General features: G+C 63.8%; 64 protein-coding genes and 1 tRNA gene (1 of these 65 cut by a window edge). 46 read left to right on the top strand and 19 right to left on the bottom strand.

What is annotated here, in order from left to right; genetic code table 11:
- From B4393_RS14730 to istB, 5 genes are all read left to right on the top strand, one after another.
- Positions 1 to 178: the 3' portion of a recombinase family protein gene (locus tag B4393_RS14730; RefSeq protein WP_078334762.1), read on the top strand. It extends 377 nt beyond the left edge of the window; the window shows 178 of its 555 coding nt (coding positions 378–555); its start codon lies off the left edge, out of view; its stop codon occupies positions 176 to 178.
- A gap of 186 nt (positions 179 to 364) precedes the next feature.
- Complete coding sequence (locus B4393_RS14725; RefSeq protein WP_131832278.1) at positions 365 to 724, top strand: hypothetical protein; 360 nt, start codon at positions 365 to 367, stop codon at positions 722 to 724.
- A gap of 10 nt (positions 725 to 734) precedes the next feature.
- Complete coding sequence (locus tag B4393_RS14720) at positions 735 to 1,736, top strand: DNA adenine methylase (RefSeq protein WP_236743174.1); 1,002 nt, start codon at positions 735 to 737, stop codon at positions 1,734 to 1,736.
- Positions 1,733 to 2,389: an MT-A70 family methyltransferase gene (locus B4393_RS28455; RefSeq protein ID WP_078334760.1), complete on the top strand. Its 657-nt coding sequence runs from the start codon at positions 1,733 to 1,735 to the stop codon at positions 2,387 to 2,389. Before B4393_RS14720 ends, B4393_RS28455 begins: the two co-directional genes overlap by 4 nt.
- Positions 2,373 to 3,140 carry an IS21-like element helper ATPase IstB gene (gene istB, locus B4393_RS14710; RefSeq protein ID WP_109557532.1) on the top strand — a complete coding sequence of 256 codons (768 nt, stop codon included), beginning with the start codon at positions 2,373 to 2,375 and terminating at the stop codon, positions 3,138 to 3,140. Before B4393_RS28455 ends, istB begins: the two co-directional genes overlap by 17 nt.
- 15 nt (positions 3,141 to 3,155) lie before the next feature.
- Here the strand turns inward: istB and B4393_RS14705 are convergent, their stop codons facing one another.
- The gene (locus B4393_RS14705; RefSeq protein ID WP_078334758.1) at positions 3,156 to 3,449 is read right to left on the bottom strand and encodes a helix-turn-helix domain-containing protein; all 294 of its coding nucleotides are present in this window, start codon (positions 3,447 to 3,449) and stop codon (positions 3,156 to 3,158) included.
- A gap of 96 nt (positions 3,450 to 3,545) precedes the next feature.
- Between B4393_RS14705 and B4393_RS14700 the strand changes: the two genes are divergently transcribed.
- The 4 genes from B4393_RS14700 to B4393_RS14690 all read left to right on the top strand — a co-directional run bounded on the left by B4393_RS14700 (position 3,546) and on the right by B4393_RS14690 (position 6,280).
- Positions 3,546 to 4,937, top strand: coding sequence for a hypothetical protein (locus tag B4393_RS14700; protein WP_078334757.1), 1,392 nt, complete (start codon positions 3,546 to 3,548; stop codon positions 4,935 to 4,937).
- A gap of 18 nt (positions 4,938 to 4,955) precedes the next feature.
- A complete protein-coding gene (locus B4393_RS27825) occupies positions 4,956 to 5,564 on the top strand; it encodes a hypothetical protein (protein WP_165697969.1) in 609 nt (202 codons plus the stop codon).
- Between the two features lie 8 nt (positions 5,565 to 5,572).
- Positions 5,573 to 5,824: a hypothetical protein gene (locus B4393_RS27490; protein ID WP_131832277.1), complete on the top strand. Its 252-nt coding sequence runs from the start codon at positions 5,573 to 5,575 to the stop codon at positions 5,822 to 5,824.
- Between the two features lie 93 nt (positions 5,825 to 5,917).
- Positions 5,918 to 6,280, top strand: a complete 363-nt coding sequence (locus B4393_RS14690; RefSeq protein ID WP_133052516.1) for a hypothetical protein — start codon at positions 5,918 to 5,920, stop codon at positions 6,278 to 6,280.
- Positions 6,281 to 6,457: 177 nt separating this feature from the next.
- On the opposite strand, the gene B4393_RS14685 is transcribed toward B4393_RS14690, so the two are convergent.
- A complete protein-coding gene (locus B4393_RS14685) occupies positions 6,458 to 7,018 on the bottom strand; it encodes a hypothetical protein (RefSeq protein ID WP_078334754.1) in 561 nt (186 codons plus the stop codon).
- 221 nt (positions 7,019 to 7,239) lie between these two features.
- Positions 7,240 to 8,322, bottom strand: a complete 1,083-nt coding sequence (locus B4393_RS14680; protein WP_078334753.1) for a CPBP family glutamic-type intramembrane protease — start codon at positions 8,320 to 8,322, stop codon at positions 7,240 to 7,242.
- Between the two features lie 42 nt (positions 8,323 to 8,364).
- On the opposite strand from B4393_RS14680, the gene B4393_RS14675 reads away from it, so the two are divergent.
- Entirely contained in the window at positions 8,365 to 8,970 is a 606-nt protein-coding gene (locus B4393_RS14675; RefSeq protein WP_131832275.1) for a hypothetical protein, read from the top strand.
- Positions 8,971 to 9,396: 426 nt separating this feature from the next.
- Here the strand turns inward: B4393_RS14675 and B4393_RS27485 are convergent, their stop codons facing one another.
- Positions 9,397 to 9,591: a hypothetical protein gene (locus tag B4393_RS27485; protein WP_131832274.1), complete on the bottom strand. Its 195-nt coding sequence runs from the start codon at positions 9,589 to 9,591 to the stop codon at positions 9,397 to 9,399.
- Between the two features lie 472 nt (positions 9,592 to 10,063).
- Here B4393_RS27485 and B4393_RS14670 point away from each other — a divergent pair, with 472 nt between their 5' ends.
- The 19 genes from B4393_RS14670 (at position 10,064) to B4393_RS14585 (ending at position 23,901) form a co-directional block, all read left to right on the top strand.
- Positions 10,064 to 10,255: a helix-turn-helix domain-containing protein gene (locus B4393_RS14670; RefSeq protein WP_078334751.1), complete on the top strand. Its 192-nt coding sequence runs from the start codon at positions 10,064 to 10,066 to the stop codon at positions 10,253 to 10,255.
- Positions 10,256 to 10,328: 73 nt separating this feature from the next.
- A complete protein-coding gene (locus tag B4393_RS14665) occupies positions 10,329 to 10,979 on the top strand; it encodes a hypothetical protein (protein WP_078334750.1) in 651 nt (216 codons plus the stop codon).
- The gene (locus tag B4393_RS14660; protein WP_078334749.1) at positions 10,979 to 13,498 is read left to right on the top strand and encodes a DNA primase family protein; all 2,520 of its coding nucleotides are present in this window, start codon (positions 10,979 to 10,981) and stop codon (positions 13,496 to 13,498) included. Before B4393_RS14665 ends, B4393_RS14660 begins: the two co-directional genes overlap by 1 nt.
- Positions 13,499 to 13,500: 2 nt before the next feature.
- The gene (locus B4393_RS14655) at positions 13,501 to 13,773 is read left to right on the top strand and encodes a hypothetical protein (protein ID WP_078334748.1); all 273 of its coding nucleotides are present in this window, start codon (positions 13,501 to 13,503) and stop codon (positions 13,771 to 13,773) included.
- Positions 13,774 to 13,807: 34 nt separating this feature from the next.
- Entirely contained in the window at positions 13,808 to 14,734 is a 927-nt protein-coding gene (locus B4393_RS14650) for a DUF2637 domain-containing protein (protein WP_157901279.1), read from the top strand.
- A gap of 18 nt (positions 14,735 to 14,752) precedes the next feature.
- Positions 14,753 to 15,199 (top strand): hypothetical protein, encoded by a 447-nt coding sequence (locus B4393_RS14645; protein WP_078334746.1) that lies wholly within the window; start codon positions 14,753 to 14,755, stop codon positions 15,197 to 15,199.
- 669 nt (positions 15,200 to 15,868) lie between these two features.
- Positions 15,869 to 16,201, top strand: coding sequence for a hypothetical protein (locus B4393_RS14640; RefSeq protein WP_079482307.1), 333 nt, complete (start codon positions 15,869 to 15,871; stop codon positions 16,199 to 16,201).
- Positions 16,198 to 18,051 (top strand): hypothetical protein, encoded by a 1,854-nt coding sequence (locus B4393_RS14635; protein ID WP_131832272.1) that lies wholly within the window; start codon positions 16,198 to 16,200, stop codon positions 18,049 to 18,051. The genes B4393_RS14640 and B4393_RS14635 overlap by 4 nt, the downstream gene beginning before the upstream one ends.
- Entirely contained in the window at positions 18,048 to 18,677 is a 630-nt protein-coding gene (locus B4393_RS14630) for a hypothetical protein (RefSeq protein WP_078334743.1), read from the top strand. The genes B4393_RS14635 and B4393_RS14630 overlap by 4 nt, the downstream gene beginning before the upstream one ends.
- Entirely contained in the window at positions 18,674 to 19,243 is a 570-nt protein-coding gene (locus tag B4393_RS14625) for a hypothetical protein (RefSeq protein ID WP_078334742.1), read from the top strand. Before B4393_RS14630 ends, B4393_RS14625 begins: the two co-directional genes overlap by 4 nt.
- Entirely contained in the window at positions 19,240 to 19,557 is a 318-nt protein-coding gene (locus B4393_RS14620; RefSeq protein ID WP_078334741.1) for a hypothetical protein, read from the top strand. Before B4393_RS14625 ends, B4393_RS14620 begins: the two co-directional genes overlap by 4 nt.
- Positions 19,558 to 19,612: 55 nt before the next feature.
- Positions 19,613 to 20,164 (top strand): hypothetical protein, encoded by a 552-nt coding sequence (locus tag B4393_RS14615; protein ID WP_078334740.1) that lies wholly within the window; start codon positions 19,613 to 19,615, stop codon positions 20,162 to 20,164.
- Positions 20,161 to 20,364, top strand: a complete 204-nt coding sequence (locus tag B4393_RS14610) for a hypothetical protein (protein WP_078334739.1) — start codon at positions 20,161 to 20,163, stop codon at positions 20,362 to 20,364. Before B4393_RS14615 ends, B4393_RS14610 begins: the two co-directional genes overlap by 4 nt.
- A gap of 10 nt (positions 20,365 to 20,374) precedes the next feature.
- Positions 20,375 to 20,896 carry a hypothetical protein gene (locus B4393_RS28085; RefSeq protein ID WP_236743172.1) on the top strand — a complete coding sequence of 174 codons (522 nt, stop codon included), beginning with the start codon at positions 20,375 to 20,377 and terminating at the stop codon, positions 20,894 to 20,896.
- A 1,295-nt stretch (positions 20,897 to 22,191) separates the two neighbouring features.
- Positions 22,192 to 22,875 carry a hypothetical protein gene (locus B4393_RS28080; protein WP_236743171.1) on the top strand — a complete coding sequence of 228 codons (684 nt, stop codon included), beginning with the start codon at positions 22,192 to 22,194 and terminating at the stop codon, positions 22,873 to 22,875.
- Positions 22,876 to 22,884: 9 nt separating this feature from the next.
- Positions 22,885 to 23,097: a hypothetical protein gene (locus B4393_RS14595; protein WP_052572170.1), complete on the top strand. Its 213-nt coding sequence runs from the start codon at positions 22,885 to 22,887 to the stop codon at positions 23,095 to 23,097.
- Positions 23,094 to 23,252 carry a hypothetical protein gene (locus B4393_RS27480; protein WP_157901278.1) on the top strand — a complete coding sequence of 53 codons (159 nt, stop codon included), beginning with the start codon at positions 23,094 to 23,096 and terminating at the stop codon, positions 23,250 to 23,252. The genes B4393_RS14595 and B4393_RS27480 overlap by 4 nt, the downstream gene beginning before the upstream one ends.
- Positions 23,252 to 23,533 (top strand): hypothetical protein, encoded by a 282-nt coding sequence (locus tag B4393_RS14590; RefSeq protein ID WP_131832271.1) that lies wholly within the window; start codon positions 23,252 to 23,254, stop codon positions 23,531 to 23,533. The genes B4393_RS27480 and B4393_RS14590 overlap by 1 nt, the downstream gene beginning before the upstream one ends.
- Positions 23,530 to 23,901 (top strand): hypothetical protein, encoded by a 372-nt coding sequence (locus tag B4393_RS14585; RefSeq protein ID WP_078334736.1) that lies wholly within the window; start codon positions 23,530 to 23,532, stop codon positions 23,899 to 23,901. The genes B4393_RS14590 and B4393_RS14585 overlap by 4 nt, the downstream gene beginning before the upstream one ends.
- Before the next feature lie 233 nt (positions 23,902 to 24,134).
- Here B4393_RS14585 and B4393_RS14580 read toward each other — a convergent pair.
- The 7 genes from B4393_RS14580 to ponA2 form a co-directional block, all read right to left on the bottom strand.
- Positions 24,135 to 24,208, bottom strand: a tRNA-Pro gene (locus B4393_RS14580).
- Positions 24,209 to 24,294: 86 nt separating this feature from the next.
- Entirely contained in the window at positions 24,295 to 24,558 is a 264-nt protein-coding gene (locus B4393_RS27950; RefSeq protein ID WP_078334735.1) for an SHOCT domain-containing protein, read from the bottom strand.
- Positions 24,559 to 24,636: 78 nt separating this feature from the next.
- Entirely contained in the window at positions 24,637 to 25,302 is a 666-nt protein-coding gene (locus B4393_RS14570) for a response regulator transcription factor (RefSeq protein ID WP_078334734.1), read from the bottom strand.
- Positions 25,299 to 26,450 carry a sensor histidine kinase gene (locus B4393_RS14565; protein WP_078334733.1) on the bottom strand — a complete coding sequence of 384 codons (1,152 nt, stop codon included), beginning with the start codon at positions 26,448 to 26,450 and terminating at the stop codon, positions 25,299 to 25,301. The genes B4393_RS14570 and B4393_RS14565 overlap by 4 nt, the downstream gene beginning before the upstream one ends.
- Positions 26,451 to 26,522: 72 nt before the next feature.
- The gene (cds1, locus tag B4393_RS14560; protein WP_078334732.1) at positions 26,523 to 27,593 is read right to left on the bottom strand and encodes an L-cysteine desulfhydrase Cds1; all 1,071 of its coding nucleotides are present in this window, start codon (positions 27,591 to 27,593) and stop codon (positions 26,523 to 26,525) included.
- Between the two features lies 1 nt (position 27,594).
- Positions 27,595 to 28,557: a metallophosphoesterase gene (locus tag B4393_RS14555; RefSeq protein ID WP_070939073.1), complete on the bottom strand. Its 963-nt coding sequence runs from the start codon at positions 28,555 to 28,557 to the stop codon at positions 27,595 to 27,597.
- A 73-nt stretch (positions 28,558 to 28,630) separates the two neighbouring features.
- Positions 28,631 to 31,066 carry a transglycosylase/D,D-transpeptidase PonA2 gene (ponA2, locus tag B4393_RS14550; protein WP_078334731.1) on the bottom strand — a complete coding sequence of 812 codons (2,436 nt, stop codon included), beginning with the start codon at positions 31,064 to 31,066 and terminating at the stop codon, positions 28,631 to 28,633.
- Between the two features lie 259 nt (positions 31,067 to 31,325).
- Here ponA2 and B4393_RS14545 point away from each other — a divergent pair, with 259 nt between their 5' ends.
- Positions 31,326 to 31,643, top strand: coding sequence for a WhiB family transcriptional regulator (locus tag B4393_RS14545; RefSeq protein WP_070937350.1), 318 nt, complete (start codon positions 31,326 to 31,328; stop codon positions 31,641 to 31,643).
- A 100-nt stretch (positions 31,644 to 31,743) separates the two neighbouring features.
- Here B4393_RS14545 and B4393_RS14540 read toward each other — a convergent pair whose 3' ends face one another.
- On the bottom strand, positions 31,744 to 32,865 hold the full coding sequence (locus B4393_RS14540) for an ArsA family ATPase (protein ID WP_078334730.1): 1,122 nt from the start codon (positions 32,863 to 32,865) through the stop codon (positions 31,744 to 31,746).
- Positions 32,862 to 33,905: an ArsA family ATPase gene (locus tag B4393_RS14535; RefSeq protein WP_109558668.1), complete on the bottom strand. Its 1,044-nt coding sequence runs from the start codon at positions 33,903 to 33,905 to the stop codon at positions 32,862 to 32,864. The genes B4393_RS14540 and B4393_RS14535 overlap by 4 nt, the downstream gene beginning before the upstream one ends.
- A gap of 58 nt (positions 33,906 to 33,963) precedes the next feature.
- Between B4393_RS14535 and B4393_RS27235 the strand changes: the two genes are divergently transcribed.
- The 4 genes from B4393_RS27235 to B4393_RS14520 are packed head-to-tail and all read left to right on the top strand — an operon-like array spanning position 33,964 to position 36,235.
- Complete coding sequence (locus B4393_RS27235; RefSeq protein WP_005063257.1) at positions 33,964 to 34,125, top strand: DUF4177 domain-containing protein; 162 nt, start codon at positions 33,964 to 33,966, stop codon at positions 34,123 to 34,125.
- Positions 34,122 to 34,595, top strand: coding sequence for a RidA family protein (locus B4393_RS14530; protein WP_070937348.1), 474 nt, complete (start codon positions 34,122 to 34,124; stop codon positions 34,593 to 34,595). The genes B4393_RS27235 and B4393_RS14530 overlap by 4 nt, the downstream gene beginning before the upstream one ends.
- Positions 34,595 to 35,383, top strand: a complete 789-nt coding sequence (locus B4393_RS14525) for an MBL fold metallo-hydrolase (RefSeq protein ID WP_078334728.1) — start codon at positions 34,595 to 34,597, stop codon at positions 35,381 to 35,383. The genes B4393_RS14530 and B4393_RS14525 overlap by 1 nt, the downstream gene beginning before the upstream one ends.
- A 6-nt stretch (positions 35,384 to 35,389) precedes the next feature.
- Positions 35,390 to 36,235, top strand: a complete 846-nt coding sequence (locus B4393_RS14520; RefSeq protein WP_078334727.1) for a DMT family transporter — start codon at positions 35,390 to 35,392, stop codon at positions 36,233 to 36,235.
- Between the two features lie 11 nt (positions 36,236 to 36,246).
- On the opposite strand, the gene crp is transcribed toward B4393_RS14520, so the two are convergent.
- Together crp and B4393_RS14510 are read right to left on the bottom strand one after the other, a co-directional pair.
- Entirely contained in the window at positions 36,247 to 36,921 is a 675-nt protein-coding gene (gene crp / locus B4393_RS14515) for a cAMP-activated global transcriptional regulator CRP (RefSeq protein WP_005063269.1), read from the bottom strand.
- Positions 36,922 to 37,017: 96 nt separating this feature from the next.
- Complete coding sequence (locus tag B4393_RS14510) at positions 37,018 to 37,380, bottom strand: hypothetical protein (protein WP_078334726.1); 363 nt, start codon at positions 37,378 to 37,380, stop codon at positions 37,018 to 37,020.
- 155 nt (positions 37,381 to 37,535) lie between these two features.
- Between B4393_RS14510 and nth the strand changes: the two genes are divergently transcribed.
- From nth to marP, 4 genes are read left to right on the top strand one after another with little or no spacing between them, the layout of a single operon-like run.
- Positions 37,536 to 38,333 (top strand): endonuclease III, encoded by a 798-nt coding sequence (nth, locus tag B4393_RS14505; RefSeq protein WP_109558669.1) that lies wholly within the window; start codon positions 37,536 to 37,538, stop codon positions 38,331 to 38,333.
- Between the two features lies 1 nt (position 38,334).
- Positions 38,335 to 38,988 (top strand): TlpA family protein disulfide reductase, encoded by a 654-nt coding sequence (locus B4393_RS14500; protein ID WP_078334724.1) that lies wholly within the window; start codon positions 38,335 to 38,337, stop codon positions 38,986 to 38,988.
- 3 nt (positions 38,989 to 38,991) lie between these two features.
- Positions 38,992 to 39,723 (top strand): NUDIX hydrolase, encoded by a 732-nt coding sequence (locus B4393_RS14495; RefSeq protein ID WP_070937339.1) that lies wholly within the window; start codon positions 38,992 to 38,994, stop codon positions 39,721 to 39,723.
- The gene (gene marP, locus B4393_RS14490) at positions 39,720 to 40,985 is read left to right on the top strand and encodes an acid resistance serine protease MarP (protein ID WP_078334723.1); all 1,266 of its coding nucleotides are present in this window, start codon (positions 39,720 to 39,722) and stop codon (positions 40,983 to 40,985) included. Before B4393_RS14495 ends, marP begins: the two co-directional genes overlap by 4 nt.
- Here marP and B4393_RS14485 read toward each other — a convergent pair.
- Together B4393_RS14485 and B4393_RS14480 are read right to left on the bottom strand one after the other, a co-directional pair.
- Positions 40,959 to 41,921 (bottom strand): alpha/beta fold hydrolase, encoded by a 963-nt coding sequence (locus B4393_RS14485; protein ID WP_078334722.1) that lies wholly within the window; start codon positions 41,919 to 41,921, stop codon positions 40,959 to 40,961. The two genes, marP and B4393_RS14485, sit on opposite strands and share 27 nt — an antisense overlap.
- A 30-nt stretch (positions 41,922 to 41,951) precedes the next feature.
- Entirely contained in the window at positions 41,952 to 42,473 is a 522-nt protein-coding gene (locus B4393_RS14480; protein WP_078334721.1) for a phage holin family protein, read from the bottom strand.
- A 280-nt stretch (positions 42,474 to 42,753) separates the two neighbouring features.
- On the opposite strand from B4393_RS14480, the gene B4393_RS14475 reads away from it, so the two are divergent.
- On the top strand, positions 42,754 to 43,449 hold the full coding sequence (locus tag B4393_RS14475; protein ID WP_078281969.1) for a chymotrypsin family serine protease: 696 nt from the start codon (positions 42,754 to 42,756) through the stop codon (positions 43,447 to 43,449).
- A gap of 90 nt (positions 43,450 to 43,539) precedes the next feature.
- Here B4393_RS14475 and acs read toward each other — a convergent pair whose 3' ends face one another.
- On the bottom strand, positions 43,540 to 45,516 hold the full coding sequence (gene acs / locus B4393_RS14470; RefSeq protein ID WP_078334720.1) for an acetate--CoA ligase: 1,977 nt from the start codon (positions 45,514 to 45,516) through the stop codon (positions 43,540 to 43,542).
- A 183-nt stretch (positions 45,517 to 45,699) separates the two neighbouring features.
- Here acs and B4393_RS14465 point away from each other — a divergent pair, with 183 nt between their 5' ends.
- The 5 genes from B4393_RS14465 to B4393_RS14445 are packed head-to-tail and all read left to right on the top strand — an operon-like array spanning position 45,700 to position 51,612.
- Positions 45,700 to 47,319, top strand: coding sequence for a peptide ABC transporter substrate-binding protein (locus B4393_RS14465; RefSeq protein WP_078334719.1), 1,620 nt, complete (start codon positions 45,700 to 45,702; stop codon positions 47,317 to 47,319).
- Positions 47,316 to 48,287, top strand: coding sequence for an ABC transporter permease (locus tag B4393_RS14460; protein WP_005064981.1), 972 nt, complete (start codon positions 47,316 to 47,318; stop codon positions 48,285 to 48,287). The genes B4393_RS14465 and B4393_RS14460 overlap by 4 nt, the downstream gene beginning before the upstream one ends.
- Positions 48,280 to 49,194 (top strand): ABC transporter permease, encoded by a 915-nt coding sequence (locus B4393_RS14455; RefSeq protein WP_025089071.1) that lies wholly within the window; start codon positions 48,280 to 48,282, stop codon positions 49,192 to 49,194. The genes B4393_RS14460 and B4393_RS14455 overlap by 8 nt, the downstream gene beginning before the upstream one ends.
- A gap of 24 nt (positions 49,195 to 49,218) precedes the next feature.
- Positions 49,219 to 50,844, top strand: coding sequence for an ABC transporter ATP-binding protein (locus B4393_RS14450; protein ID WP_025089070.1), 1,626 nt, complete (start codon positions 49,219 to 49,221; stop codon positions 50,842 to 50,844).
- 24 nt (positions 50,845 to 50,868) lie between these two features.
- A complete protein-coding gene (locus B4393_RS14445) occupies positions 50,869 to 51,612 on the top strand; it encodes a Fic family protein (protein WP_005083520.1) in 744 nt (247 codons plus the stop codon).
- A gap of 415 nt (positions 51,613 to 52,027) precedes the next feature.
- On the opposite strand, the gene B4393_RS14440 is transcribed toward B4393_RS14445, so the two are convergent.
- A complete protein-coding gene (locus B4393_RS14440) occupies positions 52,028 to 52,909 on the bottom strand; it encodes an HAD-IB family hydrolase (protein WP_005092116.1) in 882 nt (293 codons plus the stop codon).
- A 383-nt stretch (positions 52,910 to 53,292) separates the two neighbouring features.
- Here B4393_RS14440 and ssd point away from each other — a divergent pair, with 383 nt between their 5' ends.
- Both ssd and B4393_RS14425 read left to right on the top strand, forming a co-directional pair.
- The gene (ssd, locus tag B4393_RS14430) at positions 53,293 to 54,366 is read left to right on the top strand and encodes a septum site-determining protein Ssd (RefSeq protein WP_005092117.1); all 1,074 of its coding nucleotides are present in this window, start codon (positions 53,293 to 53,295) and stop codon (positions 54,364 to 54,366) included.
- A partial coding sequence (locus B4393_RS14425) for a TadA family conjugal transfer-associated ATPase (protein WP_016888799.1) occupies positions 54,363 to 55,351 on the top strand: 989 nt, incomplete at its 3' end. The genes ssd and B4393_RS14425, both read left to right, overlap by 4 nt.

Below are 55,351 nucleotides of genomic sequence, written 5' to 3'. Positions count from 1 at the left end.
TGGGCTGGCGGCAGCTCGGTTGCGGGGAGCCAAGATTGGGCGTCCCACGGCGATGAGCGCTGGGCAGGTCGAGCAAGCGAAAACGCTTGTGTCAGCAGGTCATCGAGTGGGCGACGTGGCTCAAAGTCTGGGTGTCGGACGTTCCACGCTGTATCGGGTTCTCGGGGAGACGGGATAGCCCGTGAGAGCCGCCGTCGTCGGAGAGTGGGTCATCGTCACGGGCGGCTGGAATCTCTTCCGCTCGATGCGAGAGCAAGTGTTAACGCCCGAAACGGCGCGACAGGCAGCCACATGGTGCGAGGGGTTTGGTGATTATGATTCGGCTAGCGAATTGCGTTGGGCTGCTGGGGAAGCCGAGAAGTGGATGCCCGAGCGGGAGTGGGTCGAGCCCGAGCCCGACGACATCATTGCGCGGATTGACGAGCTGCTCAGTGCGCCGTACGCGGGATTCGACGCGATGAACTGGAGTCCGATGTCCGAGTCCGAGAAGGCGAGGATCCTCGCGGGTGAGCAAGACGAGCGTCCGAGAGAGTGGATTCATCAGCAGATTCACGCCATTCCCGTTGAGCAAGTGTCCGAGTGGACGACCTGGTGGGACGGGTTGAGTGAGTCCGACCAGCACGACACTCCGTGGTACGTCGTGTGTTTCACATGCGGCGCGGTCGGGGAGCGCTCTGTGGATTACGGGTGCGGAAATCCCAGTAGTTCCAACGATTTCCGGTAACATCTCGCACGTGGTCAAGAGTCCCGTGCCGTACTTCGGCGGAAAGAGCTGGCTGGCCCCGCGCCTGGCGGGCGTGTTACCCCCGCACAAACACTACATCGAAGTCTGCGGGGGCTCCCTGGCAGTCCTGCTGGCCAAGAAGCGGAGCAGGCAAGAGACGGTCAACGATTTGGACGGTCATCTGATGACCTTCTGGAGGGTGTTACGTGACCGACCTGATGAGCTGGAACGGGTGTGCTCCCTGACTCCGCACAGCAGAACTGAAAGGGCGTTGGCGCAAGAGATTTCGAGTGAACTGGACGAGCTGGAAGTCGCGCGGCGGGTGTTCGTGGCGTTAACACAAGGGAGGTCGGGAAGCCTCACGCGCACGGGGTGGAGGCATGACTTGCGGCCCGTGTCCACCCCGATGCCTGTCGTGTTGCAAAGGTATGCGGGTCGAATAGCGCAGGCAGCCAAGCGGATTCAGAAAGTCAGTCTTGAGTGCCGCCCCGCCGTCGAGCTGGTTTCGGCGTACGGTGGTGACCGTGGAAACCTGCTGTATGTGGACCCTCCGTACATCGTGGATAAGGGGGTTCGGCGCGGCGGGGAGTATCGGGTGGAGATGAGGTCGGAGAAGGCTCACCAGGAGTTGGCCGAGGCGTGCGTCGGGGCTGATGCGTCGGTCGTGGTGAGCGGATATGCCAGTGCGCTGTGGGACGGGATGCTGGATGGCTGGTACCGCTACGAGATTCCGATGTTGACGGCGCAAGGCAGCGGTGACGGCCGGCGGATCGAGGTGGTGTGGAGTAACAGGGCTCTGGAGAGTCTGGGCGGCGAGGGGGAATTTCCGTTACAGGAGGGGCCTGGTGTTACGGAAACGCAGCACCGTTGTGTGGGGTGCTCAGCGGTGTTGCGGCACCCGAAAAGAGGCCGTCGTCGGGTGTGGTGCAGTGAGGCTTGTCGGGTCGCGGGGTGGCGTGCTCGACGGGAATCCGAGGGTGTGGGGGTCGTGGATGGCGAGGTTGCGGGATGACGGAGTTTCGCACTGTCGTCGCTGATCCCCCGTGGAGGTACGAGAACCGAGCGTCACGTGCCGCTGCGGAAAATCACTACGAGACGATGACCACGACAGAGCTGTGTGAGCTGCGGGTGGTGCGCGAGCATGCGGCTCGGGACTCGCATCTATATCTGTGGGTGACCAATAGTCACCTGGCGGATGGGCTAAAAGTGATGTCGGAGTGGGGATTTGAGTACAAAACGACAATCACCTGGGTGAAGCCACAAATGGGCATGGGTAACTATTTCCGTAGCGGCACGGAGTTGGTGTTGTTCGGTGTACGCGGCGGACTACCGACCCTGCGGCGCGACATCCGCAATCACTTCACCGCTCCACGCCGCGCCCATTCGCAGAAGCCGAGGGAGTTCTTGGAACTGGTGGTGGCGTCCTCGCCGGGTCCGTACCTTGAGTTGTTCTCTCGGTGCTCGGAGGACGCCTCCTGCGCCGCCACTACCGCCAGCAACGCACTACCGGCGGTGATGCCGGCCGGGTGCGCACCCACCGCGACGGGCACCAGGTGCCCATGCGGTCCCTGCCTGATTACGACGACCTCTACGGGGTCGATTTCACCACCATCGGAGAATCCTCATGACTACCCACAACACACCAAACATGCACGGCGGCAATGAGATCGGTAAACACATCGACTACCTGGCCCGAGTACTCAAGACCCCGACGATCCGCCGGATGTGGGCCGAGCTGGCCGATCGTGCCCGCACCGAAACGTGGAGTCACGAACAGTACTTGGCGGCGGTTCTGGAACGCCAAGTCAACGAACGCGAAGCCAACGGCACCGTCATGCGGATCGCCGGCGCCCGGTTCCCGGCGACAAAAACGTTGGAGGACTTCACTTTTGACCATGTGCCCACGTTGCCGCGCGAGACCATCGCGCATCTAGCGACAAGCACATGGATCACCAAGGGCGACAACGTGATTCTGCTCGGACCACCCGGAGTCGGCAAAACGCATCTCGCGATCGCGCTGGGGATCAAAGCCGCCCAGAGTGGCTATCCGGTGCTCTTTGACACCGCAACCGGCTGGGCGGCCCGGCTCACCGACGCCCACAACGCTGGCCGCCTGCCACAAGAGCTCAAACGGCTACGCCGCTACCGGTTGCTGATCCTCGACGAGATCGGCTACCTACCGTTCGATTCAGACACCGCCAACCTGTTCTTCCAGCTGATCGCCAGCCGCTACGAACAAGGCTCGATCCTGATCACCTCGAACATGCCGTTCGGCCGCTGGGGTGAAGTCTTCGCCGACGAGATCGTCGCCGCAGCCCTCATCGACCGGCTGGTTCACCACGCCGAAGTCATCACCATCAACGGCGACTCCTACCGAACCAAAACACGCCGAGAACTGGTCAAAACCAACAAATAACCACAACCAAGGGGGTCAAAATTCAACCGACGCTACGGGGTCAATTTTCGCCCGTCGTTGACAGAGGGGTTTCACCAGCTCACTGATGTTGATTTCTAGCCCGATGGCCAGGCGCAACAGCGCCTTGGCGGTGGGGTTCAGCTTTCCATTTTCGTACCGGTGGATCGTGTTGCGGGGGATGCCCGTGCGTTCGGCAAGCTGATCCAACGTGAGTCCTGCGGTGACACGCTGCTTCTGAATCTCGACTGCGAGTGCGGTGATGTCGATGGTGTCCGGGTTGGGGACGGGGGACACCTTTTCGCTCGGCACCCGTTAAGACTGGATGGCGCAAACCCCCAGGTCATCGACCTATAAGTAGACAAATCAACTTATCGGTTGATACGTTCGGCGCAACACCACGGACTCGTGACACCAGGAACGGAGGGGGCTGGGATCGGCGGATACAAAGCTGTCTCGCTGCTGGCGGGTGGTGCGGGTTTGGTCATCGCGGTGGCGGGATTTCAGACTTGGGTCGAAATACCCAGCGTGGGAGTGAGGGTCTCGGGGACCGGCGCGTTCAGCTCCGTCGTGGCGTGGATGGCGGATACACCCGTCATGGAGCACGGCTATCCCATCGCGTGGGTCACGCTGATACTGGGTCTGGCCATCATCGGTGCGTCTGCGTTGCACTACACCGAGTCTCTCGATTCCGACTCGGCTCTGAAAACCGTTGCACTACCTGGTTTTCTGGGCGTGGCGCTCGCCGTGCTCGCGATATTCAACAAGGCCACTCTCATCAAGGCGCCCGAGGACGAGTTGCAGGGCGTGTCGCTGGACACGGGCAGCGGGGCCATCGAGGTGCTTATGGCCTCCATTGCCGTCCTGGTGCTCGGGTTCGTGTTGTCGGGTCTTGATACATCCACCTATGTGCCTCGGCGTCCGAGCGCTCCTTCACGCCCAGCGAGCACAGCATCAACGACGCAGAACAGGTCCGCTAAGAAGAAATCCACCTCCAAGAAAAAGAAGAAAGCCAAGAAGAAGCCACAGAGCAAGACGGCGGTAAGTGCGGTCGCAGCGCCGAACGCTGATCACGTCACCGCAGCGCCCGAACGGGACATCGCACAGGCAACCGAGGAGTCCAAGACGGTCGAGGTCGCCGAACAGGTGGTGTACACGGGCGGTTCGGACGGGCAGCCGCCGATCTGGGTGACGCACTGGTGCGCACAGCTCCCTGTGTCACTGCGTTCCGCTTTGGCGGTTCCTGGTGTCACGGACAGTGGCCCGGTTCTGCTATTGCATCCCGGTGGCGGTGTGGCAGAAGAAGACCTGCTGTCGTCGATTGTGCGCGACGAAAAGCCCTGGCTCCTTGACGATTTGTCGTACGTCTCCTGGGAGGCCGGACTCGGCCCCGTAATCGTCGAAATCGGACGACGGTACACCGTGCTTGAACTGGTCCGTGACGATGAATGGCTGGCTCCGTTGATGGACGCCGCTGGCATCACAATAACCAGTACCCGTGTGGAGTCTGGGGGCGACGAACACGGATTCTACGAGCGGCACGTGACGACCATCGACCTACCGGTGCTCATCGGCGCTGCCGTAGACGAGAGCGGTCTGGTGTTGCGGTTCGCTTCGCGGGCAGGTGATTCAGCCGACCGTTGGGGTGCGGGGTTATCGGCGCTGCGCGAGGGATTCTCGGCGTCGGGCATGGACGCGGCCAATCTGCTGGTGGTGGATGGTCCCGAGGGCAGCATTGAGCTGCGATTCAACGACACCGGTATTCGACCCGTACGTCCTGGCGGTGTGACCGATGCATAGAAGAGGGTGTTTATGGGCATGAATATTCGACTGATCGGTGCTGCGGTGGGCATTGCCGCTGTGGTGGCCGCAATACCCCTGACGATGCTCGGCGGCGAGCCTGCCACGGGAGGCGCGGTGCCAGTGGCCCAGGCCGACCCGACGACCTACTACCCCGGTGACCCCGACTATGAGCGGCAGAAGCGGATACAAGACGAGTGGGAGCGCGGTATGGATGACTTCAACCGTAGCCACCCGCCGCAGACCTATAGTCCCACCCGCACGGTCACGGTCACGCCGACCACTGCCCCCACCAAACCCGCAACGACTAAGAACAACAAGGACAGCGGCGGCGGAATCCCCTGGTGGGGCTGGGTTTTAATCGTTGTGGGAGCCCTTCTCGCATGGGCATTCGTGATGGCGGTGAAAGACACATCGCAAGAAATGCGCGACTACACAAGCTCACGCTCTGACGACGATGACGACGATGACGACGATGACGACGATGACGACGATGACGACGACGACACCGCGTTGCCGGAGAACGACATTCGGGCTTCACGGGAGCACGCAACCGTGCCGCGCCAGCGCGGGTTCTTGAGCGGTCTCGGAGACGGGACCTCACTTCCGTACACCAACGACCGATAGGTGCCGTGATGAGTCAAAAACTGTTCTGCACAGCGCTATTAGCGCTCGCGGTAGCTCTGAGTCTTGGACTCGCTCCTGCAGCTAGTGCCCAGCCTTCTCCGCCGTATCCCGCCCCGCCAGGACGGCAGTGGGCGTTGTTCGGCCCGTATCACTCCTCGTGGGTGTGCGGACAAGGCGGTGACACCTGGCCTGCGGCGAAATCCGAATGCTTCCAGGGAAGCGGCGGCTGGTACTGGTACGGACTGCGGCAGGCGGGCTGACCCATGAAATATCGGTTGTGCAGCAGTGTATTCGGGGTGTTGGTCGCGACCAGTGTTGTGCCCGCGCCATCTGCGGACGCGGATCCTGGGCAGTTGAGCGGGCATTACATCGAGACCAGCACGAACCGTGAGGGTGGCGGAACAGTGACCAACCATTGGTTTTTCACGTCGTGCGGCCAGGACTGTCGCACGGTGCGGGTGTGCGACAACGAGAAGCATGAAGGCTGCACCTCCGCGCAGGCGAGGCTCACGAAGGGGCGGTGGGAAATGGATGTCACTCACATGGACATAGCCTGCCCAGATGGCTCAATCATCCCCGACGCCACGAGCTTTCACTACACGTGGAACCCGCAGACTCTGGAAGGCGTGGGGGAGGGAACCCGCTACGGTCCGGGCTGCCCGGTGGGCATCACGCCGCCATCCGCGACCGTGGACTTCACGCTCAAAGCTGCGTGAGTGATGGTCAGTGCCTGCTGATGTATTCCGCGAGTGCGGTGTGTAGCCGGTGCTGGGTGTGGACACCAATTTGAGCCGGCGATGTCTCGTCCAGCGTGCGATTAGCAAGTTTGAACACGGACTCCATGAACTCCCCGTAATCCCTTGGTGTGGTAGTCCTATCTGCGATGGGGGCTTTTACCGGATTGTGCTGTCGGTCGGGCCTAGCACGAAGCTCTTGGTCCGGTCGTCTTCGGGCAAGGTGGTGTGCACCGTACAGCTGGTGGTGTCAACGTCGACCGCGCAAGTGCCCGACCAGACGCTGCTGGTGTAGGTGATACTGCTACCTACAGGCAGCGGGTAGAAGGCTGATTCGCCGGTCGGCTCGCTGGCCAGGTAACCGCTTGCCGTCTGTTCGGCGAGGAAATCAGCTTTGGTGGTGGTGGTGAATATGCCCGATCCGCCCGATGTGGTACTGATGTCCACCTTATTACTTCCCTCGGCACCGGGCAGCTTACCGAAACACTCGGCGTAGGCGAACATTCCACGCGAGATGACCACGATCCGGCATAGCAGCCCGGTCGGTGAGGTGAACTGCACACCCCCTCCGCCGTAGGTGCTATAGGTCTGAAAAGGTTTCGGGTCGATAGCCCGATATGCGGAGTAATCAGGAGGGTCGGCAGCGGCACACGGGGCCGTGATGGTTGCCAGCAAGATCGCAGCACCGATACCGCGCGCTGCCCGGAGTGTAGGTGCCATGGGTGGTAAGGCTACGGCCTCGGGTCTGACCTGTGGCGAGTGAGCAGCCCGAACGGTCAGCGATCATGCGGGCGTCGTTCACCGACGCTGTGCCGCTGGTGATCAACGGGAGCGGGGGCATTGAAGCGTACAAGTCAGGAGGGGAGAAGCTGCGGACGTACGCGGGCTCATGGTCGTGATTGTCTGACCCAGCGGCGCGCAGGGGACTCGATACTCCCAGCTCAACGGCGACTCGACAGGCCATGGGTGTTGGGCCAGGGCATTGCGGGTTGTGTTGGTGCACTCTTGGATTGACGGGCTTTGAAAATCTCGTCTCGGACACAGAGCACGATGAAGATGACGAATCCGATGACGGCGGCACCCAGTGCTGTTACCTCGGCAAGCAGGATCGGTACCGGCCAGAATCCTTCGAGGTTCCATGTGGACGGGTCGTTATCCATGAGGTTGTGCATCCCGTGTCCGATGATGATGGGTAGCAGGCTCTTAGTCCAGTACAAGACGGCCAGGCTGATGGTGGACCACACTGCACACCAGGCGAATTCAGCAGAAACAGTTCCCAGAGTGTTGCCTTGACCGGAGCCGTAGTACACGTGCAAGAGGGTGCGTGCCATCGAGGTGACGGCAGCGACGGTGGCGAACGACTTCCAGGAGCGGCCCGCTCGGGGGAACAGCAGGAAGGCCACACCGATGTAGACGGGTTCTTCTTCAAGGCCCGCGACGGCCAGGTCGAGTGTCTGCGCGATCCAGCCGCCCGTATCTCCTGTGTCCGGGTGCATGTCGGCGTTTAAGGAGGCCCCCGTGAGTGCGAGGACGATCTGACGGGGGATCAGGGCGAAATAGGAGGCATAGGCCACGAGGAGTACGGCTGCAGATGTCATTGCGTACTTGCGCAGTGCAGACCTCGAATCGGTTCGGGGCGGTAGGTGTTCTCGGATACCTCGCGATAGCCAGGTGCGGACCATCATGAATGCCCACAGTGACAGCGCACCTGTGGCGAACGAGCAGATGACTGAGAGGGCGGTAGGGGCTGCTGGTGCACCAGGACCACGGGGGAACGCCAGGCTGAAAATCGCCCCGAGCATTCCCACCGCTTGAGTAGAGAGGACGGCGCAGGTGTAGACCAGGAATCGTCGGCTCATCGTGTGGGGTACCGGGTGCAACAGACACGCGACGAAGCCGCAGAGGCTGATGATCTCGACTGCCAGTAGTGTCCAGCCGCGCCAATTGTGGATGCCGTCGATAGTGACGATGGGGACCACGAGAGCGAGAACTGAATAGACACCGAGCTGGAGCGGGAGCCTCATTGTCCACCACCTTTCTGCCCAGACGGGCGTGATGGACGCAGTATGTCGAACAGCTCTGACACTTCGAGCCCGACGACGGCGCGCCGAGAGCGATTACGCACACCGAGGCTGTTCGGGTGGGTAGCGTCCAGTGCAGGCGGGGACGCGACGGCGTTCCTGGAATCGGGAGGGGATCTGATGTTGGGTGTGCGCGTTGTGACGCGGAGGGTGGCTGGAGTAACCGCGCTTGTGCTGGTCGGGTTGGGAAGCGCGGCGTGTGATTCCGAGAAAGACCCGTCATCTGTCGATTTCAAAGACCCCTTCTGGTCGAGTCCTCCTTTGGTCGATTACACGGCGCAGGACTATCAAGACAAGGTGGACTTGGACAGCAGGAAGAGCGGTGGATACACCTGGGAGCAGGCAGTTTCACGCTGCTTCACCAGCGTGGTCGAGCGTAATCTCGCCGCTGTGCGCGTCCAATCGGCTATTGACCGCGACGACCAGGCACGCAAACTCAAGCAACTACCGTCGCAGACGGTTGCGGAGGTGCCGATTCCGACACCGAGTCTGCATGCTGCCATCGCGAGTGACCCGGGTGTGAGCGGTCATGATCTCAACCTGTGTTTCACGGTTGTCTACACGAACAAGTCACTCGCTAGTCCCCGATAGCACCCAATCCAAGGACATTGGGGGGGGGGCTCGACAACGCCAGGTCGGCGGGCACAGTCGGCGTTATCGGACAAATCGGACATTCTCACGGAAACTTGAATCGACCCCTGGAACGCACGCGGACTGATGGGATAAATCCGCAGGTCGCCGTCTTCTTTGGTCCGAGAGTCCGTGATACCGCATCTCTGAGCGGCTGCACAGAGTCGAATCCGGCAGTCCATCAGCGACCTACACGTCCTTTTTTCGCAGTTCAAAGGCTAGTCGGACAAATCGGACATTTCTGGCTCAAGTTACACAGGGTCTGGAAATTCTCTCTCCCTAATGCGACACGCCGCACGACACGCCGAGAATCGAAAGAGAGAATTTCCAGACCACATGTAACTTCGCTGAATCTTGTCCGATTTGTCCGACTCTCGGGCTTGCGACCTACCGGCAGCAGTGCGGGCATCCGCACGAGCACGTTGGTGAGATGAACTTGTGGTTCTCGACTTTCGGCGAGGTGAGGTTTCTCAGCGCCTTGCCCGTCTGGGCGTCGAGCGCCGTGGCGTGATCGTCGGTTCGGCAGATGCTCCCTCCGCGCACCACGCCGTCTTCGTAGTTCCACTGATTGTCTTGAGGCATCTTGGTCCTCCTGGGTCCGGGCTTTTCGAGCCCACGCGGTGTCTCCGCGCGAGTGGATGGTGGACTGCGCTCCGTCCTGGCGACGAACGCGGCGCGTGTTGCACGCCCTCTAATACAGGCATGTGACCAAGGTCACATTTAATTGTCTCGCGATACGAGGTGTTAACACTCGGCACACCCTTGCGGAACCTCGGATTTGGTGTCTTCCAACGGGTTCGCGCGGGCACTGTTGCACTTCGTCTGGCTGACCTGCGCGTTTGCCGATGGGGACACCACTTCTTGCCGCACTCGGATGCGCGACGCGGCAACGTCTAGCTAACTCGAATGGGAGGAGTGTTCGAGCGGTCAACAATACACCTATATGGGTGTATTCCTAAGCGTAACAGTTGATTTAGTGAGGATTCCGCGTCACAGTGTGGTTACGTGAGACGTGCGAAAACCGTACGACTAGCAACTTGAGAGGAGGCGCTCTATGAGCACTGTGCTGGAGATAGCTCTGCGAGACCGCGAACGTGCTGCTCAGTACCTGTCCATGACCGTGCGGCGGCTCGATGACCTGCGCCGCAGTGGCGCGGTCAAAGCGGTGCGCGATGGCAACAGGTGGAAATACACGACCGAAGCCCTCGATGCCTATGTCGAGAGCTTGCCGACCAACGCCGCTTAGACCCTAAAAAGCAACAGGCCCGACTCCGTTTTCGAGGCGGTGAGGTCGGGCCTGTCATCGAAAGGAAATCGACATGTCAACTGTAACAGTTGAATCGCGTGAAATCAGCCCCTTGGCGAGGCTCGCCTTTGCGCCCAAGCCCGAGTTGCGTTCTCTGGCCCTTGAACTGCCCATACTGCCGATGGCATTGGCACCGGAATCTCGAACGTCCTGGGGAAGGCTGGCTTTCGAGATTCTCAGTGATGCTCACGGCTGGCTGCGTCCGCTCTACCAGCTCGTCCAGAACGCGCAAGCGCTCGAACCCATCACCGAGTACCTGGAGGAGCACCCGCGCCTGGGTCGCTCGTCCCGACAGCTCGCGGCTGACATCCAGCGCCTCATCTCTAGCACCGCCCCGGCCGACCCGTACTTGCGTGAAACTCTGACCACACTGATCCAGGCGGCATGGGGCGCGGCGGTGGACCGTTTCGAGAACGACCATCTTCCTGCGTTCCGTCCGCCGGACGCCGAGGAGCAGCTCGTGGCCCTTGCGTCGGCCATCGCTCAAACCCGTTCGATGGCGTTGAGCTTGCGCGCCGACGAGCATCGCGGATTCGCTGATGCGCTTGCCGCGATGTTGACGGAAATCGGCTTCCCGCTGGGTGTGCGTGACCTCGTGCTGGAGTCGGTGGCGTCTGGTGAGCCGATCAACCTGCGCTCCGACATCGAGGGCGAGGAGAACTGATGAGCGAGAACAACATCGAGCTTCCCGGCCAGGAGCTGACCGCCGCGCATCGCGAGCACTTGGCGGTGCGCGGGATCCCCGACTCCTACTTGGACTCAAACCCCGCACCGCTCATCCGTTCGTCGGTGCTCACTCTTGACCTGCCCGAGTATTTCCGTGAGCGCAGCGACATCACCTCCCCGCGCGGGCTGTTGTTCGGTAGTCGCCACATCGGCAGTGACAGGGTTCTGTGGCGTTTGCGTCTCGATAACCCGCCCGTGGGAGTCGGCAAGTATCTCTCGGAGAAGGGCGACGCGCCGAACCACAATCTCATCACCGAGGTGTCGGACGAGGACGCGCCTGTCTGGATTGTCGAGGGAGAGCAGCAGTCTCACAGTGTCGCCGCTGTCTTGAGCGACACGGCCACGGTGATTGGCATTCCCGGGTGCTCCGGGTGGTCTACGGGGGACTGGTCACCGGCGCTGGAACTCACCGCGTACTGCGATGACCGTGACGTGCTGATCGCCCTGGACGCCGATGCGTTGAAGAATCCGAGGGTCTACGAGGGCGGTGAAATGCTCAAATTGGCGCTGTCCGGGGCGCGCTCGGTGAAGTTCATCCCATGTCCTGGCGGCGCGAAAACGGGCATGGACGATTATCTCGGGAAGCTGCCCGCCGAGAAGCGGGTGAGTGTTCTGGCACGCCTGGCGGACAAGGCCACGCCAAGACCCGCCGCTCGTCGCCCGAAGCCCCAGAGCGCCAAGGACGACCCCGGCCACGCCGCCGAGCTACGGGAGAAGAACTACGCGCAGCGCCGCGAGGCAGCTGCCAAGGTGATGGCCGACATCGACCGGGGCGACATCATCTTGGACGAGGCTGGGCTGCCGAAAGTCACGGGTGCGGTGGCAGACGGGAGCATGTGGTTCGACCCGGTGACGGGCGAATTCGAGCCTGAATCGACGGCTCGCGAACTCATCTCGGCACCCGATTCCGAGGTTGCGGCCATCGCCACCGGGGCCGATGATGGTGGCGCTCTGGCGGTTTATTCGCGCGGCGTCTGGCATACCGGACGCTCCGCATTCATGGCAGTCGTGCTGTCGTTGCTGGGCGACAAGTTCTCCCTGCAACGCTTGGCGACGGTCGAGGCGGCGGCGCTCACTTTGTGCATCAGGCACCGCCGGGTGCTGCCTGACCGCACGCCGTTCAAGGGGATGATGAACTGCCGCAACGGCATGGTTGACCTGACCACCTTGACCCTGCTGCCGCACGGATCCAAGTACCAGTCCATCCGGCAGCTCGCAGTCTCGTGGGACGAGGACGCGACCTGCCCGAAGTTCTCCGCGTGGCTGGAGGACCGTGTGGGCGCGCAGCAGGTGCCCGCGTTCCTGGAGGCGTTCAGCCAGTTCTTGGACGAAGGCAGGGTTCCCAGCAAGGCGCTGCTTCTGTTCGGCCCGAACAGAAGTGGCAAGAGCACGGTGCTGCGTATCGCTAAGGAGCTTGTCGGTAACAACGTCTCGGCAGTGACCTTGCAGCAGCTCGCGGATGGTCAGGGCGGGGGAGGATTCGCTGTCGCGGAGCTGTTCGGTCGGGCACTGAACGTCTGCCCGGACTTGCCGAAGGATCACATCGCGGACCTGTCGGCGTTCAAACGGGTCACGGGTGACGACCCCATCACGGCCAGCAAGAAGTACGGGGCGATGCTCACGTTTCGGGCCAATTCGCAATTTATGCTATCGGCGAACACCCTGCCGACGGTGCCTGCTGCAGAAGGGACTTCGTACCTGAGCAGGGTCGTGCCGGTGGCGTTTTTGAAGACCTATCTGGGCTTCGAAAACCCCGCCATCGAGGACGAGTTGTTGGAGGAATTACCAGGAATCCTGGTAATGCTCGCTAAAGCGCGTCAGGCGCGCTTGCAGCGTGGACCCGGCTGGGAGCCAGTGCATCCCGCCGTCGCGCAGCACTTCGCCGCCGAATCCGACCGGGTAGCACGCTTCATCTCGTCGTGCTGCGTCGTTGGGGTGAAGACAGCCACCAAAGAGGCCAAGGCAGCCGCCGCCGCTTCGGCGACGGGAACCGATAACACGCCCAGGCGCAGCTTCGGCCCGACCGTCGTTAACATCTCGATGCCGACGTGGCCGAGCTTCCCGGCCCCGGCCACGAAAACCAACTTGTTCGATGCATTCCAGGCATGGACCACTGACGAACAAGGGAAGGGGATGAGTAAGTCGCTGTTTTTCAAGCGGCTGGAGCAGATTCCCGGTGCGCGGCTCGATCGTTCCGACGCGAATTCAAAGCCGGTGACTAACATTTCCATCCAGGCGAAGGACGCGTGGTCGAACGCCGACAACGCCACCGGACTCAGGGAGCAGTTGTTCCCCGGGTGGACGCCGCCAGGTGCAGAGGCCGAGCCAGCAGAGCCCTTCACGGTCACGGAGGGCGCGGTGGCCGAGACCGCCACCGGGAACGTGAGGCCGCTGGCCGACGCGCGACGGAAGTACATCGGCAAGACCGCGACGACGAACAAGTATTGGAGAAGTTGATCATGTCTACCGACGATTACCCTGAACTGCCCGCCCTCCCGCGCGCCGTGCAACTGGCCTGCCAGCGCCTTGAACCCGAACATCTGCTGCTCCCTCTGGAAGACCTGCGCGTGGTTGTCGAGGTCAGCCAGACCATCCATCGTTTCGTGTCACATTGCACACCGAACTTCGACACCGAGACGGTCGGAATGACCACCTACCGAGCCTTGCTCGCCGTCCAACAGTTTGTCGAAGAAGCCCTTAACGCCAGAGGGGACGTGACAAGCCGTGAGTAGTCAAATGCTCTCCAGCTCAACGATAATCAGTTCTATGAGCCTGATGACAACATCTGCCGAACTCGCTGAGGCCGAGTCCGACCGTCAGTGTGCGCGGAGGTTCTTTTGGTGGTGGCTTGGGTCCGCGACGGTGCTCACTTTGGTGGGCAACACCGTCCATGCTGTGTTGCCTGTCATCTCGGCTACGGCGGTGAAAATCGGTGTGAACCTCATCCCGCCAGTCATCGCGTTCGCAGCCATCCACGGGCTTCAGGCGCTCGCCCGTGCGGGTTCAGTACACCGCGCCAGGCGAGGATCCTTCTCGCTGCGTGAGTCCGGTGGACCCTATGTTTTCGCTGTCTGCGTGACCGCGTTGTTGGCGCTGGCGGCGGCGATTCTGAGTTACGCGGGCTTGTACGCGGTCGCGGTTGCGGGTGGTCTCGGCCCGCGCTTGGCGGCGCTGTGGCCCCTGACGATTGACGCGGGAATCGCGGTCAGCACGATCTCTTTGATGGTGCTGCGGCCCGCCTCGGGCGCGGATCTGCGTGCCGCGCGCACAGCTGCCCGCGCGGTCTCAACGAGGTCTGCGCGGGAGACATCCACCACAGCTCCGCAGGTCAATACCCCCGCGCGGGGTGCGCGCACTCAGCCCGCGCAGTCCTCCAAGACGGATACCGCACCGCGTTCTCCAGGGCCGTTGTCCGCGCCCGCGCAGACTGAACGCGCACCACAGGCTGCGCGCACCGCGCTGATTGCGCCCGACTTCGCGGTGACTGACGCGCACCGCGAACGCGCTGCGAAGTTGGTTGCGGAGGGGATCACGCAGAAGGACGCGGAGTCGGTTGCGCGGGTGCTGGCGCTGGCCGAGTCAGGGGCGTCGGTGACTCGAATTGAGCGGGAGACGCGGGTGCACCGTGACGCGGTGAAGAAGATCCTGTCTGCTGGCTCCGAGGTTCCGATGCCGGTGCTGGCGGCGGTGTGATCGCGTTAGGCTCCGTGCATGCGTGGATGGGGGTTGGCGGTTCTGCTGGTGGGAGCGGTGGGTTGTTCGTCGCCTGTCGAGCAGGTGTCGCCGTCTCGGACGCCGGTCTCTTCTCCCGGCGCGGACGTGGTGGCGACGGACTTCGATAACGGTGGGCGTGTGCAACTTCGGGTCGGTCAGGTTTTCGACATTGTTCTGGCCGATGACTACGAAACCACGAACTGCCAGTGGCACGACAAGAATGGCTACGACTGGGCGGTTCTGCAACCTTTGGGCTCCCTGTATGACCCGCACAAGAAGCCACCGGACGGTTCGCAGAACGCCACCTACACAAGCCGCTTCACGGCAAAAGGTCCAGGGGCCGTGCATGTGACGCTCAGCGAGGAGGACAACGCCTACCCACCGCGCGTCGCCCGCAGCTTCTCGATAGATGTCGATGTCACCACAGAATCCGTCAATTCGTAAGGCCGCGTGGAAGATAGCCCGTAAGACAGGCTGGAAGATGGCCTGTAAGACGCTCCGTAAGATTTCCCGCACCCTCGATTCTCGGCACGAGCACCCCCGCATATAGCCAGCTAGAGAACACGTTTTACGGCCTCCCGAGCGCCCCTCGCCCACCCGCTCCCGAGCCGCCTCGGAACGCCCGCCGTAAGACCCCCCGAACCCTCATTTCCCCCGCCCCAGCACGCTTCTCGGACACCCGACTCCCCATTCCGTAAGCCACCCAGCATCCCGCCCAAGCTCGCTGCACACCGAGTCTCCGACTCGGCGCACACCTCGCGGCGAACCTTCTGACCACACGAGAACCCCCACCACCTGGCCTTTTCCCTCCCGCTGCACCTCATTCCCAACCCTTCTGACCTGCGAGAACACCCATCTCCCCGCACCTTCCACCCCCTCCGCACCTCTCGTTTCCCCAGTTCAACGGGCTTTTCTGACCCGATAGCAAAGTGTGGTGTTAATGCCAGAGTAACGGGAAGTGCTGGTGCACACCGGGATTCGTAATACAGGGAGTTGACAAGGCAAAGAATTGGATTAGACTTATTAACGGCGGAACTCCCTTAATTCCGTCCGCCGAATTAAGAGGTAGGGGCTCGGCAAAGAGCCCTTCGGGAGACCAAGGAGGTGAGCGCGATGGGCAAGTACGTCGGAGCTGCTGTCTTGGCCTTCCTGGGCCTCGGGACTATCAGCGAGTACCCGCTCATCGGGTTTGGAATGCTGGGTGTCGCTGGACTCCTCGTGTGGATGGCGATGCAGGGCCGACAGGCCGTACGGGTCGAGCGGAGCCGTCCCGTGGCCGCGCGTTCGGCCCGCGCCGACGTTCAGGCCGAGGTCAACCGCGCCCAGCGTGCCGCGAACCGCGAGGTGCGCCAGCAGGTTGCGCGCGCCCGCCGTCAGGCCCAGCGGAACGTCGATGGCGCGGTAGCGCGCGTCCGCGCCGAGCAAGAGCGGCGGTGGGTCGCGTGAGTCGCCAGCAAAAGCGAGCTTTGGCCGCTAGGCGCGCCGAACGGCGCGAGGACTTCATGTGGCAGAGGAGCATCCGTCAGTCGGATGCGGCGCTCGACGCCATCGAACGTGACCAGGATCAGGCCGAGAAGGAGTACGAGCGGCTCTCGGAGAAGCTCGCGTCCATCGAGTCGCGGATGGGCCAGGACATCGAGAAGGCGCTGAGCGAGATCACGCGCCAAGCCACGTCCGAGGAGCGCCGCGTGTTGAGCACGCCGTTGGTGAGGTACACGGGAGCTGGGTTCAACCGTCCGCCGCTCTGGGTGTGGCATGTGAAAGCGGGCATGCCTGTGGGGCTCGCGCGGAGGGTTGGCTTCGAGTCCCGTGACGGCGGGCCGCTGCTCGTGTTGCGTGAGGGCGGCGGCGTTGCTGAGTCGGACTTGGCTCCCAGCGTCATCCGCGCCGAGATGCCCGAGCTTTCGGGTGACGCGAGCTTCATCGGTTGGGCCGATCAGGTGGCCGCGCTGCTTCCGGAAGTTGCTCAGCGGTACGCGGTCTTGGAGCTTCTGCGCAACGATGACTGGTTGTCGGCCTTGCTGGAAAGCGCGGGAGTCACCGTTTCGAGCACGACGACGGAATCGGTACAGGGTGTTTATTCCGTCGTGGAGCGGAAAGTAACGACCACGATCGTCCCTACGGTGCAAGACGTTCGCATCACCCGTACGGGCCTGCGGATCGTGTTCGGCCACCAGCCCGGAAAGAGTGCGAAGGATTGGGTGTCCAAGCTGGACGCCCTGCGCGCGGGCTTGAAGAATGCGGGGCTGGATGCCTCGAATCTCACGGTATCGGACGGGCAAGACGGTTCGGTCGTTCTCTCCCTCAACGACATTGACCCGCTGGCTGACCCGCTGCCGTCCGAGATTCACACTTACGACCCCGAGAGCGCCCGCTCTTACTTGGGTCGCTCAGCGGATGGTGATGGGGTCTACCTGACACTTAAGAACAACTCGTGCGTGATCGTCGGCGGTATGCAGGGTGGCGGTAAAACCGCATCGCTGCTCCCCGTCCTGACAGGGATGGCAGGGCATGTCGAGTTGCACGTCCTCGACGGCGGCGCATCGGGTGAATGGTATGTGCTCCGCCCGATTTGCGCAACGTACGACGACTCGGGCGACATCGAGCGCTGCGGGGAACTGATGTCCGAGCTGCTGGAGATGCGCGGTGAGCGCATGGCTCGCGTCGCCCGTGTGGGTAATGGGGCCAACAACTTCTGGGACATTCCCGCCACTCGGCGCGAAGCCGCTGGGCTGTTCCCCATTGTGGTGGTGCTGGAGGAAGCACCGCAGTACATGGCGAAAGCACAGGACACCACGGAGGAGAAGAAAGCAGCCGAGGCCAACCGTGGACGGGTGGGCAAAGTGGTGAAGTTGCTCCGCAAGGCGGGAGTGACCGTGTTCGTCGTGGCGCAGAAACCTACGGGTGATGAAGTGCCAACCACCGCCCGCGACATGGGCTCGCAGAGGTTGTGCTTCCGATTGGACAGTGATGTCGCCGCCGCCACGGTCTTGGGTGACGCCGCTTATGTGGAGCCCAAGCCCACGAGCATCCCGGCCGGAAAGCCAGGACGCTTCGTCGCTCGGGTGGACTCCAGAGGCTCAGTGCTGGGACAAGCCGTGTATGTGCCTGTCTCCGACATTCGTTCCGCACTGGCCGATTCCAAGCCCGTTCCCGACCAACGGGGCATCCGAAAAGTGGTGTCACGTCCCACTGCGGTCGAGCTGGTCGAGGAGCCCGAACGGGCTGTCACGCCCCCTGTGGTCGAGCGCGACGAGGAGACGGGAAGCACTGGAGTGGAAGGATTTTCATTGTGAGCAAGTTTGTTGTCGGCATTGACGCTGTGGTCACAGGAGTCAGCATCGCCGCATTCGTTGACGGTGCTTCGAGCCCCGTCACGAAGTTCATCCGCGCACCGCGCATTGACAAGTACAACGCCGTGACTGAGACGGCGCGAACAATCGTCACTGCCAACGAAACGATGGAAAGCGTTCTCAAATCGGGTATCCCAGCGTTCGTCGTGATGATGAAGCCGAGCATCAGTAAGAGCAAGGACGACTCGGCTCCACGCAGGATGATGCTGGCTGGCGAGATTCAGCGCCAGCTCATCGAGGTGTCCATTCCTTTCGCCGAAGTCAGTTCGATGACGCTCGTGGACTGGTTGATGGGCGCGGGACGGAAATACCCGCCGCGAGATTTCAGCGGCTTGGAGCAGGCTGTGCGCGATGCCTGGCGACCAGGTGAGGTAGACGACGGCTTCCGCCTGACGACGATTGGTGTCGCGGCTGCGGCTGCTGTCATCGCGGGGATCCCGACCCGCAAGGCCGTTGAGAATTCGTCTCTCGCGGCGCTGAGTGAGGTGCGCCTACCTGATGGATGGGAACTCCCAGAGCGAGCCAGTGAGTGGAACTCGTTGTACGTGAAGAAAGAAGAAGCGGCATGAGTATCAAGAGAATTGGTGCAGTGATTGTGGTGGCGGGAGCCGTGATGTTCCCGCTCGCCGCGTGCGGGAGCAGCAGCACTCCCGCGCCCACGGTGACAGTGACCAGCGCGCCCTCGACGCTCTCGCCGGGCTTCAAGGACAGCTACTGCAACATCAACTCGGCAACAAAAGCTGCTTGCCAGCAGTCCGATGCGACTGCCAAGCAGCGGGCCGCGACGGCTCAACCCGCACCACGGGACAGCGGGTTGCCTTGGTGGGCCTGGTTGCTGATCGTCCCCGGAGGACTCGTCGGCGCACTCATCGCAGGAGTCAAGCTCATGGAGTGGAACGACGACCGAGCCTCCGAGCGCGCCTCCGCTCGGCTGGCTGAGCTGGAAGCTCGCTATCCCGACCGCGACGATGACGTTGAGGATTACCCGGACGGTGAGGACGACGAGCTGGATGAGGCGGACATGGATTTCCTCGACAAGGTGACTGATCCTGCCCCGAGTGCGCCAGCCCAGCCCGCATCACCAGCGGGCGGTGGACTGCTGAGTTCGCTGCGCCAGCAGGGAGGTGTCCAGTGAAGCCTCTCGTCATCGTGGCGCTGGTGACCATCCCGCTCCTGGCAGCCTGCTCGAACGCCGAGGCCACCGAGGCTGAGCAGGCACGGTGCGCGCGTGCGGCTGCCGCTGCTCCCGAGAAGTACAAGAACGTCAGGGTGCCATTAGAGCTGGCTGTGCGGTCGGGAATCCCCGCAATTGTCAGGGTGGGCGACGAACAGCTCCTCGCTGCGGGAGAACTCTTGGCCGACGCGGAACCATGTGAAATCGACGGCTTGTCGAAAGCCTGGCACCTCGATTTGCGGGGCTGGGGCCAGCCACCGCCACCCACCCAATAGACCGTCTACACGGACAAATCAATCAGACCGACCAATGACGAAAGGAACACGAGAAATGAAGAAGAACATCGTCGTGGTCAGCGCGACGCTGGCGCTGTCGGTCGGTCTGGCCGCGTGCGGGACGAGCCACCCTGAGGCGCAGCCCATCCCCGCCGACAAGGGATGCACCGAAGTCGCCCGCCCGAGCGACCCGCACGGTCTCATCGGGAACGAGTGGCCGTGGATGTCAGCCTGCAGTGCTCTGAGCGACGTGCAGCCTGCGGTAGATCAGGCCAGGGCCGACAGCATCGTGTTCGACGCGCGCCAGCACGTGGATGAAGCCAAGCGCCACATCTCGATTCTGTCCACCATGGGAAACAAGGAATCCGACCCCGAGGTGCAGGCGGACTATCGCCACCGTATCGAGGTCGTGCGGGGGCACTTGGCCGAAGCACTTATGGACTCCAGCCTGGCTCTACGGGGAACTCCCCCTGCGGGCTTTGCGCTCGGCTACACGAAGAACTGGGACGAGAGCAAGACGTGCTCGGGTGCCATGGATTTCGACAAGTGCATCTCCGAGCGTCCCCACTCGGCCAGCCCTGGCCTGACGGGAAGTGGGGGACGATGAAGCTCCTCGTCATCGCGGGTATCACCGTGCTCGGACTGCTGAACGCGCCCGTCGCGGCAACGGACCCATCGGGCTGGTGTGAATGGACTCCCGACCTCGACATGAGCCAATGCGGCCTGGTCGTCGGCGTTCCTCCGAGCGGCCAGCTCATTGACGGACCAGGCGACTGGTCCACTGGCGAGACACGGACGAAGAACTAACGTGTCCAGCATGAAGAACAACAATCAATCCTGGCCGGGTTCAACGCTTCTCGCGGCCCTGGCCATCGCGCTCGGCGTGTCCATCGGGGTGGTGGGGTGTGGCTCGACGCACCCCACCACCTCGGGGTCGAGCAGCGCGGGGGAGACGAGCAGTTCGGCGTCGGCTCAGAACATGGTGGATGTGTCGGCTGTGTGGGTGACACACCCGATGCCCGATTGCCCACGTGTTGTTATTGGAAATGCAACAGCGTCACCAGGATTGGTGCTTCCCGACGATGCGAGCGTTGCGCGGCAGCTCGCGGGTGTCCGTAGTCCAGGGAGCGAGAGCTGGGTGAGAGAGAAGCTCGGATGGGTGACCAAATGGCTGGGTAAGACCAGGGCGGACATCATCTCTGACCCCAGCTCGCCAGGAGTTCCCGCACAGTCCAAGCGATTCAGTCAGTACGTCGAACACATCAGAACGGAACTCGAAGCTGGGAAGGACATTTCAGATTCGGCACTTGATGGCCGATTTCCAGAGGGATGTGCGTAATGGCACCACAGGCCGATATTGAAAAGCCAAGCGATGACCCGTTTTCACTGATGGGCTCCAACTGGCCCTCTGAGTCCGAAGGTGCGTATCACGCAGCGGAGCTAAACGCCGATGCACTATCTACTGCGACAACTACTCAAGCGGAATCCGCTGATGATGCAGAACGCAAGATGGCGAGCGAGTCGGGGAAGACCGCCGAAGCGGTCGCGGGAGGTTATGGCGCTGTCGCAGAGCGGCTTCGCGGGCAGAGTCGGGACTACACCACCATTAGCTCTTGGATGCTCGACGCTGGAGGAAAGGTCGGGAAGGCCAAGAGTCAAATAGCAGACCTCGTGTCCACGGGCACAAATGAAATCCGCGAGGCTCTCGGCAGCGAACTGGCTGGAAAATCCGTATCCCCGTCATCCTCTGACCTCACAGCGAAGTACCGAGCTGACATCGCCCATGCTGCCAGCACTCTCACTGCTGACCTCGACGGCATTGGACATTCCCTCCAGGGAGACCCTGGCAGTTCTCGCACGCCGAGCTACACCAGTGTTCCCGCGATACCCAGCACCGAACGGCCTGATCCTCGCGCAGTCGTGACGGCCTATAACTCAGGCCAACACCCCGTTGTAGAGCCGCAGAAGCTCCCTGAGATGCCCCGCGCGAAGACCGCCGAGCACGTCGAGTCACCCAGCGCAACAACTACTCCCACCTCCACGGTGAACCCGACTCTTGCAAATCTCATCGGTGTTCCCCAGGGGAACGCCAGCCCATCGAGCACTCCTGCATCCCCGAGCGCCAAGTCTTCGAGCGCCACCACGGGCACCCCCGCTGCCCAACAGCAGGCACACCAGCAGACCGAGCAGCACCAGCCGACCAAATCCCACGGACTGCCCAACATCCCGTCCATCCCACTGCCTGACCTGCCCACTGCGGCTCAGAACATCACTACGGCAGTCACCAGCGCGGTGGGTTCCCAGCTCCCTGCGGCTGCCCCTGCCACGAGCACGCCAGGATCCTCGGCTCCCGCTTCGACTGGCATCACGCCTGGTGTCAGCGGAACCCCACCCGTGACCCCAGTAGGGCTCGCACCAATCGGAGGGGTGCCGACCCCCACGGTGCAGGCCCCTCCCGTGCCACAGGGGACACCAGGCGCTCCCGCGCCGACTGGACTCCAAGCTCCCAGTGCGACCCAGGCCCCAACTCCAGCAGCTCCACGCGGCCCAGTGGCCGATGCAGCGTGGATTCAACGGGCATACGGGTTGGCTCCTGGCCTCGATGTTCCGAGGAACGAGTCTCCTGTTGCGCCCGTGTGTTTCATCGTTGGCCTTCCCGAGCCCGAAGTCCACTTGCACAAGGTTCTCGCCTCGTTGCGCCATGTGTTCGAGCAGTCAGGCTGGAGCCAGCCACTCGCTGTGGCCAGCATTCGGCGGGGGTTCGAGACTCGCACGGTGTTCTGCACGTCGGACGCCCTGAGCATCCACCCGCACGGTGTCTCCCTGCCCGCTGGGGTGAGCCCGTTGGACGAGATGTCAGGTTCCCCAAATCATTCCGAACTCTCAGGTTCCCTCATGGTCACCGACAAGCTCACCTCCCTCATCCCTCGTGGATGGGAGGTTGAGGGTGTTCTGAGCACCGTGCCCTCCGACGAGAACAGCCAGTCCGCCGAGCAGTACCAGGAGTTGGTGCAGGGTGAGGAGCTCTTGCCCTGCACGGTGTCTCGTGGTCGTGATGACGTGGAGGCAGGAGAAGCCATGTCGGTGTTCGCCCGTGTGGCGATTGGAAGCGGGGGCTGCGGAGAGTTGGACGTGGAGGGCGCTCGCCTCCGAGCTGCCAGGTGGGTCGGTGTCCAGCCCTCGGGATACCAGGGTCTGCTGGCTCGGTGGTACCTCTCGGACGCAGCGGACTCGATGAGCCGTGGAGCGTGGGGTGAAGCGGTGTATTCCAGCGAGAAGTACCTGGGTGTCATGCAACCGAGAAGTCAAGCGGCATAAGGAGGAAAGGTGAACGAAGAGCAAGAACTGGAATACTTCGATGCTCACGTGCGGCATGCCGAGCGGGCTGAACACATCGAACGGCAAATCGAGATATGGAAGTCGGAGCTGGGTCCGACACTCGCGTTCTTGCATGTGTTGAATGTGCTGTCGGAGGTCCGTGAGGCGAGCAGGGCTCGGTGCCAGCGGGAGGCGCTGGCGGCGCTGGGGAAGGACCAATGACCCCCGACCCGATGGAGCACGGGGCAGACCGCCGTCCGACGAAGGAGGCGGCGGGCACAGCGGCACCCGACAACCAGAGGTCGGGGAGCCCGTGGAGCACCGATTCGGTGATGTCGTGGGTGAGTCCGCACCACCAGAAGAAGAAGGAGAAGTGATGTCAGGAACGGTGGCGACGAGCGGAGCCCCGATCATCCAGGTTCACAAGGCTGTCGCGCAGTCGGCGCGGGAGGCGGCGTCGGGCTTGCCCGTCGTGAGCGCGGAAGGGATGCGTCCGGGGCATGCGGAGATTCTGGAGAGTGCGCTGGCGGAGACCAGGGCGGTGCTGGGAGAGTTGGCGCGTGTGGGAGACGTGGGTGCCTCGGGTGCGGGTGCGCTGGGAGATCAGGACCACGAGAATGGCCAGAAGTTCGGTGGGGTGCAGGGGGTCCGACGATGACCGACCTGTTGCTGCAGGTAGACCCCGAGGCGCTGTTGAGCTTTGCGCAACAGTTGGAGGGGCGTGCCGATGACTTGGAAGCGGGCCTGGCAGCTCAGCGGATGAAGGTGGAATCGGTGGTCGCGCGGGCTGGCTCGATGTACACGAAAGATGGTCGAGTGTCGCCCGTGTTCAAGCCGATGGGCTCGGCGGTGGACAAGGCGCTGGACAAGGCCGAGGAGAACGTCTCGGCGCTGACGAAGACGCTGAGGAACGACGCCGAGCTACTGCGGGAGTTCGTCGCGGCCCACGAGGAGGCCGAGCGGAGGGCGGTTGACGGGTGGGAAGCGGGCGAGCTTCAGGTGAAGCCCCGTGGAGCTGTCGCCTAGTCCCTCCTGTGCCCGAGAGCCCCCGACCCATCAGCGGTCGGGGGTTTCTTCGTGTGAGGGGCGATTCTGGGGGAATCGAGGGGACTGAGAGGCACGCTTGGCGTGAGAATCGGCGCTGGTGGGAGTCTCGGACTTTTTCTGCTGCCTACCCACTGCCTACCGAGCTGTTCGACCTCGGAAACGAAGAAACCCTCCCTCACCTGTCTGACCAGGTGAGAGAGGGTTTCTCAGCGTCGGGGTGGCGGGATTCGAACCCACGACCTCTTCGTCCCGAACGAAGCGCGCTACCAAGCTGCGCCACACCCCGCTTTGAAGCCAGGCAAGGGTATCGCATCGAGGCCGTTGGTCGCGAATGCGTTGATCCGCGGGCCGCAAAGCGGGTGTGACGTGCCGTTATCGACGGGTGCTGCGTAGGACTGTCAGTCGGTCCCGATATTCGGCCTCGGTGATCTCTCCCCGCGCATAGACGTCTCGCAACGTGCCCTCGCCCTGGCGGCCGATCCAGCGGCGCCGCGCGGAGACGATCGCGACGATCACCAGGGTCCAGAACAGGATCGGGAACACTACGAACCAGGGATGCCAGGTGGGATCGCCCCAGCGGTCCGTGTGGTCGGCAAGGAATGTCGTTGTGGTGGTGGCAATCTCGTTGATGTTCATGCTCTCAGCGTGCCTGCGTGTGTGCCGGGAAACATCGGCCTAGCGGCGGTAGTTCGGGTACGCGCCTGGGCGTAGGTTTCAGTCTTGCCAGCGGGGGCGCACCAGCCCCGACTCGTAGGCGATGACCACCAACTGGGTGCGATCACGTGCGCTCAGTTTGGTCAGGATGCGGCTCACATGGGTGCGTGCCGTCGCCGGGCTCATGAACAGCCGCGCCCCGATCTCGGCGTTGGTCAGCCCCTCGGCCACCAGCGCCATCACCTCGCGCTCACGATCGGTGAGATCGTCCAGCCCGGACTCGGCGGGCTGTTTGGCATGGGTGGAGTACTCCGCCAGCAGCCGGCGGGTCACCGACGGCGAGAGCAACGCATCTCCCTCTGCAACCACACGCACTGCTCTGACCATCTCCGATGGTTCGGAATGCTTGACAAGAAACCCGCTGGCACCGGCCCGCATCGCCTCGAAGACATACTCGTCGAGCTCGAAAGTCGTGAGCACCACCACCCGAACATCTGCCAGGTCGGGATCCGCGGCGATCTGCCGTGTCGCGGCCAGGCCATCCAACTCAGGCATGCGGATATCCATCAGCACCACATCGGGACGGTGCTCCCGTGCCGCCGCCAGCGCCTGTGCACCGGTAGCGGCCTCGGCCACCACCTCGATGCCGTCCTGCGCGTCGAGCAGTGCGACGAAACCTGCCCGGACCAGGGCCTGATCGTCGGCCACGACCACCCGGATACTCATTGGGGCGCCAGTGGCAGCTGTGCGCGCACCACGAACCCTCCGTCGGCCGCGGTCTGTGCCGTCAATGATCCGTTCAGCGCGCGCACTCGTTCCCGCATTCCCGCGATCCCGGTCCCTCCCGACATGGCGGCTCGTAGCCGGGCAGGCCCGGGATCTTCCACGGTGACGTCGATCGTGTCCGCGTGATAGCCGACCGTTACGACGGCCTCGATGGCCGACGAGTGCCGTGCCACATTGGTCAGCGCCTCCTGCACAATCCGCCCGGCCGCGACATCCACTACGGCGGGCAGCGGCACCACGGACCCGTGCACCCGGGTGTTGACCGTGAGCCCGGCGGCGCGCGCGGTGGCCACCAGGGCATCTAGATCCGTCACTCCCGGTGTCGGCGTGACGGGAACGCCCGCCTCCGTCCGGAGCGCCGCCACCAACGAATGCACATCTGAAATCGCCTGTCGGCTGACCTCTTTGATCGCTGCGAGCGCGGGCATGGCGCCCTCGGGCTGATCGTCGAGGAGCTCCAGTGCCACCGACGACTGCACATTGATCATCGACAGGCTGTGTGCCAACACATCGTGCAGCTCCCGGGCCAATGCCAGCCGTGCCTCGGTCTCCCGGCGCTCGCGGTCGGTCTGTGCCTCCCGCGCGATCGAGGCGCGGCGCTGTTTGCGCGCCTCCAGTGCCAGCCGCCGTTGACGGATCGCCTCGGCGACACCGACCAGCACCAGCAGCCAGGCCGCGGTGGCCGTCACCGCGATGGACGGCGGCGGGTTCTCGCCGCGAAGCCACGGCACACCCCACATCACGGCCGCCCAGCCGAGGAAGGGCAGGGGATAGGTCAGCCAGCGTGGGCCCTGTGTCGCCGCGGCCAGAAACGCCACCACCAGGGAAATGAAGATGGGCCCGAAGCCGAATCCCGCCAGCGGGTAGGCGACGGTTACCGCGAGCACGATGAGCAGCACTGCGTGCGGATGCCGGCGACGGGCCAGTAGCGCCAGTGGGCCGGCCACCAACAGCAGATAGGCGAACCAGTCCAGCTCGCGCCATCCCACGTCGGGGTGCTGATAGCGCGCGCCGGTGCTGCCGACCACCTGGATCACCGCGATGACGAGCGGCACCAGCCAGGTGGTCGGCGAGCGCATCGCGTCCATGTACCGAACCTAGTGGCGGGTGGTCCCGACGGGCGTCAGCTTCACGCCGTAGTCGCCGCTACGTCGCATGGACTAGTCCCAGCGGCCGGTGTCCTCGAACTGCGCAAGGCGTACCGATGGCCCCAGCAGATCGAATTCCTGCTCGGCGACCCAGTGATCGTCGAAGTAGGTGTCGGCGTACCGGTCGCCGCTATCGGCCAGCAAGGTGACAACGGAGCCACCAACGCCGTTGCTGGCCATTTCCGAGATCAGCCGGAATGCGCCGCACAGGTTGGTTCCCGTCGACGCGCCCACCCGTCGGCCCAGCACCGCGCTGGCATGGCGGGTGAGGGCCACCGAGAACTCGTCGGGTATCTGCTCCATGCGGTCCACCACCGTCGGCAGAAACGACGGCTCCACACGGGGGCGCCCGATGCCCTCGATGCGCGACGAAATCCCGGTCACCACATCATGTCCCGAGAGATATGACGGGTAGAACGCGGAGTTGTCGGGGTCCACCACGCACAGTTTGGTGGGGTAGCGCCGGTACCGGATGTAGCGACCGATGGTGGCGCTGGTTCCGCCCGTGCCCGCGCCGACCACGATCCACGTTGGCAGCGGATGCTTTTCGTGATGCATCTGGTTGAAGATCGATTCGGCGATGTTGTTGTTTCCGCGCCAGTCGGTGGCCCGTTCGGCATTGGTGAACTGATCCAGGTAATGCCCACCGGTCTCGCGGGCAAGCCGCTGCGCCTCGGCGTACACCTGCTGCGCCTCGTCAACGAAATGACAACGGCCACCCTGGGATTCAATCAAGGCAATCTTGCTGGGGCTGGTCGACGCCGGCATCACCGCAATGAACGGCAACCCCAACAGCTGCGCGAAATAGGCCTCGGAGACCGCCGTGGAACCCGATGACGCCTCCACGATCGTGGCGTTCTCACGAATGAATCCGTTGCACAGTCCGTACAGGAAAAGCGAACGCGCCAAACGATGTTTGAGGCTGCCGGTGATGTGCGTGGACTCGTCCTTGAGGTACAGCTGCACATCCACGGTGTCGGCCCACGCCGCCGGTAACGGATACCGCAGCAGGTGAGTGTCGGCGCTACGACGGGCATCGGCCTCGATCAATCGGACCGCGTTATCGGCCCACGCACGGCTCACGTCACTGCACGGTAGCGCTGGGCGACCGGTCACCGGATTCGGCATCGGCCCCTTGGCTGCCGACGCGCGCCGGCACCAAGGTCAGCAGCGTCGCCTCCGGACGGCAGAAGAACCGCATCGGTGCGAACGGTGACGTCCCGATACCCGCCGACACGTGGAGCTGCATGTGTGAACCCCACTGCGATGGGCCCTTCACCCGGGAACGGTCCAGCTCGCAGTTGGTGACGATCGCCCCGTAAAACGGCAGGCACAGCTGCCCGCCATGGGTGTGACCGGCCATCACCAGCTGGTAGCCGTCCTCGGCGAAACGGTCCAGCACTCGCGGTTCGGGTGAGTGGGTCAGCCCCAGCCGCAGTGTCGCCAGCGGGTTGGGCATCCCGGCAATGGTGTCGTAGCGGTCGCGGTGCAGATGCGGATCGTCCACCCCGGCGGCCGCGATCCGTACTCCGGCGACCTCCAGCTCGTGTCGGGTGTGGGTCATATCGTGCCAACCGCGCTCGGTGAACGCGGCGCGCAGATCCTGCCACGGCAGTGGTTCGCCGTGCTTGCGTTCATCGCTCTTGTACAGGTACTTGGCCGGGTTCTTGAGCCGCGGTCCAAAGTAGTCGTTGCTTCCGAAGACGAAAAGTCCTGGGACCGAAAGCAAGTCACCCAACGCCTGCACCACCGAGGACACCGCCCTGGGGTGCGCAAGATTGTCGCCGGTGTTGATCACCAGGTCCGGCTGCCACTGTGCCAATTCACGCAACCAGGCCTGCTTGAGGCGCTGGCCGGGCCGCATGTGGATGTCGCTGATGTGCAGCACGCGCAACGGCGAGGCGCCGGGATCGAGTACATCCATCGTCGCTTCGCGCACGGTGAACGCGTTGCGTTCGATGATCGACGCGTACCCGATGCCAAGCGCGGCCGAACCTGCCGAGTAGGCGGCCGCCCGCTTGATGACCGTGTTCAACGACGTACTCATCATCCGAGAGTAACTCCGAAAGCTGAGGTACCCCTGATCACCACCGCAAAACGTGGCGAATTTCTCGTCTAGATCACGGGGGTGGCGCCAGCACCGGCACCGTGATGGGCGGCAGGCCGGGGATGTTCACGATCGTGGTGGTCATCTCGCCAGGCGGCATACCGGGCATGCCGGGAAAGACAATGGGCGGCGGAGCCGGCGGAATGCCGTTGCTCAGCATGATGGTGATGACGGAACCGGGAATGGTGGTTCCGGACGGGCTGGTACCCACGACCTCGTTGAACGGCGCCGTGCTGTTCACCGAGCTGGCTTGGTCGGCCACCCTGAAACCGGCCTTCTTGAGGATATCCCGGGCCTCGGACTCGCGCAGACCGTTGATGCTGGGCACCTTGGACCCCGGACCACCTTCCACGTACCGCGGCTCGGTGGGCGGCAGCACGGTCGGACCGTAGTTGTCGGCGATCGGTTTCATCGCCTCGAACCAGGCGCGCGCGGGCTCGTTGCCGCCGTAGAGGTTTCCGTCTCCGCACTTGCGTAGCGGGAAGGAGCACAGGTCGCCCGGTGTGGTCGAGTCGTCGTAGATGTAGCTCGCTCCGGCCAGGTTGTTGGTGAACCCCAGGAATGCCGACGAGCGGTGCGCCTCGGTGGTCCCGGTCTTGCTGGACAGCGGCAGGCTCCACCCGACCGATCCCGCGGAACCCGCGGCCGTACCGCCGGGCTGATCGTCCTTGCTCATCGCGTTGGCCAGGGTGTTGGCCAATCCCGTGGGCACCACCTGTTCGCAGGCCTCGACCGTCGTGGGCACTTCCTTGCCGTGGCGGTCGAAGACCTTGTCGATGGGGTTGGGTGGGCACCATTTGCCACCCGAAGCCAGAGTGGCTGCCACATTGGACAATTCGAGTGGGTTGATCTGAATCGGGCCGAGAGTGAACGAGCCCAGGTTGTATTTCTTGATGTAGTCCGCCAGGCTCTCGTCGCCCTCGGGGTCGTATGGCTTGGCGGTGCCCGGTTCGGCGTAGGAACGCATACCCAGCTTGACGGCCATATCCACTGCCTTGGACACGCCAATCGACTGAATGAGCTTGGCGAACGCCGTGTTCGGGGAGGTCGCGAGGGCGTCGGTGATGCTCATCGGGGAACGGTAATTGCCGACGTTCTTGACGCACCAGTTGTCCTTGGGACATCCCTTGGAGCCGTCACTGCTGCCCAGGCCCTTGGCCGCGAAGGTGGGCGGCACATCCAGCACGGTGTTGATGCCCATGCCCATATCCATGGCCGCAGCGACCGTGAAGATCTTGAAGATCGAGCCGGCGCCGTCGCCGACGAGGGAGAAGGGTTGGGGCTGCATGGTCTGGTAAGTGTTGGCGTCCAGGCCGTACGTACGACTGGAGGCCATTGCCAAGATGGGGTGGATGGTCTGGCCCGGCTTGATGATGCTCATGACGTTGGCGATGCCGTTGAGACCCGGATCGGCGATGTGCGATACCGCCTGCTTCACGGAGTTCTGCACGTCCGGGTCCAAGGTGGTGCGGATGAGGTATCCGCCCTTCATCACCTGGTCCTTGCTGATACCTGACTTGGCCAGGTAGTCGAGCACATAATCGCAGAAGAACGCGCGGTCACCTGCGGCGATGCACCCGCGGGGCAGCTCATTGGGCTGAGGCAGCACGCCTAGGGGCTGTGCCCTGGCGGCCAGCAGCTCGTCCTTCTTCTCCGGGGCGTTGGCAATCATGGTGTCGAGCACCAGGTTCCGACGTGCCAGTGCGCCTTCGGGATTGACGTAGGGGTTGAGTCCGGAGGTGGACTGCACCATGCCCGCCAACAGGGCGGCTTGCTGCCAGTTCAGATCTTTGGCGTCGACACCGAAGTAGGTCTGTGCGGCATCCTGCACACCGAAGGAGTTGTTACCGAATGACACCAGGTTCAGGTACCGGGTCAGGATCTCCTGCTTGGTGAAGGTCTGATCCAGCCGCAGCGCCATCCGGATCTCGCGGAGCTTGCGGGCGGGGGTGGTCTCGATGGCTGCCTTGCGCTCCGCGTCGGTCTTGGCCACCACCAGCAGCTGGTAGTTCTTCACATACTGCTGTTCGATCGTCGAACCACCGCGCGTGCCTTCGTCGCCGGAGGCGTATCCGGCCAGGCCGCCCAGTGTGCCCTTCCAGTCGACACCGTTATGCGAGGTGAAGCGCTTGTCCTCGATGGACAGGAGGGCCAGCTTCATGGTGTCGGCGATTTGGTCGGCGGGCACCTCGAAACGTCGCTGTGTGTAGAGGTACGCAATCTTGTTGCCCTTGGCGTCTTCCACCGTGGTGACGGCGGGCACCTCGCCCTGAAGCAACTGGGTGGAGCCGTTGGCTACCACGTCGGACGCACGATTGGATGCCAGCCCGAATCCACCCGCGAAGGGGAACATCAGCCCGGCCAAGACCACCGCGGCGACAAGTCCGCAGCCCGCAAGCTTCGCGAGAGTCGTGGCGGGGGGGTCAGGGGGGGACAGCCGTTCTGGCATACGCACAGGGTACGTGGCGTCCTCAGAGGTGTCTGCGGGGTAGTTGGTTGGTAACGCGGGGCCTCCGCGGGGCGATGAAAAGACGTTGTCGGCACAACCGTCCCAAAAAATTCGATTCAGATGTTGCGTTGAAGATCTCTGACCACTAACTTGATCTCACGGTGTGATTCAAGTTACACACCAAGCGGACTGTGGCCCACACCTCTCGAAGGGCCGCTCGTGATAGAAGGGATTGCCTGTGTCAGCTTCACGGCCAGCCATGAGTGCTTTGCAGACGGCGGTATCGATCGATGGTGGAGAAGCACGCATTGCCTGGGTTTCTCAGGCCAGATGCAGACAGGGCGACCCTGACGAGTTGTTCGTACGCGGAGCGGCACAGCGCAAGGCTGCGGTCATCTGCCGGCACTGCCCCGTGATGATGGAATGCGGCGCCGACGCGCTGGATAACCGTGTGGAGTTCGGGGTCTGGGGCGGACTGACCGAACGGCAGCGTCGCGCGATGCTGAAGGCTCATCCCGAGGTGGAATCCTGGGCTGACTTCTTCGCCGCGCAGCGCAAGCACAAGAGCGCCGTTTAGACGCTTAAACACTTAAGACGCCGAGCGCGCACATGGGCACCGAATCCGCGAAGATTTCGGACACCCAAGTGCGCGCTCGCTGCGTTGTAGGGATAGCTCCCTAGGAAGCGACGCCGGTGATCTGGTCGGCGATGGCGCGCAGCGCGTCCACATCAGAGACATCGAACGGCAACGAGGGCACCCCGACGATCGGGACCGACGGGTTGGCGCTCGTGAACCGCGACAACAGCCGGATCTCCCGCTTCGCGGTGGCCGCGCGCTCGGCGTGAACCCGTAGCACCGCCGCGGGCAGGCTGTACTCGCCCGATTCTTCGATGTTGTCGGCGACGTCGACAGCGCGCTCGACGGTCAGGCTTGAGAGCGTGGGATGGGTGCGGTTGAGGATGAGCCCCGCCAGCGGCATGCCCTCCTGAGTCAGCCGCTCGACGAAGAAGGTGGCCTCACGCAGCGCGTCGGGCTCGGCGGCCGACACCACGATGAATTGGGTGCTGCGCCGGCGCAGCAGCTCGTAGGTGCGGTCGGCCTTCTCGCGGAATCCGCCGAATGTGGAGTCCAGCGATTGCACGAACATCGAAGCATCGGAAAGCAATTGCGAGCCGAGCACCGTCGACAACGCCTTCATGGCCAAGCCGACGGCTCCGGTGACGATGCGCCCCAGACCGCGGCTGGAGCCCAGCAGCATCTTCCAGAGTCGGCCATCCATGAAGCTGCCCAAACGCTTTGGCGCGTCCAGGAAGTCCAGGGCATTGCGAGACGGCGGCGTGTCCACCACGATCAGGTCCCACTTGTCTTCGTGCAGAAGCTGGCCCAGCTTCTCCATGGCCATGTACTCCTGCGTGCCCGACATGGAGGTGGCGACGGTCTGATAGAACTTGTTGTCCAGAATCGATTGTGCGCGATCGGATCCCGCGTGCTGGACCACCAACTCGTCGAAGGTGCGACGCATGTCCAGCATCATCGCGTACAGCTCACCCTTGAGACCCTCGATGTGCACCTGCTGTGGGGTATTCCCCAGATCCTCGATGCCCAGCGACTGCGCCAGCCGGCGCGCCGGGTCGATGGTCAGCACCACCACGGTGCGGCCGTACTCCGCGGCGCGTAGCGCTACGGATGCCGCGGTGGTCGTCTTGCCGACACCGCCTGCGCCACAACACACCACGACGCGGTTCTTGCGGTCTTCGAGGATGGCCGCCATGTCCAAGACGGCAGGTGTGGTGCTCATCGGACTCCCTGTTCGGCCAGGCTCTCGGCCAGTTCGTAGAGGCTGCCCAGGTCGACACCGTCGGCCAGGGTGGGCAATTCCAGCCGAGGTATCTGCAGTTCGCCGAGCAGTTCCTCGCTCTCGGCGCGCGCCCGCATCCGCGTCGCGTGCTCGATGGTCTCGGTAAGCAGACCGGCGAAGTCGATGTCAGAGAGGGTTACGTTGTTCTCGGTCAACGCCTTACGCACCGCGTCGGCGTCGATCACGCCCTCGGCCGCCTTGTCCAGATCGGTGGGGGACAGGTGCGGAACCACAGTTCGGTTGACGATGACACTGCCCACCGGCATACCCATTGCGCTCAGTTCGGCGATGGCCTCGGCGGTTTCCTGCATGGGCAGCGCCTCAAGCAGGGTCACCAAGTGGATGGCCGTCTGGTCCGAGTGCAGCAGCCTGCGCACCCCCTCGGACTGCGAATGAATCGGGCCGCCCTTGGCGATATCGGACAGCGCGGACGTCACATCCAGGAAGCGGGCGATCCGGCCGGTGGGTGGGGCATCGACCACGACGGCGTCGTACACGTGGCGCCCCGACTTATCGGTGCGGACGATGCACTCCTTGATCTTGCCGGTCAAGATCACGTCACGCAGACCCGGCGCAATGGTGGTGGCGAACTCGATGGCACCGATGCGTTTCATCGCGCGCCCGGCCAGGCCCAGGTTGTAGAACATCTCGAGGTATTCCATGAACGCCGTCTCGATCTCGATGGCGAGCGCGTTCACGACTCCGCCGCCCTCGGCGGTGGCGATCTTGAGTTCCTTGGGCGCCAGCGGCGGCACATCGAAAAGCTGGGCGATGCCCTGGCGGTTTTCGACCTCGACCAGCAGCACCTTGCGACCGCCCGCCGCCAGCGCGAGGGCCAGCGCCGCGGCGATGGTCGACTTTCCCGTCCCGCCCTTGCCGGTCACAAAGTGCAGCCGTGCATTCGCGACTCGCGCAGGCCACGCAGTTAAGGGGGGCCCCGCAGCCGCGTCGCTGGGGGAGTCAGGGGAAGTGTTCACCACGCGAGCATGCTAACTGTCCGGCATCGACTGGCAATCCCGAACGCCCTAGGGTGCGTATATGACCGAACGCACCGCGTGGGAGTACGCGACCGTCCCGCTGTTGACACACGCCACCAAGCAGATCCTGGACCAATGGGGAAGCGACGGATGGGAGCTGGTGAGCGTGCTGCCAGGGCCCACCGGTGAACAGCATGTCGCCTACCTGAAGCGGTCGAAGTGAGCACGCACAGCGCGCGGCTGGCGGAGCTGGGAATCGAACTGCCCGCCGTCGCTGCGCCGTTGGCGGCGTATCAGCCCGCGGTACGCAGCGGTAACCACGTCTACACCTCGGGGCAGCTGCCCATGGTGAACGGCAGCCTGGTCACCGCGGGCAAGGTCGGTGCAGAGGTATCCCCGGAAGACGCCAAGGCGCTCGCCCGTACCTGCGCCCTCAACGCGGTGGCCGCGGTCGATGCCCTGGTCGGGATCAACAATGTCGTGAAGGTGGTCAAGGTCGTCGGATTCGTCGCGTCGGCGCCGGGATTCACCGGTCAGCCCGGCGTGGTGAACGGAGCCTCGGAGCTGCTCGGTGAGGTGTTCGGGGACGCCGGGGTGCATGCGCGCTCGGCCGTGGGTGTCGCCGAGCTGCCGATCAACGCCCCGGTCGAGGTCGAGATCATCGTGGAGGTCCGCGCGGAAGTCTCCGCCTGATGACCCATCCCGCTTATGGGCAGCTGCGTCCGGTCACCGAGACCGCCTCGGTGCTGTTGGCCAATAACCCAGGGATGATGACGCTCGAGGGCACCAACACCTGGGTGCTGCGGGCTCCGGGCAGCGACGAGATCGTCATCGTCGACCCCGGCCCGGGCGTCGCCGCCGGTGACCCCGATGTGCACGCCGAGGAACTCGCGAAGATCGGCAAGGTGGCCCTGGTATTGCTGAGCCATCGACATTTCGATCACACCGGTGGCGTCGATCGGCTGGTAGAGCTGACCGGTGCTCCGGTACGCGCCGCGGATCCGGCCTGGCTGCGCGGCGATTCGGTGGCGCTGGCCGACGGCGAACGCATCGACGTCGCGGGGTTGTCGATCTCGGTGCTGGCGACTCCTGGCCACAGCGACGATTCGGTGTCCCTAGTTCTGGATGACGCGGTGCTGACCGCCGACACCATCCTCGGACGGGGCACCACGGTCATCGCGCAGGACGGCGGCGGTCTGGGCGATTACCTGGAGTCGCTGAAACGCCTTGAGGGCCTGGGTAAGCGCACGGTGCTGCCCGGACACGGCCCAGAGCGAAGCGACCTCTCGGCGGTCTCGGCCGAATATCTGGCGCACCGGGAGCAGCGGCTGGACCAGGTACGTGCGGCGCTGGCGGCACTGGGTGACGAGGCCTCGGCGCGGCAGGTTGTCGAGTTCGTGTACACCGACGTGGACCCGTCGCTATGGGGCGCCGCCGAATGGTCGGTGCAGGCGCAGCTGGACTACCTGCGCGCTGATTAGTCGGCGGTGAATTCCATCCCATTGGCCCTCGCGGGCTCGCTCAGTTGGGGCATCAGCGACTTCATCGGTGGCCACGCAAGCAAGCGGCGATCGACGCTCGCGGTACTGACGCTGAGCCGCCCCGTCGGGCTGGCGGTGGTGAGCCTGGTCGCGCTGATCACCTCGTCATCGCATTTCGACGGTCGCACGCTGCTCGGAATGCTCTCCGGCCCAGCAGCTTTCACTGCTCTCTATGCGCTCTATCGCGCTCTTGCCATCGGCCCGATGGGCGTGGTCTCGCCGATTGCCGCGGTCGGTGCGGTGGTCCCGGTGCTGTGGGGCGCCATGATCGGGCAGTCGCTTTCGGGCCTGACCTACCTGGCGCTGGCCGGCACTCTCGTCGGCGTCATGTTGGCGTCGGCCTCGGAAGGGCTGGACGGGCAGCGACCGGGACGACGAGTGCTCGCATGGTCGTTTTTTTGCATGGTGATGTTCGGGGTCTGCATGATCCTGCTCGCCGAGGCCGGCAGGTATCACCCCGTCGAGGCGGTGGTGATCTCTCGCGCCACCGAGGTCATCCTGATCCTGATACTCGGAGCGTTCAGCTGGAAGAGCCTGCGCGAGAACCTGCGCCCACCGTTCGGGGTGGTGCCCTTCGCGGGTGTGCTCGACACGTCGGCGATGCTGCTGTTCACCTACGCCTCCGCGCACGGAAGCCTGGGCGTAGCGGCCGTCCTGTCCTCGCTGTACCCGGTGGTCACGGTTCTCATCGCCCGGGTGGTGCTGCATGAGCGGCTCGGTCGAGTCCAACAAGCCGGTGCGGTGCTGACGCTTGTGTGCGTGGCGTTGGTGGCATTCAGCGCATCACGCTGACGCGCGGGGAGCTAGCGCGCGCGACGGGCCAGACGCTCGGAGTCCGAGATCAGGACGCTCTTGCCCTCCAGCCGGATCCAGCCGCGGTGCGCGAAATCGGCCAATGCCTTGTTCACGGTCTCGCGGGATGCACCCACCAGCTGAGCGATCTCTTCCTGGGTCAGGTCGTGCGTCACCCGCAGGGCGCCGCCCTCCTGGGTGCCGAATCGCTGGGCGAGCTGCAGTAGCTGCTTGGCCACGCGGCCGGGCACGTCCGTGAAGATCAAATCGGCGAGATTGTTGTTGGTGCGACGCAGGCGGCGGGCCAACACGCGCAGTAGCTGCTCGGCGATCTCCGGGCGGTCGGCGATCCAGGCGCGCAACGCGTCCCGGTCCATCGACACCGCGCGTACCTCGGTGATGGTGGTGGCGCTCGACGTCCGGGGACCCGGGTCGAAGATCGACAGCTCACCGAACATGTCCGACGGTCCCATGATGGTCAGCAGGTTCTCACGGCCATCAGGAGACCGGCGACCGATCTTCACCTTGCCGGTGATGATGATGTACAGGCGGTCGCCAGGCTCGCCTTCGGCGAACACCGTGTGCCCGCGCGGAAAGTCAACCGGCTGCAGCTGCTTGGTGAGCGCCGAGACGGCGCTCGGTTCGACACCCTGGAAGATTCCGGCCCTTGCCAGGATCTCGTCCACGTTTGCCCCTTACCCAAATTCGTTAGTCATGCTTACGCTGGCCTGCTCACGTCGCTATGAGTCTAGAGGCCAGGTCGCGAAAGAACGTGATCCAAGCTACACCGCTGCGCCACCGGCACGCAGTGAATCCACCACCGAATGCCGCGAACGCATGGACGGTACGGCCTCTTCGCGCAGGCTGGGGGTACCGAGCGTGCGCGCGGGTCTCATGGACGGACCGTTGATTCGTGGCTGGTTGTGGCCGTTCGTGGTGGCCTGATAAACCGCTTCCAAAGACGGCTCGATGCGTTGCAGTTGACGCCGGTGCAAACCCTCGATGGCCGACGGCATGCCGTCGCGGGCGAGGCGATTCATATCCGACGGACTTGCCTGGTCCAGAAAATCGGCGACCTCACTTGGTTGCAAGGTATGCCGCATCAACCCGGCTTCCAGCTTTCCCAGCCCAAGGCTGGCAAGCATGAGAAGTCCGGGTACCAACAAACCGAATAGGCCCGACACGGGTTGAAGTAAACACGTTCAAGATCTCGGCGAGGTCACGAAAAACAACCGGTTTGTCCTGCGCAAGGGTGTAATCGGTGCCCTGGGCCGCAGCGGCCGCCGGTTACGCTGGGATTGTGTCAACGACCGGATCCACCTCTAAGCCCAGAGCGAAATCGTCGGCGAAGACCCCAGCCCCGATCCGCGCCTGGAAGCCCGAGACGCACATCGGGCTGGTCCGTCGTGCACGACGGATGAATCGCACTCTGGCGCAAGCATTTCCGCACGTCTACTGCGAACTCGATTTCACCAACCCGCTGGAATTGGCGGTGGCCACCATCCTGTCGGCCCAATGCACCGATGTCCGGGTCAACATGGTGACGCCCGCGTTGTTCGCCAAGTACCGCACCGCCGAGGACTATGCGGGGGCCAATCGAGCAGAGCTCGAGGAGATGATTCGCACCACGGGCTTCTATCGGAACAAGGCGAACTCGATCATGGGTCTGGGTGCGCAGTTGGTGGAGCGCTACGGCGGCGAAGTACCGCCGCGGCTCAAGGATCTGGTGACCCTCCCCGGCATCGGCCGCAAGACCGCAAATGTTGTTCTGGGCAACGCCTTTGACATACCAGGCATCACCGTTGACACACATTTTGGCCGGCTGGTGCGTCGCTGGCGGTGGACCGAGGAAGAAGATCCGGTCAAGGTTGAGCACATTGTCGGGGAGCTCATCGAGCGCAAGGAATGGACCCTGCTCAGCCATCGGGTGATCTTCCACGGCAGGCGTGTGTGCCACGCCCGCAAGCCCGCCTGTGGTGTCTGTGTGCTGGCCAAGGACTGTCCGTCCTACGGGCTGGGCCCGACCGATCCGGAGCTGGCCGCACCACTGGTGAAGGGTCCGGAGACCGAGCACCTGCTGGCGTTGGCCGGGTTGTGACGTGGCTCGACTCAACACCGGGGCCCGGTGGACGATCGTCGGGGTGGTGCTGATCGCGGCGCTGATCACTGTCATGTTGTCGCAGCAGCACGATCAGCAGCGGCGTGGATCGCCGGGCCAAGAGCCCGTCGCCTCGCGGGAACGCCGAGACGCCGATACCCCGGAAGCTCTCGCGGAGCTGCGCCGTCAGGCGCAGTTGCCGGCGTGCCCGACCGCGAGCACCAACCCGGGCATGCCCGAGCTTGCCGGGATAACGCTGGACTGCAGTGGGGTTCGGGTGCCGGTCGGTTCGGTACTCGCCGGGCATCAGGTGGTGCTGAATCTGTGGGCCTACTGGTGCGGTCCCTGTGCCGATGAACTGCCCGCGATGGCCGAACTGCAGCAGCGTGCGGGGGACAAGCTCACCGTGATCACCGTGCACCAAGACGAGAACGAGGCGGCCGGGCTGAACAGGCTTGCCGAGTTACACGTCCGGTTGCCGATGATCCAGGACGGCGCCCGGCGGATCGCAGCCGCGCTGAAGTCGCCGAATGTGATGCCCACGACCATTTTGATCCGCCCGGACGGTAGCGTTGCCCGAGTGCTACCGCGTTCGTTCACTTCGGCGGATGAGATCGGTGCCGAAGTGGAGCAAGCGTTGGGAGTGAGGTTCTAGTCGATGACCGTCGCCCCCTTGGCTCCTGATGCCGCCCCTGACTGGATGCGACCGCTGGTGGACAACGCCGCCAGCGTCAAGGACATCTATGGCCGGGGTGTGCACCCAGCGGTCAAGGCGATACTGCAGGCGCGCAAGCTGCCTTCTTCCGGCCGGCCGGCTGCCGTACTGGTGCTGGTGTCTGCCGACGGCGCGGTGACCGACCCGACGGAGGCGGATCTGTTGCTCACGGTGCGTGCGTCGACGTTGCGCCAGCACAGCGGACAGGTGTCGTTTCCGGGCGGCGCCACCGACCCAGGCGACGGAGGACCGGTGGGTACCGCCCTGCGCGAGGCGCAGGAGGAGACGGGACTGGACCCCGTTCGCGTACAGCCGCTGACGGTGATGGACTCGCTGTTCATCCCGCCGTCCGGTTTCCACGTCTCACCGGTGCTTGCGTACTCGCCCGATCCCGGCCCGGTGCTGGCCGTCGATCCCGGCGAGACCGCTGAGGTATCGCGAGTGAAGATCGGTGACCTTGTCGATCCGGCGAATCGGATCATGGTGACCAAGAAGACATTTGGAATTCGGTACAGCGGTCCGGCGTTCCTGCTGCCGGGCATGCTGGTGTGGGGCTTCACCGGACAGATCATCTCGGCGATGCTGGAGGTGTCCGGCTGGGCGCAGCCGTGGGACACTCGTAACCTTCGTGATCTTGATGAGCTGCTGGCCGAGCACCTGGGAGGGTCGGTATGAATCTGAATCCGTCGCAGTGGCTCGATATCGGCGTCATCGCTGTCGCGTTCATCGCGGCCGTATCAGGCTGGCGTTCTGGCGCCCTGGGCTCTCTCATGTCCTTCGTCGGAGTGATCCTGGGTGCGGTGGCCGGCATCATGCTGGCTCCGCACGTGGTGGCCAACATCGAAGGGTCTCGCACCAAGTTGTTCGCCTCTCTGCTCCTCATCCTGGTGCTGGTGGTCATCGGCGAGGTCGCCGGCGTGGTGCTGGGCCGGGCCATGCGTGGCGCCATCAAGAACCGCGCACTGCGTGCCGGGGACTCCGTGGTGGGGGTGGTGCTACAGGTGGCCGCCGTGCTGGTCGCCGCGTGGTTGCTCTCCATCCCGATGCAGAGCTCCAATCAGCCGAACATCTCTGCGGCAGCGCGTGATTCAAAGGTATTGAGCCAGGTCGACAAGTACGCGCCAGACCAGTTGCGCAAGGTTCCCAACGACCTGTCGAAACTGTTGGACACCTCGGGGCTGCCCAGTGTGTTGCAGCCGTTCGGCAAGACGCCGATCGCCGCGGTGGACGCACCCGACGTGACGCTCGCCGACGGCCCGGTGGTGCGCGGCTCCGAGCCGAGTGTCGTCAAGATCAAGGGCATTGCCCGCAGCTGCCAAAAATCGCTCGAGGGAACCGGATTCGTTATCGCGCCGCATCGGGTGATGTCGAACGCTCACGTCGTGGCCGGCACCAACAGTGTCACCGTCGAGTCGGCGGGACAGACCTTTGACGCCACTGTGGTGTCCTACGACCCGGGCGCCGACATCTCGATCCTCGCGGTTCCTGATATGCCCGCGACGCCGCTGGTTTTCGCGCCCAAGCCCGCCAAGACCGGTGACGATGCGATCGTGCTCGGCTACCCGGGCGGCGGGAACTACAAGGCATCACCGGCGCGGGTGCGGGAGATCATCGAATTGAATGGTCCGGACATCTATCGATCCACCACCGTGACCCGCGAGGTGTACACCGTGAGGGGTTCGGTGCTGCAAGGCAATTCGGGTGGCCCGTTGATCGACACCGAAGGCCGCGTGCTTGGTGTGGTCTTTGGGGCCGCGATCGACGACGACGACACCGGCTTCGCACTGACCGCCAAGCAGATCAAGGATCAACTCCCCAAGGCGGAGCTCGCCGATCCGGTGAGCACCGGCAGCTGCATTTCCGCACCCGAGGCCAACAAGTCGCCGGAGCAGCCCGTCAACGGGCCGCAGTCACCGCCGCCCGGTAAAACGCCGTAGATGTTCGTTGACGGTCACGGGGTCTTCCTCGTGGCCGTAGTGACCCACCTCGCGTAGCGCCACGAACTGCCCGTTGGGTGCGTACGGCAGCGAGCGGTGTACCGGGTCGGCGAGCACATACGGATCTGCCTCGCCGCGCATGTGCAGTACCGGGATGGACAGCTCACGATTCATCGACCGCATGAAGCGCCAACCTTCGCTGCGCAACTGGCTGCGCACCGCCCAGCGCTGATACTCCAGCGCGCAGTGGGCCACACCGGGAATCGCGATAGCGGTGCGTAGATGCTTGATGGTTTCTGCGAAATCCTCGGTGGTGGTCCACTGCGCGCCCGCGCGCGAGCGCATCAGGTTCTCCAGCTCTGCGGCGCGATGACCTGTCAGGGTGCGCTCGGGCAGGATCGGTACCTGGTAGCGCATCAGGGAAGGCAACAGCGCCCGGCCTTGGCCGGTCCCGCGGAACATCGAGGTGCACAGCGCGATCGGGTGCGGTGAGCTGACCACCGCGATGGCATCGACGAGGCGAGGATGCAGATTGGCGGTGGCCCAGCAGACCAGTCCGCCCTCGGCATGGCCGACGAGTGTGGCCGAGGTGTGGCCCAGGGCGCGAATCAGTCCGGCGGTGTCTCCGGCCAGCGTCCACCCGTCGTATCCGCGCGGGGGTTTGTCGCTGCCCCCATAGCCGCGCAGATCGACGGCCACCACGCGGGCATCGGTCAGCGCGCCCAGCTGATGACGCCATGACCACCAGAAGGAGCCAAATCCGTGTAGCAGCAGTACCAGTGGCCTGCTGGTGACGGCCACGGTCGCCGCGTCGGGAGCCTCGGCCTCCACCACGTGGAACCGAATTCCGTTGGCGTGTACGTCAAAATGGCGCCATGGGCCGACGATGCGGACCACGGACGGATCAGGGTGTCGGGCCGTCTGGTCAAACAGCATGGTGTGTCGGTATCGAGCCGACGGGATCGACTACCAGCCCGACGGGTCTGCGGGCTTGATGGCCTTAGGGCTCGAGGGTGCTTCGTCATCGCGGCTGAATACGTTGGCCGTTTCCTTGACACTCTCGATGGTTGCTTGAGGTCCACGTATGCGTCTGACTTGGAGATAGCCGATCAGTACCGCGAGGATCGCGACGAACACCATGGCGCCGAAGATGATCAGGTACGCGGCCCAGGCAGGCAGCCAGATCTTGAGCACCTCGGCGGCGAAAAAGAAGAAGAAGAACGTCGAGTAGAACAGGACGACGAGAGCCGCGATGAAGAAGATGCTGCCCGCGACGCCCTTCTTGACGTCCCGGACGACCTCGGCGCGGGCGAGTTCCACTTCGGCACGCACCAGCGCGGAAACCTGGGCGGTGGCATCACGGACGAGATTGCCGATGGTGGGTTCGCCGGTGCCGGTCGCGTTCGGATCGGACAGCGGGATGGCGGCGACGGTGATCGGAACGCCATTGCTGTCCGTGCGGTAGTTGCGGCTTCCAGGGCTGCTCACTGTGCTCCCTCCGTGTCCCTTACGGGTCCGGTGTGATTCCGGTGAAAACTAGTGCGGCCTATGTTGCCACGTCGGCGGCGCGGTGGCTGCGGCGCGTCTGACCTGGGGGCGTTGTTACCCAATCGATAGCACTGTGACAGAAGTGACCAGTGTGAATCTTGATTAGAATGGGGATATGCGTGGCCGACGGGGGAGAGATGCGGCCGGAGTGAGAAAGGCTGCACCGATGAGCCGCATGTGCGAACAAGCTAGAGCGCCGATGAGGTCGCCCCGGCGGCGGATCCGGTACGGGCTACCGGTTCTGATAGCGCTGTTTGGCCTCGTCGCGGGCGCGATCCCGGCCATCGCGGCTCCCGCAGCCGGCGCCGATGACAAGGTGCCGATGGGCGGCGGCGCCGGGTTGATCATCAACGGTGACACCCTGTGCACGCTGACGACCATCGGTCACGACAACAAGGGCAACCTGGTGGGCTTCACCTCGGCGCACTGCGGTGGCGCGGGGTCTCAGGTGGTCTCGGAGGACTTCCCGAAGAAGGGTGTGCTGGGCAAGTTCGTCAACGGCAACGAGCAGTACGACTACGCGACCATCCAGTTCGATCCGGAGAAGGTCCAGCCGGTTTCGACCTACAAGGGATTCGCGATCACCGGAATCGGCCCGGATCCCCAGCCGGGCGACATCGCCTGCAAGCTGGGACGCACCACCGGCAACTCATGCGGGGTGACCTTCGGTGCCGGAGCCGAACCTGGCACGTTCATCAACCAGGTCTGTGGCCAGCCGGGTGACTCGGGTGCGCCGGTCACCGTGAACGGACAGCTGGTCGGCATGATCCATGGCGCCGCCACCAAGCTGCCCGTCTGCGTCATCAAGTACATCCCATTGCACACGCCGACCACCACGTACTCGATCAACACCGTGCTGGCCGATATCAACGCCAAGAACCGCACCGCCGGAGTGGGCTTCACCCCGGTCGGATAGCGGCAGGGAGCCCCGGCCGAGTGCGAGCCTGACGCGGATATCTGCCCAATTTTCCGCGTGACGCTCGCACTCGACTCGATGCGCTATTCCCTACTTGCTGGCTCTGATCGCCTCGAAGACGCTCGGATCGACCAGCGTGGAGGTGTCACCCAAATCGCGACCCTCGGCCACATCTCGCAGCAGCCGCCGCATGATCTTGCCGCTGCGGGTCTTGGGCAGCTCCGGCACCACGTGAATCTCGCGTGGTTTGGCGATCGGCGAGATCTCCTTGGAAACCTGAGCTTTCAGATGCGACACCAGCTCGTCGCCCTCGACGGTGTGGCTGGCCTTCAGGATCACGAACGCCACGATGGCCTGCCCGGTCGTTTCATCGGAGGCGCCGACGACGGCGGCCTCGGCGACCCCGTCATGCCCGACGAGTGCGGATTCCACCTCGGCGGTGGAGATCCGGTGCCCGGAGATGTTCATCACGTCGTCGATCCGGCCCAGCACCCAAATGGCGCCGTCGCTGTCATAACGTGCGCCGTCGCCGGCGAAGTACCAACCCTTCTCGGCGTAGCGAGACCAGTAGGTCTCCTTGAACCGCTCGGGGTCGCCCCAGATACCGCGCAGCATCGAGGGCCACGGCTTGTCGAGCACCAGGTATCCGGTGACCGGCTCGTCGCCGCTTGCGGGTTCCAGCTGATTCCCGTCGTCGTCAACGATTTTCGCGGAGATACCGGGCACGGCGCGCATGGCCGAACCAGGTTTGGTGTCGGTGACTCCCGGTAGCGGGGAGATCATCGCGGAGCCGGTTTCCGTCTGCCACCAGGTGTCGACGATGGGGGTGCGGTTGCCGCCGATGACCTCGCGGTACCAGCGCCACGCCTCGGGGTTGATCGGCTCGCCGACGCTGCCGAGTAGCCGTAGGCTGGACAGGTCGTGCGCGAACGGGATCTCGCGGCCCCACTTCATGAACGTGCGCACCAGGGTTGGGGCGATGTAATAGATGGTGACACCGTACTTTTCGATGATCTCGAAATGCCGGTGCTCGTTGGGCGACGTCGGCGTGCCCTCGTACACCACTTGGGTGGCGCCGTTGGACAGTGGGCCGTAGACGATGTAGGTGTGGCCGGTGACCCAGCCGATATCGGCTGTGCACCAGTACACGTCGCTCTCGGGTTTGAGGTCGAAGATGTTGAAGTGCGTGTATGAGGTCTGCGTCAGGAACCCGCCCGAGGTGTGCACGATGCCCTTGGGCTTGCCGGTGGTTCCGGATGTGTACAGCAGGAACAGCGGATGCTCGGAATCGAACGGTTCAGCGGTGTGCGTGGTGTCGGCCTTGTCGACCGTCTCATGCCACCACAGGTCGCGACCCTCGGTCCATTCGACGGGAATCTCGGTGCGGCGCACCACCAGAACATGCTCGACGGCACTCGGCTCGCCACCCAGATCGGATGTCGCCGGCCCCGCGGCTCCAAGGGCCTCGTCTACCTGACTCTTCAGCGGGGCCGCGGCGCCGCGGCGCCATTGACCGTCGGAGGTGATCACCAACTTGGCCTGCGCGTCGTCGATGCGGGCGCGCAACGCCGCAGCCGAGAACCCGGCAAAGACGACGCTATGCATCAGGCCCAGCCGCGCGCAGGCCAGCATCGCCACGATGGCCTCGGGCAGCATCGGCATGTAGATGGCCACCCGGTCACCGGAAACCAAGCCGAGTTCGGTCAAGTAGTTGGCGGCCTGGCTGACCTGAGCCAGCAGCTCGGCGTAGGTGATGGTGCGGGTGTCTCCGGGTTCGCCCTCCCAGTGGATGGCCACCCGGTCACCGTTGCCGGCCTCCACGTGCCGGTCGACGCAGTTGTAGGAGACATTGAGCTTGCCGCCCACGAACCACTTCGCGAACGGTGCGTCAGACCAGTCGAGGACCTCGCCGAAGGGCTCGTGCCAGTGCAGGCGGCCCGCCTGTTGCGCCCAGAACCCGAGTCGATCTTCCTCGGCCTCCTGGTAGAGGTCGGCGGTCGCATTCGCTGTCGCTACGAATTCCGGCGACGGCGGATAGCTATCCGGCTCGATGCTGGTTTCGGTCATCTGATCTGGCCTTTCTGCCCTAGACAGGTCCGATGCAAAAGCCTAGTGGGCGCCCATGGTTACCGAGAAGTAATTGGGGCTGTCGTTCAGATCCGGGCACGCTGGTGTGTCGCTGGAGAGACATTGGCGCGTTCCCCGCCTATGGTTCGTCCTACCTGTTCAGCTACCGAGGGAAGGGTGAGGATGAGGTTTCGCCGACTGGCGGTCGCGTTGCTTGTCGGCCTTGCCGCGATCCTGCCCGCTGGCTGCGGTGACCTTGTCACGCCGGCACCCCCGGGCTACTTCAGCATGTACATCACCGAACCCGAGCACACTCTGATACCGGGTAACACCACAGAGAATCAGGGTGGCCGGATCCTGCGCTCGCTGTTTACCGCGCTGGTCGAGTTCAACAACGACACCGCCGCGGTGGAGTACACCGGAGTGGCTCAGTCGATCACCAGTCCCGACAACATCAACTGGACGATAAAGCTCAAGCCCGGGTGGACATTCCACGACGGTGAACCGGTTACCGCACAGTCCTATGTGGACGCGTGGAACTACACCGCCTTGAGTACCAACGCCCAGGGATCATCGAGCTTCCTGGCCAATGTCGACGGATTCGATGAGCTGCAGGGAGATCCGAAGAACAAGATTCCACCGCGGGCGACGCAGCTGCGCGGACTGCATGTCGTGGATGATGTGACGTTCACCGTGCGACTGAACACCCCATTCGCGATCTATCCGATGACATTGGGGTACACCGCATTTCTGCCCTTGCCGAAGGCCTTCTTTCGGGATCCGGTCAAGTTCGGTGTGCACCCGATCGGCAACGGCCCGTTCAAGGCCGACGGCGACTGGGTGCGCGGTGTCGGGTTCACGCTGAGCCGGTACGACCAGTACGCCGGTGAGAAGAAGGCCAAGTCCAAGGGCTTGATCTGGCGGGTGTACACCGAAGGCCTGACCGCCTACACCGATATGCAGGCCGGGGCGCTGGACATCCAACTCGACCTGCCCGACGCTGCCTATGAGAACGCCAGGGCCGAGTTCGGGTCGGCGTTCTTGGAGCGGCCCCGCCCGGACATCACCTCGCTGGGTTTCCCTATGTATGACCCGCGGTATCGCGATGTGCGTGTGCGCCAAGCGATTTCCATGGCCATCGATCGCGAGGCGATCACCCAGGTGATCTTCTCCGGCACTCGTACTCCCGCCACCTCGTACGGTTCGGCGGTGGTCTACGGGTACCGCAAGGGGGCGTGCGGCAAGCTCTGCGAGCTGCATGTCGACGAGGCCAACAAGTTGCTCGACGATGCCCACTTCGATCGGAGCAAGCCGATCGAGCTGTGGTACAGCTCGTCGAGCACCGGTGCGCTGGCGTGGGTGCAGGCCATCGGCAATCAGCTGCAGTCGAATCTGAAGGTGCCGTACTTACTCAAGAGCCTGCCCTGGTCACAGTTCTTGCCGCTACAGGACAGCAAGGGGATGACGGGGCCCTTCCGGTCCGGCTGGGTGATGGATTACCCATCGATCTACAACTTCCTGGAATCGCTGTACGGCACGGTGGCCCTGCCTCCGAACGGTTCCAACTACGTCTTCTACAGCAACCCGGCGTTCGATGAGCTGCTGCGGCAGGGCAATAACCAGCCGACGGTAGAACTCGCGACCAAGGCGTATCAGAAGGCGGAAGACCTGTTGTTCAAGGATCTTCCGGCCGCGCCGCTCTTCTATGAGGTCAACCAGGCGGTGCATTCCAAGCGGGTGCGCAATGTCAAGATCGGCATCCAGGACTGTATTGAGTACGCAGACGTGGAGGTGGTGCAGTGACCACCGTGTTGGGCAACGTCCGACAGTTCTGGCAGAGCGCCGGTCTCTTCCGCTACATCGCCAAGCGGCTGCTGCTCGCGATACCCGTTCTCATCGGGACGTCGCTGCTCATCTACAGTCTGGTGTACGCGCTGCCGGGTGATCCCATCCGGGCATTGGCCGGTGACCGTCCCTTCACTCCCGAAGTCATGGCGCAGCTGCGCGAGCGGTTCCATCTCAACGATCCGTTCTTGGTGCGATACGGTAAGTACATCGTCGGGTTCCTACACGGCGACTTCGGCACCGACTTTCAGCAACGCCCTGTCGCACAGACTGTTTCGCAGCGTCTGCCGGTGACCCTGCGGCTCACCGTGGTAGCCGTGGCGTTCGAGACGATCATCGGTATCACCGCCGGCGTCTTGTGTGCGGTGCGCCGGGGATCGTTCTACGACAACCTGGTCCTGGTCACCACCACGCTCCTGGTCTCGATGCCGGTGTTCGTGCTGGGCTTCCTGGCGCAGTACCTATTCGGCTTCAAACTCGGCTGGTTCCCCATTGCCGGCATCCGCGACGGGTGGTACAGCTTCCTGCTGCCGGGATTGGTGCTGGCCTCGCTGTCCATGGCGTACGTCGCCCGGCTGACCCGGACATCGATGCTGGAGACGATGGATGCCGACTTCGTCCGTACCGCACGTGCCAAGGGCATTTCCGAATCGCGCATCCTGCTGCGGCACACCCTGCGTAACAGCCTGATTCCCGTCGTGACCTTCATCGGTGCGGACGTGGGGGCGCTGCTGGCTGGCGCCGTCGTCACCGAGTCGGTGTTCAACATCCCCGGGCTGGGCCGTGCGACATTCGACGCGGTCCGAAACCAGGAGGGCGCCGTAGTGGTGAGCATCCTGACCCTCATTGTGTTTTTCTATATCTTCTTCAATCTCGTCGTCGACATTCTTTACGCGCTGCTGGATCCGAGGATTCGCTATGAGTGATCCCGTAAACACCCCGGGCCCGGTGTCCGGCCCGGACGCCACCGCCGAGTCCCTGGTGGAACAGGCAGACCTATGGGGCAACGCCTGGAAGTATCTGCGCCGCAGCGGCTTCTTCATCACCGGGTCGATCCTGCTGACGATCCTGGTGTTGATGGCGCTTGCTCCGCAGCTGTTCACCTTTGGCAAGGATCCCCGCGCTTGCGACCTGTACCAGGCGCGCAAGGGGATCAGTGCGGCCCACTGGTTGGGCACCGATCTGCAGGGCTGTGACTACTACGCCAATGTCGTGTACGGGGCCAGGGTCTCGCTGACCATCGGGCTCATCGCAATGGTGGGTGTGTTGATCATCGGTGTCATCGTGGGGGCGCTGGCCGGATACTTCGGAGGCGTCGCCGATTCCGCGCTCTCCCGGCTGACCGACGTCTTTTATGGCATTCCAACGATTCTGGGCGGGATGATCCTGCTGTCGGTGGTGGGGCATCGCACGGTGTGGAGCGTCGCCGGTGCGCTCATCGCCTTCGGCTGGATGACATCGATGCGGTTGGTTCGCTCCAGCGTGATGAGCATCAAGCAGAGCGACTATGTGCAGGCCGCCATAGCTCTGGGTGCGCCGACATGGCGAATCCTGCTGCGGCACATACTTCCGAATGCGTTGGCCCCGGTTCTGGTGTACGCCACCATTGCGGTGGGCAGCTTCATCGCGGCGGAAGCCACTCTGACCTATATGGGCATCGGGCTGGAGCTGCCTGAGATCTCGTGGGGATTGCAGATCAACGACGGGCAGTCGCGATTTGCTTCCACGCCGCGGCTGGTCATCGTTCCGGCGTTGTTCCTCTCGGCGGCCGTGCTGGGCTTCATCATGGTCGGCGATGCCCTTCGCGACGCACTCGACCCCCGGAGAAGGTAGGTGGAGGTGCCCACAAGTGATTCCGTGGTCGACATCACGGGCCTGACTGTCGATTTCGAGGTGGACAAGCAGTGGGTTCCGGCCGTCAAGGCCGTCTCGTTGTCGGTCGCCAAGGGTGAGGTGCTGGCGATCGTCGGTGAATCCGGGTCGGGGAAATCGACTACCGCCATGGCCATCCCGGCCTTGTTGCCGCCCAGCGCGCGCGTTCGCGGCAGCGTGAAGCTCAACGGTGCCGAGCTGCTCGGAGCCACCAACGACGAGTTGCGCGCTGTGCGCGGCAAGGACGTCGCCGTCATCTTCCAGGAGCCGATGACGGCGCTGAATCCGGTGTACACCATCGGTTGGCAGATCGCCGAAGCCGTTTGTGCACATAAGAAGATGTCGCGCAGGCAGGCGCGCGACCGGGCCGTTGAATTGCTTGATCTGGTCGACATGCCCGAGCCGGCTAAGCGGGTCAAGCATTACCCGCACCAGCTTTCCGGCGGGCAGCGGCAGCGTGCCATGATTGCGCAGGCCCTCGCGTTAGATCCCGGGCTGCTCATCGCCGATGAGCCGACCACCGCTCTCGATGTGACCGTGCAGGCCGAAATACTGGATCTCATGCGTGATCTGCGCCATCGTATCGACGCCGGCATCATCCTGATCACCCACGACATGGGCGTGGTGGCCGATATGGCCGACCGGATCATGGTGATGAAGGACGGTGAGGTCGTTGAGCAGGGCGATGCCGAGGGTATTTTCCATCGGGCTCAGCAGCCGTACACCCGGCAGCTGCTGGCCTCGGTGCCGCACCTGGGCGCCACCTTGCATGGTCGCGACGAAAGCAACCCACCACCAACAGATCTGGCGCTGAGTGTGGAACACGCGGTCATCGAATATCCGGGAAAGAGTGGGAGCTTCCGGGCTGTCGATGATGTGTCGTTCACCATCGGTAGGGGTGAGGTGGTGGGCCTCGTTGGTGAGTCAGGGTCCGGAAAGTCCACTATCGGCCGGGCGGCGGTAGGTCTACTGAGGGTGGCATCCGGAACTATTTGTGTTGCTGGACAGGATATTTCGACTGCCAACCGCAAGCAGCTGCGAGATATTCGGAGCAAGGTGGGGGTGGTCTTCCAGGATCCCGGATCCTCGCTGAACCCGCGATGGCCGATCGGCCAGTCGATTGCCGAACCATTGACCCTGCACACCGATATGGATCGCACCCAACGAGAGGGCAGGGTCAAGACGCTGTTGGAGCAGGTGCAGTTGCCGGCCGCTATGCGAAACCGCTTCCCCCATCAGCTCTCGGGTGGGCAGCGCCAGCGTGTCGGCATCGCGCGGGCGCTGGCGCTGGAGCCAACGCTGTTGATCGCGGACGAGCCGACCTCCGCGCTGGATGTATCGGTGCAGGCGACGGTACTCGACTTGTTTGCCGAGCTGCAGCGCGAGCACGGGTTCGCCTGCCTGTTCATCAGTCACGACTTGGCGGTAGTCGAGTTGGTGGCGAGCCGTATCGCAGTGCTCAACCGCGGCCGGCTTGCCGAATTCGGCTCGGATACACAGGTATTGACCGCGCCCAAGGACGACTACACCAAGCGCCTGTTGGCGGCCGTGCCAGTGCCGGATCCGGAGCAGCAGCGGATCCGGCGCGAGGAGCGCCAGGCACTGCGCTGAGCATGTGAGTACTGTTTATCGATCATGACTGACCCACTCGCACCATTGGCTTCCCTGCCGGGAGTGCCCGAAGCCGCCGAAGCCGCCCGCGACGCGTTGAGCAAGGTACATCGTCACCGCGCCAATCTGCGTGGCTGGCCGGTGACCGCGGCGGAGGCAGCGGTACGCGCCGCCAGGTCTTCGTCGGCACTCGATGGCGGCACGATGAAGCTCAGCGCCGATGGGGCGGTGGAAGATCCGATACTCGCCGGCGCGTTACGGGTGGGTCAGGCGCTCGATGGTGACGCGCTGACTCAGCTGGCCGCGGTATGGTCACGCGCGCCACTGCAGGCGCTGGCGCGGTTACATGTGTTGGCGGCCACCGGCATGGCAGATGAGGACACCCTCGGGCGGCCTCGCCCCGGCGCAGACACCGATCGGCTGGAACTGCTGGCGCAGCTGATCTCGGGGGGGACCTCGGTGCCCGCGCCGATTCTCGCGGCGGTGACGCATGGTGAACTCTTGGCGCTGAACCCATTTGGATCTGCCGATGGTGTCGTCGCGCGTGCCGCGTCCCGATTGGTGACGGTGTCGCGGGGTCTTGATCCGCATGCGCTCGGCGTGCCCGAAGTGATGTGGATGCGTCAGTCCGGGCGCTACCGGGAGCTATCCTCCGCCTTCGCCCAAGGCACACCCGAAGCCATCACCGCGTGGATTGTCTTCTGCTGTCAGGCATTAACTGCAGGCGCGGCCGAAGCGACATCGATCGCCGATACCGCAGCCGGATGATTCGAACTCGGCTGGGCCGGACATAAAAACGGGCGACGGTCCGAGTGAATCGGCCCGCCGCCCGTTAGCACGGATCCTCCGGTTACCAAGCGTGCAATGTGGGTTGTGTGGGTGGCCTCGGCGCTTTCACGACGCATCTAACTCGGACTTCACCCAAGAAGTCTGATGAGTTTTCTCTCTTCGCGATTACGCAGGCCCACAACGCTTCTGCCCTTGTCGCGGCGTGCTCCGCGTGGGTGCCGTGGTCCGTGCTGGGACTCCCGCTTCGGGAGATCGGTCCTTCTCTTCCGGATCGACCTTGGCCTCGTCGGGCTTCCGTACCTACTTTCTACACTGAGCGGACGGTCACATCAAGGGGCAATTCTCAAGGTCATTACATTGTTACCTGCGCGCCAAAAGTGACACGTGTGCACTACTACGGACGTAGCTTGCGAATCAGTGAATAGGTAAGCGCCCCAGCAGCTATCGCACTCAGGCCGACGGCCGCCGTGGTGGCGGCCGCGGCGCCGGAGGGAACGGGTATCCGATCGCCGAGCGATACGGGTCGTGAGAATGTCAGCACTGGCCAGCCGCGTGCCATGGATTCCTTGCGCAGCGCGCGATCTGGGTTCACGGCTGTCGGGTGACCGACAGATTCGAGCATCGGTAGATCGGTGATCGAATCGGAGTAGGCGTAGCAGTGCTCCAGCGGATACCCCTCGCGCTTGGCGAGTTCCTGGATCGCGGCTACCTTCCCTGCTCCGTAACAGTAGAAGGCGACATCGCCGGTGTACTTGCCGTCCTCGACGACCATGCGCGTGGCCATGGCGTGGGTGGCTCCGAGGGCGCGCGCGATGGGTGCGACGATCTCTTCGCCCGAGGCGGAGACCACCACGACGTCGCGGCCGCAGAGCTTGTGATCGGCGATCAGATCGGCGGCCTCGGCGAACACCAAGGGGTCGACGATGTCGTGCAGTGTCTCGGCCACGATCGCCTTCACTTGTTCCACATCCCAGCCTGTGCACATGTTGGTGATGTGTGTGCGCATCCGATCCATCTGGTCGTGGTCGGCGCCGGACAGCAAGAAGAAGAACTGTGCATAGCTCGATTTCAGGACCGCGCGTCTGTTGATCAGGCCTTGATCGAAGAACGGCTTGCTGAAGGCGAGGGTGCTCGACTTGGCGATCACGGTCTTGTCTAGGTCGAAGAAGGCCGCTGTTTTGGGGGCCGGTCCGGCGCTCGCGGGTTGTGTGCTGGCCGCGGCGTCCCGGTCTTCAATCGAAGGGGAGGACCCGGGTGCCGTTGCGTGATCGGTCACAGGTCGAGGATAGATCTAGCCGCCTGTGTCGTCGTGTCCATCTGGAAAGTCGCAGCTCAGCCGGGGTGGTCTGGTAACGCGGCGGTGCCAGAAGAAGGCTTGCCTTTCTTTCCCTTTTTTCAGCCGATTGGTCTTGCCACCCTCACCCGGTTCGTGTGTATAGTGGGGTTACTCGGCTATGCCGAGTGTGTCTCAGCCCGACCCCCCGGGGCTGATGCACGACGACCCTCGCCTCCTCCCCCCCTGGCGAGGGTCGTCCTCTTTTCTGGGGACGTTCATCACCGATTTTTGCGGTCACCTCAGATCTATCCACAGAGTTGTCTCCATCCCCAATCTCGATATGACCTCTGGCTCGTCGGCGGTGCAACGCCGATGGTGGAGTTGTGGAGGCAAACACCGGGCAGCCGATCGTCGTCGCCGTCGGTGATCGGCAGCTGAGCAATGAGATCGAACGAATCGTCGCCGCGGCCGGTAAGCCGTTGGTCCTCGCTACCGATGCCGGTTCCATCAGCAGGCAGGCATGGACCCGGGCGGGCGCGGTGGTTCTTGATGGTGCCGATACGTCGATGGCTGCCCTTGCTCAGTTGCCGCGGCGTAGCCGGGTCCTGCTGATCTGCAGAGACGAGCCGACCAACGAGGTATGGCGCCGGGCGGTCGAGGTGGGTGCCGAGCAGGTGCTTGCCTTGCCGGAGGATGAGGCCACACTTGTTGCTGCTTTGTCGGCGATGCCCTCCACCGCCTCGGCGGGCCGTGCTCCAGTGATTGTCGTAGTAGGGGGATGCGGTGGGGCGGGTGCTTCTGTCTTGTGTGCGGCGATCGGTCTTCGCGCCCCGAGTGGGGCAATGATCGTGGATGCCGACCCCTATGGCGGCGGTATGGATCTGCTGCTCGGCTGGGAGGACATTCCGGGTCTGCGCTGGCCGGACGTAGATATGCGCGGCGGCAGGGTGAGCTTCGATGCCCTTCGCCGTGCGTTACCGCACCGGCGCGGACTTGTTGTCTTATCCGGGGATAGGACAGGCGGCGGGGGCAACGTTGAGACGATTGCGGGGGTAATCGACAGCGCGCGTGAGGCCGGAGTTGCGGTCGTCGTGGATCTCCCGCGGCGTCTAGGGGCAAGCGGTGTGGCAGCGCTGGAACGCGCCGACCTGGTGGTGGTCGTGACCACCGCTGAGGTACGTGCGTGTGCAGCGTCGGCACTTGTGGCGCGTGCGGTGCGGACCACCAATCCGAATGTCGGTGTTGTGGTGCGTGGTCCGGCCCCTAGTGGGTTGCGTGCACCAGAGGTCGCCGAAATCGTCGGAGTTCCGCTCATAGCGGCGATGCGGCCGGAACCAAATCTGGCCAGTCGCCTGGACAACGGCGGCCTGCGACTGTCACGCCGCTCACCCTTGGCGGCCGCCGCGCAGTCCGTGTTGTCGCTGGTGTCGCAGGATGGGAAGGCGTCGGCGGCATGACCGGATCATTGATCGATCGGGTACGTGAGCGCCTTGCCGCGGACAACGTGGCGCTGCGCCCCACCGCGGTCGCGGCCGCGATACGCGCCGAATCCGGTGGAGTGCTTGGCGATAGCGATGTGTTGCACAACATAAAGGAACTGCAGAGTGAGCTGTCCGGTGCGGGCATTCTGGAACCATTGTTGTGCGCCGACGACACAACGGACGTGTTGGTCACCGCGCCGGATCGTGTCTGGGTCGATGACGGCCACGGATTGCGTCTCACCGCGGTGCGCTTCACCGACGAGGCCGCGGTACGCCGACTGGCACAGCGATTGGCGCTCGCGGTGGGACGCCGTCTCGACGACGCGCAGCCTTTTGTCGACGGGCAGCTGCTGGACGTGGGTCCGCCGCGCTCGGTGGTGCGCCTTCACGCGGTGCTCGCCCCCATCGCCGCAGCTGGCACATGTATCTCGCTACGTGTGTTGCGCCCCATGGCCAAAGGCCTGGACCAGCTGATCGCCGACGGCACCGTCCCCGAGGATGCCGGCAGATTACTGCGCGGGATGCTGGCGGCCCGGCTGGCCTTTCTTGTCACGGGCGGCACGGGCGCGGGCAAGACTACGTTGTTGTCCGCGCTACTCGGGGCGGTCGACCCGACCGAGCGCATTATCTGTGCCGAGGATGCCGCAGAGCTCGCGCCGCGTCACCCGCATGTGGTCAGCCTGGCCGCGCGCGCTGTCAACATCGAGGGTGTTGGCGAGGTGACGTTGCGTCAGTTGGTGCGTCAGGCATTGCGGATGCGTCCGGACCGAATTGTGGTGGGTGAGGTGCGTGGTGCCGAGGTGGTTGAGCTGCTCACCGCACTCAACACCGGCCACGACGGTGGCGCGGGCACCGTTCACGCGAACGCCCCCGCGGAGGTGCCGGCGCGGTTGGAGGCCCTCGGAGCGCTCGGTGGGCTCGACCGCGCCGCACTGCACTCGCAGTTCGCCGCGGCCATTTT

Source organism: Mycobacteroides franklinii, assembly GCF_002013895.1.
Lineage (GTDB): Bacteria > Actinomycetota > Actinomycetes > Mycobacteriales > Mycobacteriaceae > Mycobacterium > Mycobacterium franklinii.
This window is presented reverse-complemented; position numbering and strand designations above follow the sequence as displayed.

Coding starts and splice junctions, on each gene's coding strand:
- B4393_RS14655 (WP_078334748.1), top strand. CDS start 13,501: ATGTCTACCGACGATTACCCTGAACTGCCCGCCCTCCCGCGCGCCGTG.
- B4393_RS27235 (WP_005063257.1), top strand. CDS start 33,964: ATGACCGAACGCACCGCGTGGGAGTACGCGACCGTCCCGCTGTTGACA.
- B4393_RS14540 (WP_078334730.1), bottom strand. CDS start 32,865: ATGAGCACCACACCTGCCGTCTTGGACATGGCGGCCATCCTCGAAGAC.
- acs (WP_078334720.1), bottom strand. CDS start 45,516: ATGACCGAAACCAGCATCGAGCCGGATAGCTATCCGCCGTCGCCGGAA.
- B4393_RS27480 (WP_157901278.1), top strand. CDS start 23,094: ATGACCCCCGACCCGATGGAGCACGGGGCAGACCGCCGTCCGACGAAG.
- B4393_RS14640 (WP_079482307.1), top strand. CDS start 15,869: ATGGGCAAGTACGTCGGAGCTGCTGTCTTGGCCTTCCTGGGCCTCGGG.
- B4393_RS14455 (WP_025089071.1), top strand. CDS start 48,280: ATGAGTGATCCCGTAAACACCCCGGGCCCGGTGTCCGGCCCGGACGCC.
- B4393_RS14485 (WP_078334722.1), bottom strand. CDS start 41,921: ATGCTGTTTGACCAGACGGCCCGACACCCTGATCCGTCCGTGGTCCGC.
- B4393_RS27485 (WP_131832274.1), bottom strand. CDS start 9,591: ATGCCTCAAGACAATCAGTGGAACTACGAAGACGGCGTGGTGCGCGGA.
- B4393_RS14685 (WP_078334754.1), bottom strand. CDS start 7,018: ATGGCACCTACACTCCGGGCAGCGCGCGGTATCGGTGCTGCGATCTTG.
- B4393_RS14650 (WP_157901279.1), top strand. CDS start 13,808: ATGAGCCTGATGACAACATCTGCCGAACTCGCTGAGGCCGAGTCCGAC.
- B4393_RS14645 (WP_078334746.1), top strand. CDS start 14,753: ATGCGTGGATGGGGGTTGGCGGTTCTGCTGGTGGGAGCGGTGGGTTGT.
- ponA2 (WP_078334731.1), bottom strand. CDS start 31,066: ATGCCAGAACGGCTGTCCCCCCCTGACCCCCCCGCCACGACTCTCGCG.
- B4393_RS14725 (WP_131832278.1), top strand. CDS start 365: ATGCCCGAGCGGGAGTGGGTCGAGCCCGAGCCCGACGACATCATTGCG.
- B4393_RS14610 (WP_078334739.1), top strand. CDS start 20,161: ATGAAGCTCCTCGTCATCGCGGGTATCACCGTGCTCGGACTGCTGAAC.
- B4393_RS14590 (WP_131832271.1), top strand. CDS start 23,252: ATGTCAGGAACGGTGGCGACGAGCGGAGCCCCGATCATCCAGGTTCAC.
- B4393_RS27825 (WP_165697969.1), top strand. CDS start 4,956: ATGAATATTCGACTGATCGGTGCTGCGGTGGGCATTGCCGCTGTGGTG.
- B4393_RS14615 (WP_078334740.1), top strand. CDS start 19,613: ATGAAGAAGAACATCGTCGTGGTCAGCGCGACGCTGGCGCTGTCGGTC.
- B4393_RS14495 (WP_070937339.1), top strand. CDS start 38,992: ATGACCGTCGCCCCCTTGGCTCCTGATGCCGCCCCTGACTGGATGCGA.
- marP (WP_078334723.1), top strand. CDS start 39,720: ATGAATCTGAATCCGTCGCAGTGGCTCGATATCGGCGTCATCGCTGTC.
- B4393_RS27950 (WP_078334735.1), bottom strand. CDS start 24,558: ATGAACATCAACGAGATTGCCACCACCACAACGACATTCCTTGCCGAC.
- B4393_RS14465 (WP_078334719.1), top strand. CDS start 45,700: ATGAGGTTTCGCCGACTGGCGGTCGCGTTGCTTGTCGGCCTTGCCGCG.
- B4393_RS14555 (WP_070939073.1), bottom strand. CDS start 28,557: ATGAGTACGTCGTTGAACACGGTCATCAAGCGGGCGGCCGCCTACTCG.
- B4393_RS14670 (WP_078334751.1), top strand. CDS start 10,064: ATGAGCACTGTGCTGGAGATAGCTCTGCGAGACCGCGAACGTGCTGCT.
- B4393_RS27490 (WP_131832277.1), top strand. CDS start 5,573: ATGAGTCAAAAACTGTTCTGCACAGCGCTATTAGCGCTCGCGGTAGCT.
- B4393_RS14675 (WP_131832275.1), top strand. CDS start 8,365: ATGTCGAACAGCTCTGACACTTCGAGCCCGACGACGGCGCGCCGAGAG.
- B4393_RS14445 (WP_005083520.1), top strand. CDS start 50,869: ATGACTGACCCACTCGCACCATTGGCTTCCCTGCCGGGAGTGCCCGAA.
- B4393_RS14585 (WP_078334736.1), top strand. CDS start 23,530: ATGACCGACCTGTTGCTGCAGGTAGACCCCGAGGCGCTGTTGAGCTTT.
- B4393_RS28455 (WP_078334760.1), top strand. CDS start 1,733: ATGACGGAGTTTCGCACTGTCGTCGCTGATCCCCCGTGGAGGTACGAG.
- B4393_RS14660 (WP_078334749.1), top strand. CDS start 10,979: ATGAGCGAGAACAACATCGAGCTTCCCGGCCAGGAGCTGACCGCCGCG.
- istB (WP_109557532.1), top strand. CDS start 2,373: ATGCACGGCGGCAATGAGATCGGTAAACACATCGACTACCTGGCCCGA.
- B4393_RS14510 (WP_078334726.1), bottom strand. CDS start 37,380: ATGCTTGCCAGCCTTGGGCTGGGAAAGCTGGAAGCCGGGTTGATGCGG.
- B4393_RS14525 (WP_078334728.1), top strand. CDS start 34,595: ATGACCCATCCCGCTTATGGGCAGCTGCGTCCGGTCACCGAGACCGCC.
- B4393_RS14680 (WP_078334753.1), bottom strand. CDS start 8,322: ATGAGGCTCCCGCTCCAGCTCGGTGTCTATTCAGTTCTCGCTCTCGTG.
- B4393_RS14570 (WP_078334734.1), bottom strand. CDS start 25,302: ATGAGTATCCGGGTGGTCGTGGCCGACGATCAGGCCCTGGTCCGGGCA.
- B4393_RS14545 (WP_070937350.1), top strand. CDS start 31,326: ATGAGTGCTTTGCAGACGGCGGTATCGATCGATGGTGGAGAAGCACGC.
- B4393_RS14665 (WP_078334750.1), top strand. CDS start 10,329: ATGTCAACTGTAACAGTTGAATCGCGTGAAATCAGCCCCTTGGCGAGG.
- B4393_RS14625 (WP_078334742.1), top strand. CDS start 18,674: ATGAGTATCAAGAGAATTGGTGCAGTGATTGTGGTGGCGGGAGCCGTG.
- B4393_RS14565 (WP_078334733.1), bottom strand. CDS start 26,450: ATGGACGCGATGCGCTCGCCGACCACCTGGCTGGTGCCGCTCGTCATC.
- B4393_RS28085 (WP_236743172.1), top strand. CDS start 20,375: ATGAAGAACAACAATCAATCCTGGCCGGGTTCAACGCTTCTCGCGGCC.